Here is a 47,856-nt window from a genome sequence, read left to right as displayed (position 1 = left end):
CGACGGCTGCGTCATCCCGCGTCACCCGCGTCACCGGTGACAAAGCCCCGCGTCACCGATGACGCACCCCCAAAGCCCCCGCGTCACCGAAAACCGCAGGTCAGGCGCCCGAGTGACACGCAGGACGCAGTGACGCAGAAATCACCACCTCGGACAGGGCCAGGCGCCCCATGACGCGAACATCGCGGCCTCAACTCCACTCCAGTGACAGGAGAGCCCCAGTGCCGACCGCGCTCCCGCCCCCGCCACTCCTGCTGACCGTCCCCGAAACGATGGCCTTACTGAAGGTCGGTCGGCACGCCATCTACAACCTGATCCGCTCCAAGCGACTCCCCAGCCTCACCATCGGCCGCTCCCGTCGCATTCCCGCTGACGCGGTGCGCCGCCTCATCGACACCGAACTGGAGGCCGCTGCCTGATGGCAGGAAAGAAGAACCCCAACGGCGCTGGCAGCATCTGGCAGCGCAAGGATGGCCGATGGGAAGCCAGGGTGTACGTCCCGCAGCCGGACGGCACCCGCGCCAGAAAGACCGTCTACGGCAAAACCTGGGAGGAGTGCGACGCCAAGCGTCAGGAGCTTGTCTTGCGTGACAGGCAAGGCGTTCCGACCCCCACCCGATCGGCACGCCTTTCGGAGTGGCTGCCGTACTGGCTGGAGCAGCACGTCGAACCCCGGCGCAAGCTCAGTACCTACGACAAGTACGAGGCGCACGTACGAATCCATCTGCTCCCGATGCTCGGCACCCGAAGCCTGGAATCGCTGAGTACGGCTGACGTGCGCCGCTTCCTCACTCGCGTGCAGAAGGAGAAGACGGCGGCCACCGCCAAGGAGGCACACCGCGTCCTGCGAACCGCGCTCTCCGGAGCGGTGCGGGACGAGCTGATCACGCGGAACGTCGCGTCGCTGGTCGAGCCGCCGAGAGCTAAACAGCGGGAGATCCGCCCGTGGACCCTGGAGGAGACGCTGAAGTTCCTGGAGGCCGCGCGGGGCGAGTCGCTCTACGCGGCATTCGTGCTGGCCATCGCTATGGGGCTCCGCCGGGGAGAGCTGGTCGGACTGAGGTGGTCGGATCTCGACCTGGAAAATCGGGTCCTGCACGTCCGGCAGCAGACTCAGCGCCGTCGCGGGAAGCTCTACCAGGACGATCCCAAGAGTCGGCGTCGACGAGTCATTCCGCTGCCCGCACTGTGCATCGCTCCCCTCCGATGGCACCGGCTCAAGCAACGCGAGATGTTCGCGGCGACTGGCGTCACGTGGTCCGAGGACGGCCCCGTCTTCGCCACCAGGAACGGGCGGACGGTCGAGCCGCGGAACGTCTACCGAGCGTTCACCCGCGTTGCGGCTGACGCCGGACTCCGCGTGGTCCGGCTGCACGATGCCCGGCACGGGTGCGCCACGTTACTGACTGCCGCCGGCGTCGCGCCCAGGGTCATCATGGAGATCCTCGGCCACAGCCAGATCAGCATCACGATGGAGGTCTACACGCACGTTGTGGACGACACGAAGCGGGAGGCGATCAGCCACATGGACCGGATGCTGAGGCGTCAGCGTCCGAGCGCATGACTCGGTTGCCGTCAGTTGGTGCAGTCAAACGGCCCGGAGCATGATCGCTCCGGGCCGTTTGCCCTTGTGCCCCCGGCAGGATTCGAACCTGCGACACCCGCTTTAGGAGAGCGGTGCTCTATCCCCTGAGCTACGAAGGCATGGCCAGGGACAGGGTAGCGGATGGGGTTCGGTCGGGTCGCCCCCGGCGCGGGGTCGGGGTGGGGGCGGCGGCGGGTGGTGCTGCCGTCGGGGGGGTGCGAAGAGCTCTGCTGCCTCCTCGCGCCGGTCGAGGATCTCCACGCGCTGACGCTGTATGTGGTGGTTCTCGTCTCTTGCGGGGCCTTTTCCGGGGCGGTGGATGGCTGAGGGGGAGAAGGCGATTCAGTTTTTTGCTGGGGGCGGACTGTATTTGCCCAGGAGCGTGTAATCCCGGCCGGGCGCCCCCTTTTGGTGAGGGTCGTCATGGAGTCACAGGGGGGTGTCCCGTGCAATCGGAATTTCTGATTCCGTACCTTGCGGACAGGGTTATGGACGGCTTTTATCCCTCGATGGAATATAAACGTCAGGCTTGGGTTGTTGAAGGGTCTTGCTGGTGAATCGTGGGGGAGTTGAGGGTCCGGACCTGACGGACTCGGGGTTCATCTCTACAGGCGTGCTTGCCGTGTGCATATGCGGCGGGGTTGGATTCGGCTGATCGTCGGGCTTACATGTGCTTATCGGGGTGGGGATTTCTATGTGGTTCCGCCGTGACAGTTTCATGCCTTTTTCCGGGAGCTCCGAAAAACGCGTGGTGGAGCAAGCGCGGAGGGCGGTCGTTGGCGCCGTCTCCGTGGCTTTGGGTTTTTCCCTGCTCTCCGCGCCGTCGTGGGCTGCGCCCGCCGAGGTCGCCGTGCCACCGTCCGCGCCGAAGACCCAGTCGGTCGACGGAACCGACTTCTTCCCGGCCGGTCTGCGCAAGCGGCCCGCGCCCTCCCCGTCCTGGCAGGCGCCTCCCGTCACCTGGCCGGGTGCCGCTTCTCGTGAGGTGACCCTGCGCTCCGGCGCGCCCCAGGGCGTGACGGTCGCCGGTGTGCCCGTACGGCTCGCCACCCCCGCCTCCGCCTCGCGCGCGAAGCAGTCCGTCACCACCACCTCCTCCAGCCGCCGTGTGGAGGTCTCGGTCAAGGACCGTGCCACCGCCCGCAAGGCCGGTGTCGAGGGTCTCCTTCTGTCCCTCCGTTCCGACGCGGCCTCCTCCGGCCGTCTCGACGTCGAGGTCGACTACGCCTCCATCCGTGGTGCTTTCGGGGCGGGCTGGGCCTCGCGCCTGCGGCTGGTCACCCTCCCCGCCTGTGCGCTGACGACGCCCGCGAAGGCCGAGTGCCGCAAGCAGACCCCTCTGGCGACGGAGAACAACACCGCCGGCAGCACCCTGAGCGCCACCGTCGCCACCCCGGGCTCCGCCGCCCCGCTCAAGGCGTCCGGCGCCCAGGCGGCCCCCTCCTCGCTGTCCGCCCTCGCGGTCGACTCCGCGGGGCCCATGCTCCTGGCCGCGACCGCCGGCGCTGAGGGCGCCGACGGTTCGTTCAAGGCGACGTCGCTGTCGCCGTCGGGCTCGTGGTCGGCGGGTGGGAACTCGGGCGGGTTCGGGTGGAGTGTGCCCGTCGATGTTCCTGCCGCGCCGGGTGGGCTTGCCCCGAAGGTCGCTCTGTCCTACAACTCCTCGTCGGTGGACGGGCGTACGGCGTCGACGAACAACCAGTCCTCGTGGATCGGTGAGGGCTGGGAGTACACCCCCGGCTTCATCGAGCGCTCCTACGCCTCGTGTGAGAGCGACAAGCAGGGTGGCAACAACACGGCCAAGGTCGGGGATCTGTGCTGGAAGTCGGAGAACGCGACGCTGTCGCTGAACGGGTCCTCCAACTCCCTGGTCTGGGACGCCACGAAGCAGACGTGGAAGCTTCAGGGTGACGACGGTTCGCGGATCGAGCGGATCTACGACACCGACCCGAACAACTCCGGTGACGCGGACTCGGAGTACTGGCGGGTGACCACGCTCGACGGTACGCAGTACTGGTTCGGCAAGAACCATCTGCCGGGCTGGGAGACGGGGAAAGCGGAGACGAACTCTGTCTTCTCGGTTCCGGTGTACGGCAACCACAGCGGTGAGCAGGGCAACGGCGCTGACTTCGCGTCCTCGGCGGAGCAGCAGGGCTGGCGCTGGAACCTGGACTACGTCGTCGACCCGCACGGCAACGCGATGGCCCTCTACTACACCAAGGAGCAGGGCTACTACGCGCAGAACAACAAGATCGACACTCCCAAGCCCTATACGCGGGGCGGGTACCTGAACCGGATCGACTACGGCCTGCGCGCCGGCGAGGTGTACACGACGGCGACCCCCGCCGGCCGGGTCACCTTCGACACGTCGTACCGGTGTGTGGCGTCGAACTGCGCGTTCGCCGAGGCCAACGCGGTGAACTGGCCCGACACCCCGGTCGACCTGAACTGCACCAGTGGAGCCGACTGCCTGCAGTCAGGCCCGTCCTTCTGGTCGCAGCAGCGCCTGACCGCCATCAACACCTTCTCCCTGGTGGGCACCACCCTGCAGCCGGTGGACACCTGGGCGCTGGCGCAGTCCTTCCCCGGGACGGGCGACACCTCCACGCCCGCGATGTGGCTGGACTCCGTGCAGCGCACGGGTAAGGCCGGATCGCCGGCCGACGTCACGTTGAACAAGACCGTCTTCTCCGGTGAGCTGATGGCGAACCGTGTGGACGCGGCCGAGGGCCGCCCGGCCCTGAACCGCAAGCGGATCACCGCCGTGACCAACGAGACCGGCGGCCAGACGCTGGTCACCTACAGCGCCAAGGAGTGCACCTCGACGTCGCTGCCCGCGACGGCGGACATGAACGACAAGCGCTGCTATCCGTCCTGGTGGACCCCGGACGGCTACGTCGACCCCGTCAAGGACTGGTTCCACAAGTACGTGGTCACGCGGATCGACGAGAACGACACGACGGCGGGCAGCGGTTCGCCGTCGAAGGTGACGACGTACGAATACGCCAACGGACCCAACTATCGCCGTGACACGGGCGAGTTCACCCTCGACAAGAACCGCACGTGGAACGACTTCCGCGGCTACGGGACGGTGCGGACCTACGTGGGTTCGACGAACCGGGTGAAGACGGAGGAGACGTACTACCTCGGCATGGCCGGTGACACCCTCGCCGACGGCAGCCCGCGTCCGGGCCTGGCCATCAACGGCGTCGCCGACCGCAACGACTTCGCCGGACGTGTCGCGTCCAGCGCCACGTACGACAAGGACGGCACGGGCGGGAAGATCGTCGCGAAGACGACCTACGCCCCCTGGGAGTCCACCGCGACGGCCACCCAGACCGTCAAGGGCATCACCGACCCCGACAAGCCGAACGACCCCGCGCCGACGCTTCCCGCGAAGACCGCCTACCTCTCCGGCACCTTGACGGAGAAGGCGAGCACCCTCCTCGACGGCGGCACGTGGCGCACCCTGACGAAGACCCGCGACTACGACACCACCTACGGTCTGGTGCTCGCCGAGACCGACGACGGCGCCGGTCTCGTGGAGGGCAGGAGTGCCTGCACCCTCTATGTCACGCCGGACACGACGAACTGGCTCATCCAGTACCTGAGCGAGGTCGTCACCACCAGCCAGGGCGGGTGCAGGACCTTCGGGGACAACGTCACCAGCCGCTCGCGGAGCTACTACGACGGCAAGCCGCTCGGCGCGGCCCCGGCTCCCAACGGCGCCAACGTGACGAAGACCGAGCAGGCATCGGTGGGCAGCGCGCAGGGCGGTGCCGGCTGGGAGACGGTCTCCCAGACCACGTACGACGACTACGGCCGTGCGGTGACCGTGAAGGGTCAGGACGGCCAGCCCGTCACGACGACGTATGAGCCCGCCGTCGGCGCGCAGCCGACGAAGGTGACGGTCGCGAACGTCAAGGGCCACACCACGTCCACCACCTACGACGGCCTGCGGGGCCTGGCCCTGAGCACGACCGACGCCAACGGCCGGACCGCGAGCAGTGAGTACGACGCGCTGGGTCGTCTGACCAAGGGCTGGAGTACGGGCCGGGCGAAGACCCTGCAGCCGAACGCGACGTTCGCGTACAACCTGTCCGGCACCGTTCCCTCGACCGTCGTCGGCAAGAAGCTGTACGAGGACGGGACCTGGGGAACGTCGACGACGTTCTTCGACTCGCTGCTGCGTGCACGTCAGACGCAGACGGATGCGATCGGCAGCACCGGTCGTGTCGTCACCGACACGTTCTACGACAGCCACGGCCGGGCGTATCTGACGAACGCGCCGTTCCACAACTCCACCGCCGTGTCGACGACGGCCATGTTCGTGGTGACGCCGAACCAGGTGCCGCAGGCCCTGCAGAGCGAGTACGACGGCCGGGGCCGGGTCACCGCGAGCATCCAACTCTCGCTGAACGTGGAGAAGTGGCGTACCACCTCCACCTACGGCGACTACTGGACGGCCACGGTCCCGCCGGCCGGTGGCACCGCCACCCTGAGCCTGTCCGACGTGCGCGGCCGCCCGGTCGAGCAGCGGCAGTACAAGGACCGCAACCCGCTCATCGGCGCGAACGCGACCCAGTACGAGAAGACCGTCCGCACGTACGACGTCGCGGGCCGCCTTGCCTCGCTGACCGACGCCTCCGGTCGCAACACGTGGGAGTACACCTACGACCTGCGTGGTCGTCAGGTGACGATGAAGGACCCCGACAAGGGCGAGAGCACCACCCACTACGACACCGACGGCCGTGTCGAGACGGTCACCGACCCGCGCGGCACCCTGGCCACCACGTATGACGAGCTGGGCCGCAAGACCAGCCTGCGCACCGGGTCCGTCACCGGCACCAAGCTGGCGGCGTGGTCGTACGACACCGCGAGCGGCGGCAAGGGCCTGCCCGCGACCTCCATCCGCTACGACTCCTCGATCACGGCGAACGCCGAGTACAAGAGCGAGGTCACCGGTTACGACACGGCGGGCCGGGCGACGGGGACGAAGGTGACGGTCCCGTCGGTGACCGGTGAGGAGCTGCTCGCCGGTACGTACACCGTGGCGACGGGCGCCACCGCGGTGAGCGGTCTGCCCGAGACCGCCGCGTACTCCACCACCAACGCCAACGCGACGACGGCGCTCCCGGCCGAGACGGTCACCAACCACTACGGGGCCAAGGACCTGCTCGGCGTCGTCGACGGCACGCTGAACCAGGCATATCTGCGGGGCGCCGGCTACACCGCGTTCGGTGAGCTCGCCCAGGCGCAGCTCGGCAACATCGGCAAGCTCGTCACCCAGACCAACTCCTACGAGACCTCGACCCGGCGTCTGATCGGGTCCAAGGTCGACCGTGAGGCGACGGGTCCGGCGACCCCGTCGAACATCACCTACGGCTATGACCCGGCCGGCAACATCACCACCGTCCGCGACGCGCAGACCGACGGCACCGTCGTCGACCAGCAGTGCTTCGGCTATGACTGGGCGCGACGTCTGGCGGAGGCGTGGACCTCCGGGGACGCGTGTGCGACCAAGCCCGTCAACGGGACCGGCACCCCGAGCCTGGGCACGGTCGACCCGTACTGGACGTCCTGGACCTTCACCGACACCGGCCAGCGCAAGACCGAGACCCTCCACAAGGCGGGCCCGATCACCGCGGACACCACCCGCACCTACAGCTACCCCACCACCACCGGCGCGGCCCAGCCGCACGCCGTCCGCTCCGTCACCGCCGTCGGCGGCGCGACCGGAACCGACACCTACACCTACGACAACACCGGCAACCTGGAGAAGAAGACCCCCGCCAACACCGGCCCGGTCCAGGACCTGGTCTGGAACGCGGAGGGCAAGCTCGCCTCCTCCACCATCTCCGCCAAGACGACGTCGTTCCTCTACGACACCGAGGGCACCCGGATCCTCAAGCGCGACCCGGCCACCACCACGCTCTACCTCCCCGGCGGCCAGGAACTCGCACTGACCCGGAAGGTCGGCACCACCGCGGCCGTCATCGCCAACGGCACCCGCTACTACTCGGTCCCGGGCGGCTCCGCGATCCGCACCAGCGACGACGGCAAGGTCCGCCTCCTCGTCGCCGACCACCACAACACCAACACCCTCTCCTTCAGCGCGACCACGCTCACCTTCAACCGCCGCAAGACCCTCCCCTACGGCGGACAGCGCGGCGCCGCCCCCGCCTTCTGGCCCGGCCAGAAGGGCTTCGTCGGCGGCGACATCGACACCACGACCGGCCTCACCCACATCGGAGCCCGCGAATACGACCCCAACCTCGGCCAGTTCATCAGCGTCGACCCGATCCTGGTTGCTGACAGTCCCCAGTCCCTCAACGGCTACAGCTACGCCGGCAACACTCCGGTCACCACGAGCGACCCGACCGGCATGTGCGCGGAGGTCGACTGCCCGGCGCACGGTGTCACCCCGGTCAAGAACACCTCGACCGTCAAGCAGAAGCCGACCAGCGGCAACAACGTCCATGTGGGCCAGACCCTTGACGACGGGGAAGACGGCGAGGGCGCAACGGGGACGAACGGGGGGACGAAGAAGGGGACGAAGAAGGGCAACGGATCCAACAAGAACGACGGGGCGACGGCGTCCACCGATCCCGAAGACTGCTGGGCGAACTCGAGTTGTTCGTTCCAGGACCTCATTGCGGCTGCCGAGGCTGAGATGGCCAAGGAAGCGCGCTGCGAGCAGGACCCGATGAGGAACGAGTGCTGGGTGGATGAGTTCAACGCCCTGATGGATTCGATGGTGGATGAGAATGGAGTGATCAATTCCTGCGGTGAGTATGCGAACGAGATGACGCGGTGTGCGGCTTACGGAAAGCTGAACGGGCGCATCGGTCCGGATATCGCCAGCGAGGGGATCTGTCTCGGAGGTGGATTCAGTGTCGGTTTCGGTGTCACCGGATCGGTGTGTGGTGTGGTGCAGCAGGCGCCGAATGGTAAGTGGGATGCCGCTTTGATGGTTTCCGGTGGTTTCGCGTCAGGTGTTCCCGGCGCGAGCGTGGGCGTGGACCTTTTCCACAGCAATGCGGACGGTTATGACCAGCTCAAGGGATGGGGCTCTTCGGCCGGTGTCAGTGGTGGTCCGGGCGTAGGGCCTCGGGTGTCCGCGGGTACTGGCGGCGCCAGGAACAGCCGAGGGGAGATGGTGTGGACAGGAACGGCGGGCGTGGGGTTGACGACGCCTCTTGAGGTGTCCGGAGGGCCGTCTTACACTTGGGTCTTCGGCGTCGGGTGATTGTCGAATTTCGATACTTTGAGCGGCGGTGCAGGGGTGCGGATGCTGGGACTGGCCCTTCGGCAGAATGAAGGAAGTGCCGGGGGGATGCTGGTCGGTCTCGCGGCTGGGGTTCTGCTCCTCGGTGTGGGGATTGTCCTGGCGTTTGACCTCAAGGGGCTCGGTCGGCGTTGGATGTCGAGCGTCGATGCTCTGTACGGCTTCGACCGGGGTGCGAATTCGCTGAAATTCGTCAAGGTTCTCGGGGCGGGACTCCTGCTCCTGGGTTTCTTGGTTTCCCTTGGCTTCCTGGTGGCTCTGCTGGGGCGGTAGTCGTCACCAGGAGTCGGAAGGTCCTCCGTTCTTGGGCGGGTTGACCTCGGAGTAAGGGGCGCATAGCGTCGCCGCGCCGGGGTAAGCAAGCGCTCAGGAGGTCCTCGTGGTGGTGTTCGGTGGAGTCGAGCGGCTGACGGCGGAGGGGGCGCCCTTCGCCGTCGAGGACGGGGTCTACGTCGGCGGGCCGCGGACCCTGCGGGAGTTCGTCGAGGCTGTCTGGGCGTATGGGGACCGGGTGTTCCTCGTGGCCGAGGACGCCAGGTGGACGTACCGGGAGTTCTTCGACGCGGCGTGCGGGCTGGCGCGGCGGCTGGTGGGGGAGTACGGGTTGCGGCCCGGGGACCGGGCCGTGGTCGCCATGCGGAACGTGCCGGAGTGGCAGGTGGCGTTCTGGGCGGCGCAGCTGGCCGGGCTGGTGGCGGTGCCGCTGAACGCGTGGTGGACCGAGGACGAGTTCGCGTACGCGCTCGGCGACTGCGCTCCGGGGGTGCTGCTGGTCGACGGGGAGCGGGTCGGGCGGGTGCGGGGGTGGGCCTCCCGGAACGGGGTGCCCGGGATCGTTTTCCGGGGGGAGGCCGAGGCGGGGTTCGAGGCGTATGTCGTCGAGGACGATCCGTTGGCCGGGCCGCCGCTTGTCGATGTGCTGCCCGAGCAGGACGCGACCGTCCTCTACACCTCGGGGACGACGGGGCGGCCGAAGGGGGCCGTTGCCACGCATCTCGCGCAGGCCGGGGCGGCGATGAATCCCCGGTATTTCGCGGCCGCGGCGGCTCTCGCGCGCGGGGAGGTGCCGGGGACCGGGCCGGCGCCGGTGTCGTTGACGACGTTTCCGTTCTTCCATGTGGCCGCGTTCACGTCGTTCTACGCGGTGATGGCGGCCGGCGGGACGCTGGTGATGATGCGGAAGTGGGATGCCGGGCGGGCTCTTGAGCTGATCCGCGAGGAGGGCGTCACGCATTACGCGGGGGTGCCGACGACGGCGCTCCAGCTGCTCGACGCGGCGCGGAGGGCCGGGGATCCGCTGGAGAGCCTGACCCTGCTCAGTACCGGTGGCGCCGCCGCGCCGCCCGGGATCGTCGCCGGGATCACGGAGGGGTACGGGGAGCGGGTCGAGCCGCGGAACGGGTACGGGCTGACGGAGACCTGCGGCGGGGTGCTGTCGAACGTCGGGGCCGAGTACCGGGCGCATCCCGGGAGCGTGGGGCGGCCCTCGCCGGTGACCGAGGTACGGATCGAGGGGCCCGATGGGGACGGGGTCGGGGAGCTGTGGCTGCGGGGGCAGTCGCTCATCCGGGGGTACTGGGGGAACGAGGAGGCGACGCGGGCGGCGTTCGCCGGGGACGGGTGGTTCAGGACCGGGGACCTCGCGCGGGTGGACGGGGACGGGCGGGTGAGCATCGTCGACCGGATCACGGACATGGTGATCCGGGGCGGGGAGAACGTGTACTGCGTCGAGGTGGAGGGTGTTCTGCACGAGCATCCGGATGTTCTCGACGCCGCGGTGCTCGGGCTTCCCCATGCGGTGCTGGGGGAGGAGGTCGTGGCCGTGGTGCGGCTGCGGCCGGGGGCGGACGCGGACGTCGAGCGGCTGCGGGCGCATGTCGGGGCGCGCCTCGCCGCGTTCAAGGTGCCCGCCCGGGTCTTCGTACGGGAGGGGGAGCTGCCGCGGAATCCGACCGGGAAGATCCTCAAGCGTCAGTTGCGGGACCTGCTCGGCGACGGGTGAGCCGGCGGGGTGCGTGAGCCGGCGCGGTGGGTGTTCCCGCGCGGTGGGTGATCCGCGCGTGGGCGCCGGGGGCGTGGCGTCCCGGTCGGTCAGCGACGGGTGATGCGGACGCGGTAGGTGCCGGTGGGGTCTTCGTCGAGGACGGTGATGCGGATGCCGTTGGCGCGGTCGGTGAAGGTCTCGCCGGGGCGGTAGGGGGCGTCGGAGAGTTCGGCGTGGACGTTGGCGCGGCGGGTGCAGCCGCCGCTGGCGTGGTCGCTGTCGGAGACGGTGACGGGGCCGTGGCCGGTGTCGACGTCGGACTCGACGCGGTAGACGAGGACGCCCTGCTCGCAGACGGCCTCGTCGTTGCCGTCCTTGCTGCGGACCTCGACGGCGTAGCCGGAGGTGGCGGAGAGCGGGACGAAGGCGAGCTTGGGGCCGCCGGGGACGGCGAGCGGGCTGAGGGTGTAGTCGCCGCTGCCGGGGCCGGAGGCGCAGCTGACCTGGTCGTTGTCGAGCCAGCCCAGCTTCCATTTGTGCCAGCCGAGCAGGTCGTTGTTGGCTCCCCAGTCCTCGGACATGATGTCCCAGTGCCCGACGGTGCCGCCGCCGTCGGAGGTGTAGAGGTCGGGCAGGCCGAAGACGTGGCCGTTCTCGTGGGGCAGGACGCGGTAGCCGGTCTCGGCGAAGCTGCCGGAGCCGTCGTCCTGGCGGCTGTAGACGAAGGACGTGTTGGCGAGCGGCACGCCGTCGGCGTAGGGGGCGTCGTCGTTGCCGGAGAAGGTCACGGACAGGACGGTGTCGAGGGCGGAGGGCCCGGCGTTCGGGGTGACCAGGACGTTGACCAGGTCGTAGGCGCTGAAGTCGACCCGGGGGTCGGCGGCCTTCACGATGTCCTCGACGAGGGAGCGGTAGCCCGGTTCGTACGGTGAGCCGCGCTCGATCCCGTACGCGGAGAACGCCCGGGGCATCCGCAGCCAGTCGGGTATGGGGACTTCGGCCCGGTAGTGGAGGCGCCCGTACGAGCTGGTGCGGAACCAGTCGGCGGTCTGGGGGAAGAACTCGCGGAAGCGGCTCATCGCCGTGCCGTCGCCGGGGGCGTCGGGGAAGTCGACCATCAGGTTGAGGGCCCTGACCTGGCCCGTGGAGCGCACGTATCCGGGGGCGGTGGGCAGCCCCTCCGACATCTGCACGCCCATCGTGGTGGCGATGCGGCACGGCCCGAGCGCCGCGCCGGCCGGCGCGGCCGCCACCGGTCCGGCCGTCGCCGGGGCGGGGCCGGGGAGGGTGGTGCTCGCGGAGGCGAGGAGCGTGAGCGAGAGAGCCGTGATCGCTGCCAGGGCGACGGGTCTGCGTATCCGTCGGCGGGGGTGCTGCATACGGGCGCCTCTCCGGTGGGGGCAGTCTGCGGCGCGGGCCCGTCCGCGGGTCCGCGCTGTCCGATCAGCCTGTGACGGGTGGTTCGGGCGCGCGCGCCGGGTGGCCCGATCGTGGGTATTCCGCGAGACCCGGCATGTGACACAGGTCACATCGCGAGGGGGAAATAACCGGGGACTGGGTCCCCGTTTAACCCTGTGTTCAACGAAGTGGGGAATCCTTCCCCGGATGCCCCGAACGAGTGAGGAGGCCGTGGCGTGACCAGTCCCGCCGACACCGCGCCCGCCCGCCGCGTACCCCGGCCGCGGGCCGACGCCCTGCGCAACCGCGAGCGGATCGTGACGGCGGCCCGCGAGATGTTCGTCGAGTTCGGGTCCCAGGTCCCGTACGACGAGATCGCGCGCCGGGCCGGCGTCGGGAACGCCACGCTCTACCGGAACTTCCCCGAGCGCGCCGACCTCGTGCACGAGGTCGTCCTCTCGCTGATGGCCCGCGTCACCGAACTCGCCGAGCGGGCGGCCGAGGAGGAAGGCGACACCTTCGATGCCCTCCGCCGCTTCACCCACGGCGCCGCCGACGAGCGGGTCGGAGCCCTGTGCCCGATGCTCGACGGCGCCTTCGACAAGGACCACCCCGACCTGATCGCCGAACGCGACCGGCTGGAGGAGGCCGTGCAGGGCCTCGTCGACCGGGCGCAGGGGGCCGGCCGGCTCCGTACCGACGTGGGCGTCGGCGACCTGATGGTGGCCCTCTCTCAGCTGACCCGCCCGCTGCCCGGATCGGGCTGCGGGGCCTTCGACCAGTTCGTCCACCGCCATCTGCAGCTGTTCCTCGACGGCCTCGAGACGCCCGCACGCTCCGAGCTGCCGGGAAAGGCCGCGACTCTGGAGGACCTGAGACGCGACTCCTGCGCGCCCCCGGCGCCGTGACGGAGCCGGCGGCACCGGCCGTGACCGCCCTGCCGGGCACGACAACCGTGACCGCCCTGCCGGGCACGACCGCCGTGACCGCCGCGACCGCCTGTGAGGGCCGCCCGCCGAGCCAGGTCGGAGGGCCGCCCGCCGACTAGGTCACCCGCACTTTTCCAGACCGTTTTTCACCAGTACGCGCCAAGAGGTGGCTACACCCATGCCGAAAATCCCCGAGACCACCGCGATCCAGGCCGACCCCGGCCGCTGGAAAGCCCTGATCTTCATCGCCCTCGCCCAGCTGATGGTCGTGCTCGACGCGACGATCGTGAACATCGCCCTGCCCTCCGCCCAGCAGGACCTCGGGATCTCGGACGGCAACCGGCAGTGGGTCATCACGGCCTACGCCCTCGCCTTCGGCGGTCTGCTCCTCTTCGGCGGCCGTATCGCCGACCTGTGGGGCCGCAAGCGCACCTTCGTCACCGGTCTGATCGGTTTCGCCGCCGCCTCCGCCCTCGGCGGGGCCGCGACCGGCGAGGCGATGATGCTCGGCGCCCGCGCGCTCCAGGGCGCCTTCGGCGCGCTCCTCGCGCCCGCGGCGCTCTCGCTGCTCGCCGTGACCTTCACCGACGCCAAGGAGCGCGCGAAGGCGTTCGGCATCTACGGCGCGATCGCCGGTGGCGGCGGCGCCGTGGGTCTGATCCTCGGCGGCTTCCTCACCGAGTACCTGAACTGGCGCTGGACGTTCTTCGTCAACATCCCGTTCGCCATCGTCGCCGCCGTCGGCGCCTACCTGGTCGTCCGTGAGCCCGCGGGTGGCCGCAACCGCTCGCCGCTCGACATCCCCGGCGTGGTCCTGTCGACGCTGGGTCTGGTCTCGCTCGTCTACGGCTTCACCCGCGCCGAGTCCCAGGGCTGGAGCGACCCCGGCACGATCGGCCTGTTCGTCGGCTCCGCGGTGCTTCTCCTGACGTTCGCGCTGGTCGAGTCGAAGGTGAAGTTCCCGCTGCTGCCGCTGCGCGTGGTGACCGACCGCAACCGCGGTGGCGTCTACCTGTCGCTGGGTCTCGCGGTCATCGCGATGTTCGGCCTGTTCCTGTTCCTGACGTACTACCTCCAGGTCGTGAAGGGGTACTCGCCGGTCAAGACGGGCTTCGCGTTCCTGCCGATGATCGTGGGCATGATCGCCGGTTCGACCCAGATCGGTACGCGGCTGATGACCCGGGTCCCGCCGCGGCTGCTCATGGCCCCCGGCTTCCTGACGGCCGGCGTCGGCATGCTGCTCCTGACGCAGCTGGAGATCGGCACCTCGTACGCCGGTCTCATCCTGCCCGCGCAGCTGCTGCTGGGTCTGGGCATGGGTACGGCGTTCATGCCGGCGATGTCGCTCGCGACGCTCGGCGTGGACCCGCGGGACGCCGGTGTGGCCTCCGCGATGGTCAACACCTCGCAGCAGGTCGGCGGCGCCATCGGCACGGCCCTGCTGAACACGATCGCCGCCTCGGCGACCACCGCCTACCTGACCGACCACGCGGCGGGCGCGACCACTCCGGCCGCGCAGAAGCTGGTCCAGCTCCAGGGCATGGTCGAGGGGTACGCGGCGGCCATCTGGTGGGCGGTCGGCATCCTGGTCCTCTCGGCCACGATCGCCTTCGTGCTCATCAACACCGGCAAGCCGGGCGGCGGAGCCGTCGCCGGGTCCGGTGCGGGCGCGGACGACGAGATGAAGGTCCCGGTCATCGCCCACTGACGGTTCCTCCTCCCCGTACGGGTCTGCCCCGGCGCCGCTTCCGCAGCGGTGCCGGGGCAGACCCGTTTCCCGTGGGCGCCGTCAGCGGAGCCAGGGGAGGTCCGCGTCCGCGTCCGTGGGTTCGAGGCCCTCGGCCATGACGCGCATGATCGCGCCGAGCTGATTCACCTGTTCGGGGGACAGCCGGTCGAAGAGGGCCTGGCGTACCGCCGTCACGTGGCCGGGAGCGTTCCGTCGGAGGACCTCCATGCCCTCGTCCGTCAGGCGGGCGAACTGGCCGCGTTTGTCGGAGGGGCAGTTCTCGCGCCGGACCCAGCCGTTCTTCTCCAGGCGGGCGACGGCGTGGGAGAGGCGAGAGCGGGTGATCTTGGCGCTCTTGGCGAGTTCCGTCATCCGCAGCCGTTGGCGCGGGGCCTGGGAGAGCTGGACGAGCAGCCCGTAGTAGATGTGCGGCATCCCGGCGTCGCGCTGCAACTGGCGGTCGAGGTGGTCCTCCAGGAGCGTGGTGGCGTGCAGGTAGGCACGCCAGACGTGCTGCTCCTCGTCGCTGAGCCAGCGGGGTTCGGTCATGTCTCCCATGGTTCCCATCGTACGACTCATTCTTGAAAGTTGAACTATGTGGCGTTACGGTGGGCATATAGCTTGAAGTTTCAAGGATCTAGCCCCGGAGGCCGCCGCCATGGACGCCACGCAGGAACGGATGCCCGCCCTCTACCTGTCCCACGGCGCACCGCCGCTCGCCGACGACCCGGTCTGGCCCGGCCAGCTCGCCGCCTGGTCCGCGGACCTCCCGCGCCCCAAGGCGATCCTCATGGTCTCCGCCCACTGGGAGGAGGCCCCGCTCGCCCTCGGCGCCACCGAGACCGTGCCGCTCGTCTACGACTTCTGGGGCTTCCCCGAGCACTACTACCGCGTGCAGTACGCGGCCCCCGGCGCCCCGCAGCTCGCCGAGGCCGTCCGCAAACTGCTCCGCGCGCCCGGCACGCCCGTCCAGGACATCCCCGACCGGGGACTCGACCACGGCGCCTACGTGCCGCTCGTCGAGATGTTCCCGGACGCCGGCATCCCCGTGCTCCAGATCTCCATGCCGACCCTCGACCCGCGCCGGCTCATGGACATCGGGCGCAGGCTCGCGCCCCTCCGCGACGAGGGCGTCCTCATCGTCGGCAGCGGATTCTTCACCCACAACCTCGCCGCCCTCCGGCACACCGGGGGCGGGGTCCCGGGCTGGTCCGCCGAGTTCGACGCCTGGGGGCACGAGGCCCTCGCCGCGCAGGACGTCGACGCGCTCCTGGACTTCGAGCACAAGTCGCCCGCCGGCCGCCTCGCCCACCCGCGCACCGAGCACTTCGCCCCGCTCTTCGTCACCATGGGCGCGGCGGACGAGGCCGGCGACCTCGGCACGGAGCGGTCGGTGATCGACGGCTTCTGGATGGGGCTCGCGAAGCGGTCCGTGCAGTTCGGCTGAGCCGTCTCAGAAGACCGGCGGGTTCAGCTCGACCGAGCGGACGGCGGCGGCCAGCGCGAGCGGACCGCCCACGTCGAGCGCCGTGTCGGTGAACTTGATCGTGTGGTCGTCGCCGTGCGCCGCGGCCCGCCCGAAGACCTCCTCGGGGGTCAGCGAGGTCGTCGCGTACGGGGCGGCCTCCTTCGGCGTGTACGCGGCCGTCACCGCGGCCGCGGCCGTCCAGGCCGCAGCCAGGCTCGGCGCCCACAGCTCGCGGGGGAGCGCGGGCAGGGTGCGCAGGACCGCGTTCGGCGCGGTCGCCGCGTGCACCAGCATGACCGGCTCGCCGTGGCCGTGGGTCGCGTACCGGTGCGTCGCCGCCGTCACCAGCTCGGCGAGCAGCGCCTTCGCCGCGTCCGGGCCGGGCGCTGCACCCCACCGGGGGAACGCCGTGAGCTGCGCGAGCCGGGGCCGGATGCCGCCGTCCTGCTCCGGAACCGGCGGTACGGCGTCCAGGGCGGCGGCCGCGGACGGCGCCGCGGCCAGCGGGGCGAGCGGCGGCAGCGGCTGGTGACGGGCCGCCCAGTAACCGAGGGCGTGCGCCAGCTCGGCGCGGCGCGGGGCCGTCTCCGGGGTCGTCAGGAGCGTCCGTACGGCGTGACCGGTGCGGATCACCGGGTGGGTCGACCCGCCCGCGATGCCCGGGAGCAGCCGGGGCCACCACCGGGCGAGGACCTCCCGCCAGGGGCGGTCGTCGAGCTCCCGGGTGAGGAAGCGGGTCCAGTCCGTGATCCGGGCGGGGTCGCCGAGGGCCTCCCGCCAGGTGTCCGCCGTGACCGGCCGGCGGGCGGGCGGCGGCTCCTCCAGTTTCGGCGCGTAGTGGTCGAGCCAGCGGTGGACGGCCTCTGCCCGGCCGTGGCGGACGAGGGCCTCGACGGCCATCGGGGCGTGGTTGGTGAGCCACCCGTTGCGCTCGGGTCCGGTGGCGTGGAGCCGTTCGAGGGCCTCGTCGAGGGTTCCGCTGGTGTCGGTCATGGGGGCGACGGTAGGGCGGGGGTCCCCGGGGCCGTAACGGGCCGCGGACCTAGTCCGCAGGGCGGAGGCAACCACGCGCCGCGCCGGGGCGTCTGAAGGGATGGCGCCGCATGTGATCGCGGTCTCACCGACGGTGTGGTCGTGAAACCCCGCGAGGGGCGCCGAATCACCCTCTGTGCCCGGTCTGACCTGCACCTCCGTGGGTCGGCGAGGCATGCCCGCGCGGGCGACGGCCGCGCAGGATACTGCATGATCGCGAAAATCCATGTGCCGGGTGGGAATTCTGTCCTGATTCCAGTCGTTGTTTCCGTCGGATGCAGGGCACCCGAAAGGTGTCGCGACCTACTCAGCAAGGGAGCACGCATGGCAACCCGTGCCGTCGCCCGTCGTCAGACCTCCGCCAAGAGCGGGGCCTCACGGGCAAGCAGCGTTCGCGCCGTGGGCGGGGAGATCGCCGACCGCGACCTGGTCGGCATGTACCTCGACGAGATCGCGCGCACGCCCCTGCTCGACGCCGCCAAGGAGGTCGAGCTCTCGCAGACGATCGAGGCGGGCGTGTACGCCCAGGAGATCCTCGACGGGACCGCGGAGAGCGAGGCGGGCGGGGCGACCCGCGAGGAGCTCGAGGCGCTGGCCGCCGAGGGCGAGCGTGCCAAGGACCTCTTCATCAAGTCGAACCTGCGGCTCGTGGTGGCCGTGGCCAGGCGCTACCCGCGCAGCGGGCTGCCGCTGCTCGACCTGATCCAGGAGGGGAACGCGGGCCTGGTCCGCGCGGTCGAGAAGTTCGACTACGCGAAGGGCTTCAAGTTCTCCACGTACGCCACGTGGTGGATCCGCCAGGCCATCACCCGGTCCATAGCCGACCAGTCCCGGACCATCCGGCTCCCCGTCCACCTCGTCGAGGAGCTGGGCCGCATCCGGCGCGTGCAGCGCGAGTTCAACCGTGAGCACGGGCGCGAGCCCGAGCCCGCGGAGGTCGCCGCCGAGCTCGACTCGAAGCCGGAGCGGGTCATCGACGTCCTCGACTGGGCGCGGGACCCGGTCTCGCTGAACATGTCGGTGGACGACGCGGGCGAGACCCAGTTCGGCGACCTCCTGGAGGACACGTCGGCGATCTCCCCCGAGCAGTCGGTGCTCACGCTGCTGCGCAGCGAGGAGCTCGACGACCTCATCGACAAGCTGGACCACCGGACGGCGTCCATCATCCGCATGCGGTACGGCATCGAGGACGGCCGCGAGCGCACCCTGACGGAGGTCGGCAAGCAGCACGGGCTGACCCGTGAGCGCATCCGCCAGATCGAGAAGCACGCGCTGCTCGAACTGAAGAAGATGGCCCGCGACACGGGCTTCGACGCGGTGGCCTGACGCGGCCGCGAGACGGCGGAGAGGGCCCGGGGACGACGTCCCCGGGCCCTCTCCCGTACCGCAAGGCTCAGGCGCGTACCGCCGCGGACAGGCGGGCCGCCAGGTCCTCCACGTACGCGTGGAGGGAGGTCGGGCCGTGGACGGTGAAGGGCGCGTCGACCAGGGCGAGGCGGAGCGCCAGCCACTCCACGGAGTCGGTGGCGCGGGTGTGGAGCCGGCAGGTGGCGTCGCCCGTCGGGGTCGGGACCAGATGGGACGGGAGGCGGGCCGTCACGAAGTCGGCCGGCGCCTCGAAGGTGACGTCCAGGTCCAGCTCCGGCTGGGCCCGGGACATGGAGCGGACCAGGAGCTGGGCCGCGTCCCCGGCCGGCAACTCACGCGGGGCGAAGCGGGCGCCGGTGGCGAGCGGGTCGGTCACCCGGTCGACCCGGAAGGTCCGCCAGTCGTCCCGCCCGAGGTCGTACGCGACGAGGTACCAGCGGCGCCCGGTGGAGACCAGCCGGTAGGGCTCGACCAGCCGCTTCGTCTCGGCGCCGTCGCCCGCCCGGTAGCCGAAGCGCAGCTTCTCCCGCCCCGTGACGGTGCCCGCGAGGGTGGTCAGGGTGGCGGGCGTGACCGTGGCGCCGTCGCCCCTGGTCAGCGGGATCGTCGCGTTCTGCAGGGTGGAGACCCGATGCCGGAGCCGCGCCGGCAGCACCTGCTCCAGCTTCGCCAGGGCCCGTACGGACGCCTCCTCGACGCCCTCGATGGCGTGCCCGGCCCCGGCCCGCAGGCCGACGGCGATCGCGACGGCCTCCTCGTCGTCGAGGAGCAGCGGCGGCATGGCCGAACCGGCGACGAGACGGTAGCCGCCGACGGCGCCGAGCGTCGCCTCGACCGGGTAGCCGAGGTCACGGAGGCGGTCGATGTCCCGGCGGATGGTGCGCGCGGAGACCGAGAGCCGTTCGGCGAGTTCGCTTCCGGGCCACTCGCGCGGGGTCTGGAGAAGCGAGAGCAGATTCAGGAGTCGTACCGGGGTGTCCGTCATGTCTTCCAGGATGCGGCCCATCTAGGACATCATTTGACCTAGATGACTTCTATCTTCTTCTTATGAGTTCACACGACGCCGTCACGGATGCGGCCCCCACGGACACGGCCGACAAGCGCCGCTGGATCGCCCTGGCGATCGTCATGACGGCCGCCTTCATGGATCTGGTCGACGCCACGATCGTCAACATCGCGATCCCCAGCATCGAGCGGGACCTCGGCGCCACCTTCGGGGCCATCCAGTGGATCACCGCCGGATACGCACTCGCCTTCGCGGCCGGCCTGATCACCGGCGGCAGGCTCGGCGACATCTACGGCCGCAAGCGGCTCTTCCTCGTCGGCACGGCCGGCTTCACCCTCGCCTCGGCGCTCTGCGGCTTCGCGGCCAACCAGGAGATGCTGGTCGGCTCCCGCCTCCTCCAGGGCGCGGCGGCCGCGATGATGGTGCCGCAGGTCCTGTCGATCATCCACGTCACCTTCCCGGCGCACGAGCGCGGCAAGGTCTTCGGGATGTTCGGCGCGATCATCGGCCTCGGCGCGGTCTCCGGTCCGCTGCTCGGCGCGCTGCTCACCCAGTGGAACATCGCCGGTCTGGAGTGGCGCCCGATCTTCCTGATCAACCTGCCGGTCGGCATCGCCGGTCTGCTCCTCGGCCGGAAGTTCATCACCGAGTCGAAGGCGCCGAAGGCCCTCCGTCTGGACATCGTCGGCATGCTCCTGGTGACGGCCGCGCTGCTCATGCTGATCTACCCGCTGACCCGCGGCCGTGAGCTGGACTGGCCGCTGTGGGGCCACCTGATGATGGCCGGCAGCCTCGTCGTCTTCGGCGCCCTCGTCGCGTACGAGAAGTACAAGACGAAGAAGGACGGTTCGCCGCTCGTCGAGCTGTCGCTGTTCAAGGTGAAGAGCTTCGCCGCCGGTATCGCCGTGCAGCTGACCTTCGGCGTCGTGCTCGGCATCTTCTTCCTGGTCTGGACGCTGTACATGCAGATCGGGCTCGGCTGGAGCCCGCTGAAGGCCGGACTCACCGGAGTGCCGTTCTCCATCGCCGTCTCCGTGGCCGCCGGTCTCTCGGTGCAGAAGCTGGTCCCGCGCTTCGGCCGCAAGGTGCTCCAGGCCGGTGCGCTGACGATGATCGCGGGCATCCTGCTCTACTTCTTCGAGGCGGGCCGCTACGGCACCGGGATCCACTCCTGGCAGATGATCGCGCCGCTGGTGGTCATGGGCCTCGGCATGGGCCTGATCGTGGCCCCGCTGACGGACGCCGTGCTGTCCGAGGTGCCGCGCGAGCACGCCGGTTCGGCCTCCGGCCTGATCAACACGACCGGGCAGATGGGCAACGCGCTCGGACTCGGCCTGGTGTCGGTGGTCTTCTTCGGTGTGATCGACGACAAGCAGCTCCGGGGTCCGTCCGAGGTGGGGGCGGCCTTCACGGACGCCTTCCAGAACTCCCTCGGCTGGGCGGCCGGCGTGCTCGCCGTGATCTTCCTGGTGATGTTCGCGCTGCCCGCGAAGCCGAAGCAGCACCTGGAGGGTGGCGACGAGGGCGAGGACACCCCCGGAACCGTGGAGAAGGAGCCGGCGCTCACGCACTGACCCACGCGCCTTCGCGCTGGGCTTCCGGGCTGGGCTTTCATGCTGAGCTTTCGAGGGCCCCGGTCCCGGGATTCGTCCCGGGGCGGGGCCCTTCGCCGTGCCCCGGACCTGGACGAGGGGCGGTGCGCACCGGTAGCGCACCGCCCCTCGGTGTGACGACCCGCTCCGTCAGGGGCGCTTCAGGTTCGGGACGCTGCCGACGGGCAGGGAGCGCGTGAACTTGTTGGCCCGAAGCGCCACCGGCGTCGGTGTCGTCTGCTGCAGCCAGCCCTCGTCCCAGATGAAGTTGGCTCCGTTGACGTCACCGTGTGTCTGCCACACCTGTCCGCCCACGGTGAGCACCTTGACGTAGGCGTCGTCGCCCTGGGACTCGTAGCCGACGGCGCACACCCCTGCCGGGTAGTTGGGGTTCGCGAGGTCCATGCCGACCGTGGTCGGGTTGGTGAGGTCCGTCCACACGATCGCTCCACCGAGCGACGGCGCGCGACCCACGAACACCTTGCCGCCGGTGAGCACGGCCTGAGCGTCCTCGGTGCCGTTCGGGGCGTAGACGTCGATGTCCGAGCACGGGCCGGTGGCGCCGGTGGCTCCGGTGGCTCCGGTCGCGCCCGTTGCTCCGGTCGCACCCGTTGCTCCGGTGGCGCCTGTCGCACCCGTCGCTCCGGTGGCACCCGTCGCTCCCGTGGCTCCGGTGGCGCCCGTTGCGCCGGTCGCACCCGTGGCACCTGTGGCGCCCGTCGCGCCTGTGGCACCCGTGGCGCCCGTCGCTCCGGTGGCTCCCGTCGCTCCAGTCGCGCCCGTGGCACCTGTGGCGCCCGTGGCTCCGGTCGCGCCCGTGGCTCCAGTGGCACCGGTCGCGCCCGTCGCTCCGGTGTGTCCCTTCGGGCCGGTCGGGCCGGTGGGGCCGGTCGGGCCTGTGTCGCCCTTCGGGCCCTTGGGACCCTTGGGGCCGGTGGGGCCGGGCGGGCCTGACTCGCAGCCGTGGTCGCCTCCGGCCACGGTGCGGGGCGCGCCGGGGTAGGCGCCCTCGACGAGGGGCTGGATCTCGTGGTCCAGGAACTCCTGGAGGGGGTCCGAGGAGGGGTGCTCGTTCTCGCTCTTCTGGCGGGGGCCCTGGTGCTGCCGGCAGCCGTGGTCGGACGGGGCGCCCGCCAGAGTCGTGCTCGCCGCGCCGGGTGTGCCGGGGGCGGAAGTCCTGCCCCACGCGGCTGCCGCGGGGGTGGCGAAGCCGGTGAGTACGAGGGCGACGGAGGCGATCGCCCCGCCGCCCAGCCATGCGCGACGTCGGGGGAGCGGGCCCAGCGGGGTGCGGGTGCGGGTCCGGGTCCTGGCATCGGGACGCATGCATGCTCCTTCCTCCACCGGCCGGGGGCCGGTGCGAGTGATGTCCGGGAAACACCTGTGTGTTCCCTTTGTCGGATCATCGGATCGCACGGACGGCGGCTTGACCGTGCGGCGGCACCGCTAACGCCATGGCCCAGCGCCGACAGTCGAACGGATGCGTGCACGACGGCGAACTCCGGACCGTCCTTCGGCGTGCCGACGGCGTGCCGAGGCCCGGCGTCCGTAGGGTCGCCCACCCCCGACAGCTCTCCCGCCCCCACCGGAAGTGGTGTTGCCGTGCAGCCGTCCATCTGCCTGTGCATGATCGTCAAAAACGAGGCCGCCGTGATCGAGCGCTGCCTCGCCTCCGTCCGCGGTCTCGTGGACACCTGGGTCATCTCCGACACCGGTTCCACCGACGGGACCCAGGAGCTGATCCGTACCGCCCTCGCCGGCATCCCGGGCGAGCTGCGGGAGGACCCCTGGGTGAACTTCGGCCACAACCGCAGCCTGAACATCGCGCACGCCCGCGGCCGGGCCGACTACCTGCTGCTCCTCGACGCCGACCACGTCCTGCGCCGGGAGGGACCGCTCCCCACGCCGGCCGCCGACGCGTACATGATCCGCCACGAGGGGACGGTGGAGTACCGCATCAAACGCCTGGTCAGGGGCGATCTGCCGTGGCGGTACGAGGGGGTCACCCACGAGTACCTGACGGCCGACCGCGACCACGTCCAGGAGAACCTGGACGCCCTGGTCGTCGAGGACTACGCCGACGGCGGCTCGCGCCACGACAAGTTCGAGCGCGACGCCCGGCTGCTGGGCGCCGAGCTCGACCGGGACCCGGCCAACCCCCGTACGGTCTTCTACCTCGCGCAGACCATGCGGGACATGGGCCGGTCCGAGGAGGCCGTCACCCTCTACGAGCGGCGCGCGGCCCTGGGCGGCTGGGGCGAGGAGGTCTACATCTCCCTGCTCCAGTCCGGTGTCCTCAGGGCCGAGGCGGGGGACTGGCCGGCCGCGATGGACGCCCTCTCCCGGGCCTGGGAGTCGCGGCCGGAGCGGCTCGAAGCCTGTTACGAGCTGGCGGCACGGCTGCGGAAGATGCGCCGCCACCACGCCGCGCACGCCGTCGTCTCCTCCGTACTGGACCGGGAACCGCCCGACGACCTGCTGTTCATCCAGCCGTGGGTGTACCGGTGGGGGCTGCTCTTCGAGTACTCGATCAGCGCGTACTGGACGGGCGACCACGCCGCTTCGCTGGCCGCCTGCGACCGGCTGCTCGCCCTGCCCGACCTGCCCGAGGCGTACCGCGAGCAGACCCGCGCCAACCGCACGTTCGCCGAGCAGCGGCTCCGCGAGGCCGCCGCCCCCGCGCTCGTCTGAGGAGCGGCGGGGCGGCGGTGGCGGGCGCCGGGACGGCGGTGGCGGGCGGACCGGTGGCGGGTGTCAGCGGACCCGGGAGCGGGACTCCATCGCCTCGCGGGCGGCGCCCTCCGTCTCGTACACCTCGCACATGTGCCGGCCGTCCGGGGTCGCGGTGTGCTCGACCTCCCACAGGCTGATCTCGCTGCCGTCGAGCAGCAGGAACTGGTGCTCGTAGAGGGTGAAGCCGGCGTCCCGGCCCCCCTCGACCGGGCAGTGGCGCCCGAACGCCTGCGTGATGTGGTGCGCGAAGGCCAGCCGGAGGCGGCGGACCGTCCGCTCGCCGGGCCGATCCGCGTTCTCCGCGCGCCGCAGGACGCGGCGCGCGTGGTCGGCGGAGTTGTCCGGCACGTACATCCGGGGCTGGGCGGGTATCGGGCGGGCCAGGAGGGCGCTGAGCAGCTCCAGGTCGTCGTCCTCGTCGAGCGCGCGGCCGTCGGAGCGCTCCGCGGTCCAGCCCGGCAGCGGGCCGGTCGGCAGGCGGGACGCGGCGAGCCGGGCCTCCGCCTCCTCCGTGTACAGCTCGTGCTGCCGGGCGCCGTCCCGGCCGGCGTTGTGCGCGAGCTCCCAGAGGCTGAGCGCGCTTCCGTCGGGGAGCAGATAGGTATGGCGGTGGGTGGTGCGGTGCAGCGACGCGCTGTGGTGCGAGGAGTGCAGCGCGCTGGAGTGCGCGAGCGCCGAACCGAGGCGCTCGACGGTCGAGTCGGGCAGGTCGAAGGAGTTGAGCGCCCGGCCGAGGAGGCGCTCAACGTGCGTCTCGGTCGTCTCGAAGGGATCGTGAGGATCCTGCGGATCGTTCAAGAGGGTCTCCAGGCCGTCGCCGCATGTCACTTGGTGCTTGCTTAACGTAGTCCCTGGGTCTGACATCGTGTCCGTGGTTCCCGAAAACGAAGGGCCCGCACCGGAAGTTCCCGGCGTCACGCCGTCAACTCCCTTGGAGTTACCTGGAGTACGGGCTCGGTCCCCGGTCCGGCCCGTACAGCTCGCGGTACGAGGGGAAGTCCCCGCCCGGCCCCCGCAGGCCGCCCGGGGCCGCCAGCAGTGCCCGGACGATCGCCCGCGTCACCAGGTCGGCACCGGCCGCGAGGATCTCGTTCAGGGCGAGCGGACCCGGCGCCTGCGGCAGCTCCCGCGCCCCCGTGGCCAGCGCGAAGACGGTGTCCCCGTCGTTCATCAGATGCACCGGCCGGACCGCGCGCGCGATGCCGTCGTGCGCCGTGCCCGCGACCTTCCGGGCCTGCGCGCGGGTCAGCACCGCGTCCGTGGCGACGACGGCGAGCGTGGTGTTCAGCGGCGGCGGGGCGGCCGCCGCCCGCGCCTCCGCGAGCCTCCGCAGTGCCGCCTCGTGCACCTCCTCCGGCGGGAGGACGGGCCGGCCGCCGTCGAACCAGCTGCCGTACGGGACGCCCGTCGCCGGGTCGACCGCCGAACCCACCGCGTTCACCACCACCAGCGCGCCCACCGTGATCCCCGACTCCAGGACCGCGCTCGCCGTCCCCACCCCGCCCCGCAGACCGCCGACCACCGCACCGGTGCCCGCGCCGACCGCGCCCGTCTCCACGCGCGCGTGGTCCCCGCCCGCGTCGGCCGCCTCCACCGCCGCCCGGCCCGTCGCCGCGTCCGGCCGGGCGCGGAAGTCACCCCCGCGCCCCAGGTCGAAGACGCACGCCGCCGGCACCACCGGCACCACATGGGACGGGTCGGCGCCCACCCGCACGCCCCGGTGCCGCTCCTCCAGCCAGGCCATCACACCGGCGGCCGCGTCCAGTCCGTACGCGCTGCCGCCGGTCAGGACCACCGCGTCGATCCGCTGCACCACGTTCCGGGGGTCCAGCGCGTCCGTCTCCCGCGTACCGGGCCCGCCGCCCCGCACGTCCACGGCGGCCACCATCCCGCCCGCCGGAGCCAGCACCACCGTCGTGCCGCTCAGCGCCCCGGGCCCGGCCACGCGCGCGTGGCCCACCCGCAGCCCGCTCACGTCGGTGATCGCGTCCTGCCGGTTCCCCTCGGCCTCTGTCATGTCTCCTGCCTACCACGGGCCTTGGCCGGACGGTCCCGCTCAGCGCGCGATCCGGGTGACGGCCGATCCGATGTGACGATCCTTCCCCCGTCCCGCAGCAGCGGCACCAGCCGTTCCAGGCCGATGGGGGGGGCGGCCCCAAGGGGAGGCGGCCGTCAGCCGGTCGCGGGCCGGGGCGCCGGGTTCCGGGCGGTCAGGGTCACGCCGACCGCGACGGTCGCGGCGGCGACGAGTCCGGCGGCGAGGACCGCCCAGCGGCCCGCGAACGAGCACATCAGGATGGCGAACGCCGAGACCGGCAGCACGAGCTGCTGGGCGATGCCGACCTTGAAGTACCGGGCGTGCAGCAGCCACACGGACAGCAGGAACACGGCCGACGGGATCGTCACCGCCGCCGAGGCGGCGAGGGTGGAGATGTGCGCCTTGCCCACGGACTGCTCGACGGCGATCTCCAGGCCCGCGCCGACCGCGGCGGCCGAGGCGAAGATGACGTAGTGGCCGTAGCCCCACAGGAAGCCCTGGCGGCTGGAGGTCAGCCGGTCGTGCGCGGGGACGACGAAGTAGATCCACCAGGCGGCGAAGACCAGCAGCAGACCGCCGGCGGCGATCGGCAGCAGCTCGCCGAGCGCGTCGTGCTCGACGATGCCCGACTTCACGGCGACGGTCGCGGCGGCGACGGTCTCGCCGAGCACGATGATGGTGAACAGGCCGTACCGCTCGGCGATGTGGTGCGGGTGCCAGGTGCTGGGGGCGTCCTTCTCCGCGAACACGGGCACGGCCATCTCGGCGAGCGCCATGACGAGGAACACCCAGGGGCGGGCCGGCTCCGGCGCGAGGACCAGCGCGAGCCAGCCGATCTGGCAGGCGACGACCCCGCCCGCGTACCGCCGGCACATCGTCCGCTCGACGGGGTCGGTGGCGTGGTGGGCGGCGCGCAGCCACTGCGAGGCCAGCGCGAGACGCATGACGAGGTAGCCGAGGTAGACGACGAGGAAGTCGTGCTCCTGGGCGGCGCGCGAGACACCCGCGGCGAGGATGAGCACGCCGGCGATCTGGACGAGGGTGATGACGCGGTACAGGACGTCGTCGTTGTCGTAGGCCGAGGCGAACCAGGTGAAGTTCATCCACGCCCACCAGATCGCGAAGAACACCATCGCGTAGGTGGCGATCCCCTCGCCGGTGTGGCCCTCGGCCACGGCGTGCACGAGTTCGGCGCCCGCCTGGGCGACGGCGACGACGAAGCACAGGTCGAAGAAGAGCTCCAGGGGCGTCGCGGCCCGGTGCGACTCCTCGCGGGAGCGTGCGGTGAGGGGGAGAAACGGTTGTGTCATGCGCCCCAGCACAGCAGAGCCGGAGGCCGGCCCGCCCACATGCCACGCACGGGGGCGGGAGACAGCGGGGCGGTCAGCGGGCGGCGGCGTACGGCGACGGCGTCGGGCGGCCCGGACCGCCGCCCGCCCGTTCGGCGGCGCGCAGCCGGTCGTGCGGCGCGAGGGACACCGCCCGCCCGCCGCTCAGCCCCCGGGTGACCGCGCGGTCGAAGCGCGACGACCCGAGGTCGGGCCGCCGGTGCTCCCGGTTCCTCCGGCCCGCCGCCGACGGGACCTAGGCCCGCCCGTCCGGCGACCATCGGCACTCACGTACCCCTCACGGCATCTCGCTCACCAGCACCGTCACCCCCGACGGCCTGGGCCGCACCCCCGAGGAGCGGATCAGGAACCTCGCGGGCGTCCTCGACGGCTACATGGCCGGCGACGGCTTCCACATGAACGTCAACGTCCTCAACCGCGACACCCTGACGGACGCCATGGAGCACCCGGAGAACTACCCGCAGCTGACCATCCGGGTCTCCGGCTACGCGGTCAACTTCGTCCGGCTCACCCGCGAACGGCAGCTCGACGTCCTGAACCGGACCTTCCACGGCTCGCTGTAGCCCCCTCGCACCCGGGGCCGGGCCCTCACCCCGGCCCCGGGGCGCACCCCACACGATCGAAAGAGGCCCTGCCATGACCAGCCTCGCCTCGGGCCCGCCACCCCGGCCACGCCCGCCGCCGCGGCGACCCGGCGGCCCTCCGAGGGCTCGGTGCACTCCTGGGACCTGTCCACCGGCGTCGACGGCCCCGGCACCCGCTTCGTCACCTTCCCTCGGCGAAGCGAAGTGGCAGGCACTCGCCATGCCGTTCACCCTGCACGACACCCCGTCCCCGACGCCCCGGCAGGTCGCCGCGGCCCGCGAGGTCTTCCAGGCCCACGGCCTGCACGCCGTCTGAGCGACGCTCCACCCAGTAACCATGCAAAACAGGAAAAACGGCCCGTACGGTCTTACCGTGGCCGCGTGACCGAGCCACCGCAGACCGTCGATCCGACACCCACTCCGGGCGACCCGGCCGCCGGCGCCCCCGCCCCGGGGGAGCCATCCGCCGCCGGGCCCCCGCCGCAGACCCCCGCCGCCGTGCGCCGCCGCGCCGGCCTCGCGGGGGCCGTCGTCTCCGCCCTCCTGATCGTCGCGATCGTCTTCGGAAGCCGGCTGCTTCGCGACTTCGACTCGGCCCTCCTGCCCTACGCGGTCGCCACCGTCTTCCTCGCCTTCGGCGTCGCCTACCGCTACACCGTCTGGATCTCCGCCCCCGGCGCCCGGCGCCTCTTCCGGCAGGGCTGGCGGTCCTTCTTCTCCGCCGCGAACTTCCGCCGGGCGCCCACCGCCCTGCCGAAGATGATCGCCACCTACCTCGGCTTCCAGAAGTTCCTCGGCGCCCGCTCCCACGCCCGCTGGGCCGCCCACCAACTCGTCTTCTGGGGCTGCCTGCTCGCCGCCGCGATCACCTTCCCCCTGACCTGGGGCTGGTTCACCTTCACCTCGTCGACCGGCTCGGGCCCCGGCTACGAGATGCGGATCTGGGGCTTCAAGGTCATCGGCTTCGACTCCCTCGGCATTCTCGGCTGGCTGATGTTCCACGGCCTCGACATCGCCGCCGTCCTCGTCATCGCCGGCGCCTCCTACTTCCTCTGGCGCCGCATGAAGGACCGCGGAGCCATCACCGGCCAGCGCTTCGCCTACGACCTGGTGCCCCTGATCTGCCTCATCGTCATCTCGGTGACCGGGCTCCTGCTGACCTTCTCGTCGATCTTCCTGCACGGCGGCGGCTACGAGTTCCTCGCCGTCCTGCACATGGTCTCCGTCGTCTTCACCCTCATCTACATCCCGTTCGGCAAGTTCTTCCACATCGTCCAGCGGCCCGCCGCCGTCGGCATGCAGCTCTTCAAGTACACCTCCCGCCGCAAGGACGAGGAGGTGCTCGGCTGCCTCCGCTGCCACGAGCCCATCGACACCGCCCCGTACGTCGAGAACCTCCAGGGCACCATGCGCGACCTCGACCTCGGCTTCGACGAGTGGGCCCGCTACTGCCCCCGCTGCAAGCGCGTCCTCCGCGGCAACGCCTACCTCGACCAAGTGAAGAAGGGCTTCAAGTGACCGCGTCCGACCCCGCGACCACCCCTGGGCAGCCGCTGCCGCTCGACCCCTCTCTCGCCCCGCCCGGGACGCGGAACTTCCGGGACGCCGGAGGCATCCCCGCCGACCGGTGGCACGCGGACCAGAACGGGGAGACGCTCGTGCCGACCCACTGCTGCTTCTGCGGGGTCCAGTGCGGGATGTACCTCCGGGTCGACCGCGGGGGGAAGGTCTTCGGTGTCGAACCCCGCGACCACGACATCAACCGGATGCGGCTCTGCCCCAAGGGCATCAACGCGTACCAGCAGGTCAACCACCCCGACCGGCTCACCGCGCCGCTCATGCGCAGGAACCGCGACGAGGAGTTCCGCGAGGTCAGCTGGGACGAGGCCCTCGACCGGACCGTCGCCGAGATCCGCCGGATCCAGGGCGAGTACGGCAACGACGCCTTCGGGCTGCTCGGCGGCGCCAGCCTGTTCTCCGAGAAGACCTACCTCGTCGGCAAGTTCGCCCGCGTCGCCCTCAAGTCCCGGCACGTCGACTACAACGGACGCCTCTGCATGGTCTCCGCCGCCGGGGCCAACAAACTGGCCTTCGGCATCGACCGGGCCGGCAACCCCTTCTCCGACATCCTCCTCACCGACTGCCTCCTCATCGCGGGCTCCAACGTCGGCGAGTGCTTCCCCGTCATGACCCAGTACCTGTGGGGGGCCCGCGACCGGGGCGCCACCCTCATCGTGGTCGATCCGCGCGAGACCGCGATCGCCCGCACCGCCGACATCCACGTCGCCCTCAAGCCCGGCACCGACTCCGCCTTCTTCAACGCCGTCCTGAACGTCGTCGTCGCCGAGGGCCTCACCGACGAGGCGTACCTCGCCGCCCACACCACCGGCTGGGACGAGGTGAAGAAGACCGTCGCCGACTACCCGCCCGCCCGCTCGGCGCAGATCTGCGGCGTCCCCGTGGAGCAGATCGTCCAGGTCGCCCGGATGTTCGCCGGTGCCGGCAAGGCCATGGCCTGGCACGCCCGCGGCGTCGAGCACCACTCCCAGGGCGTCGAGAACTGCCTCACCATCATCAACCTCTGCGTCGCCACCGGGAACATCGGCAAGCCCGGCGCCGGATACGGCACCATCACCGGCCAGGGCAACGGCCAGGGAGGCCGTGAGCACGGCCAGAAGTCCGACCTCCTGCCCGGCGGCCGCTCCATCACCAACCCCGAGCACCGCCGCCAGATCTGCGAGATCTGGGGCATCGACGAGGCCGAACTGCCGCCCGCCGGCACCTCCATGATGGAGATGGTCTGGCAGATGCAGCGCAAGGAGATCCGGGGCCTCGTCGGCATCTGCAACAACCCCTTCGTCTCCCTGCCGAACTACGCCACCGTCAAGGACGGCTACGACACCCTCGAGTTCCACGCCCAGTTCGACTTCTTCCTCTCCGAGACCGCCGCCAACGCGCACGTGGTCTTCCCCGTCACCGTCTGGGCCGAGGACGAGGGCGTCATGGCGAACGCCGAGGCCCGGGTCGTCAAGCACAACAAGGCGCAGGAACCACCCGCCGGCGTCCGCACCGACACCTGGGTCATGTGCGAACTCGCCCGGCGGCTCGGCGCGGGCGACAAGTTCGCGTTCCCCGACTCCCGCTCCGTCTTCGAGGAACTCCGGATCGCCTCCGCCGGAACCGTCAACGACTACTACGGCATCACCTACGAGCGCCTGGAGGAGACCGGCGGCATCGCCTGGCCGTGCCCCACCACCGAGCACCCCGGCACGCCCCGCCTCTTCGAGGACGGCCGCACCTACCACCCCGACGGCAGGACCCACCTGCAGGCCGTCGAATGGCACCCGCCCATGGACCCGTACAGCGAGGAGTACCCCCTCTCGCTCACCACCGGCCGCACCGTCGCCCACTTCCTCTCCGGCAACCAGACCCGCCGGCTCGGCGCCCTCGTCGAGCAGACCCCACGACCCTGGGTCGAGGTCCACCCCTCGCACGGCTTCCGCAACGGCGACCCCGTCCGGGTCGTGACCCGCCGCGGCAGCGAGGTCTTCCCGGCCCTCGTCACCGAGGCCATCCGCCCCGACACCGTGTTCATCCCCTACCACTGGCCCGTCCCCACCGCGGCGAACGCCCTCACCATCGACGCCCTCGACCCCCGCTCCAAGATCCCGGAGTACAAGGTCTGCGCCGCCCGCATCGAGGCCGCCGCACACGTCGACGAGGTCCCCGCGCCCCCCACCGCCCCAGGACACCAGGCGTACCCGGAGACCCAGGTCTCCCGCAGCGACCCGCTGCCCCCCACCTCCCCCCAGGGCCGCGGCACCGCGGAGAGGAGCTGACCCGCACATGATGGGCCGCACGATCTTCATCGACCCGGGCCGCTGCATCGGCTGCCAGGCATGCGTCTCGGCCTGCCGCGAATGCGACTCCCACCGCGGCAAGTCGATGATCCACCTCGACTACCCCGACGAGGGCCACTCCGTCGCCTCCCTCCCCACCGTCTGCATGCACTGCGAGGACCCCGTCGCGCCCTGCGCCGAGGTCTGCCCCGCCGACGCGATCCTCGTGACCGCCGACGGCGTCGTGCAGCAGGCCGACACCACCCGCTGCATCGGCTGCGCCAACTGCGTCAACGCCTGCCCCTTCGGCGTCCCCAAGATCGACCTCCAGGCGAAGCTCCAGATGAAGTGCAACCTCTGCTACGACCGCACCGCCTACGGCCTCGCCCCGATGTGCGCCACCGTCTGCCCCACCGGCGCCCTCTTCTACGGCACCCTCGACGAACTCCGGGCCGAGCGCCCCGGCGTCCAGGTGGCCGACTCCTTCACCTTCGGCAGCACCACCGTCTCCACCGGTGTGGCGATGGTCGTCCCCGCCGACAAGGTCCAGTGGCCGGTCCCCGGCGGGCTGCCCGTCGTCGAGATCAATGGAAGGGATGTCCGTTGAGCGTCACCGACCCCCAGCCGCCCGCACCGGACGCCCGCGACGCGGCCCAGGAGGCGCTCCACGACCGGATCGCCGCCGACTCGCTGACCACCCGCCGCGACTACCTGCGGATCGTCGCGACCGTCTCCGGCGGCCTGGCCGTCGGCGGCGTCGCCGTCGCCTCCGGCATCCTGCACCGGCACGGCGACAGCGAGGGCGCCCCCGAGCCCAAGAGGATCGCCGACCGGATCGAGCGCGGGGAGTCGCTGGCCTTCCGCTATCCGGGGGACGAGGACCGGGCGATCGCCGTCCGCATGGAGGACGGCACCCTCACCGGCTACTCCGCCGTCTGCACCCACCTCGCCTGCGCCGTCCTGTGGCGCAAGGACCGGGGGAGCGAGGGCGAGCTGTACTGCCCCTGCCACGAGGGGATCTTCGACGCCCGTACGGGAGAGGTGACCGCGGGCCCGCCGCCGAGGGGCCTGCCGAAGGTGCTGCTCATCGAGCAGGTCGACGGAAGCGTCTGGGCGATCGGGACGGCCCGCTCCGGCGAGAGCGCCGTCGAGGGCTTCTGCCGCCAGAACGGCGACGACCGTCCGTTCTGCCCGGGATTCGGCTCCGGCCCGGGCGGCAAGACGGCGGAGAGGAGTGAGCGGACATGAGCGAGAGCGCGTTCCCCCACGACCCGGAGGCCCCGCGGCCGCCGGCCGGGCCCGCCGGGGGTGTGGATCCCGAGCCCCCGCGGCCCCCCGCGTACACACCCGGCAGCGCGCAGCCGCGGCTGAACCGGCCGGTGCGCGAGCGCTATCCGCAGATCCGTCCCACCAGCGGCTACGGCGATCCCCGGATCCGGCACACCGGGCCGGGGCCGGGCGCCGGCGCGGAGCAGGAGCCGGAGCGCTCCTCGAAGCTGTCCGCCCGTCTCGCGCTGGCGCTGACGGTCGTGATCGGCCAGCTCTGGGGCTTGACGATCGTGGTGGACGAGTGGATGACCGGTGACACCGGTACCGCCTGGTGGGGGACGGGATTCCTCGTCCTGTCGTTCCTCGTGGTCCTCGGCCTCTGGCTCCTCGACCCGAAGGACCGCTGACCCGAAGGCCGCTGACCCGGCGGACCGCTGACCTGGCGGACCGCTGACCCGAAGGGTCGCGGGCCCGGAATGTGCAGATCAGGCGGGTGCGGGGCGGGGGAGCGGGCGTACCCTGAAGGCATGAGCACCGCCCCCGCCCACGGACCGCGAGACGCGAAGCGGCCCGGCACCCCATCCAGCGCCACGGACAGGCCGAAGCCGGTGATCGTCTTCGACGATCCGCTGGACCAGCAGTCCGCGGACGACACGGACCGCGGGTGGGGCGAGCGGCCTCCCGCCGGCGGCGACAGCGCCGCCGACCTCGCGCGCTTCCTGGACGAGAAGCCGCCGCACCACCTCTGAACCCCGCGCGAGACGCGGGTCAGGAGGTGGGGTGCGTCCCCGAGCCGCCGGAGCCGGACCCGGCGCCCGTTCCCGTGCCCGTCGAGGGGCCGCGCTGGGCGACGAGGTGGTCGCGGATCTCCTTGAGCACCTCGAGCTCGCTGATCTCCATGGTCTCCGCGACGCCTTCCTTCGCCTTGTCGTGCGCGGCGCGCTTGGCGAGGATCCTGGCCATCGGCAGGACCATCAGGAAGTAGACGACGGCCGCGGTGATCAGGAAGCTCAGCACCGCGCTGAGGACCAGACCCCACTGGATCTGGATGCCCTGCATCTCCCCGTTGACCACCTTGCAGGGGTCCTTGAGGCAGGACGCGTAGCTCTCCAGGTCCTTGGTGCCGAAGGCGCCGACGACCGGGTTGATGATGCCCTTGACCACCGAGTTCACGATGTTCGTGAACGCGGCACCGATGACGACCGCGACCGCCAGGTCGATCACGTTGCCGCGCATCAAGAAGGCCCTGAAGCCTCCGAGCAAGCTTTCCTTCTTCTGCGCCACCAAGGTGCCTTTCGTCGTGTGAGCTGCTGTCTGCGGAGCCATTAGGCCGTGAACGGCGCGAGGGCGTCCAATCCGTACACACGGGACGGTGACTTGACAGACAGTCAGTGCGAATCAGCACACTGTCACCGCCAGTTGGGACGTGACACCGGCACCTGCCAGCGCGGTCGCCGTCGGCCGTGGCACGGACAGGACGACGAGCGCCCCTCCGTCCGGTCGAGTCTCGCCCGGCCGCGGAACTTCGGCCACTCGGGCGCCCGTCGCGACCACGCGGGCCTCACCTCCCTCGCCCAGCGCGGAGTTGGGAGCGGCGATCACGTCCACCCGGTCACCGGGCCGCAGCAGCCGCACGGTCGCCGCGTCGGCGATCCGGACCGGCGCGGACACCAGGGGAGCGGCGGCGGGCGGCCGCGCACGGGCGACGGCCGTGGGCCCGCCGGCACCCGAGGCTGCGGCCTCGCTGGAGCCGGAGCCGGGGCCGAAGCCGCCCCCGCCCGGGCCTGTGCCGCTCGCGAAGGCCAGCGCCGCCGCCGTCAGGGCGAGGAGCAGCGCCGGGGCGAGCCGTCCGCTCCGCAGCGCCCTCCGCAGCCGGTGCCGGGCGCCGCGGACCCGCAGCGGCTCGAAGGGCGGCACCGTGCGGGGAGCGGGAACGGAGGGGAGGGTGGTGGTCATGCGGGGTACCGCCTGTCTGGCCGGGGCGTGTGAGGGGGGAACTCGCCCCACTGTCCCGGCCCCGCTCCCGTCCCGCTCCGGCTTGGGGATCACCCCCGGCCTGTGGAGAACCACGCCACCCCCGGGAGGGGTTTACGGCAGTTCGATCCCCAGGTCCCAGCCGTCGTGCGCGTGCGTGCACAGGCAGTCCCGGTCGATGGTGGCCGGCAGTGCGCCCACGGCGTCGACCAGCACCTCGCGCAGCCGTCCCACGTTCTCGCCGAACACCCGCAGCACCTCCGTGTGGGAGACGCCCTCGCCGGTCTCGGCGCCCGCGTCGAGGTCGGTGACGAGCGCGAGGGAGGTGTAGCAGAGGCCCAGTTCGCGGGCGAGGACGGCCTCGGGGTGACCGGTCATGCCGACGACGGACCAGCCGGCGGCGGCGTGCCACCGCGATTCGGCGCGGGTGGAGAAGCGGGGCCCCTCGATCACGACCATCGTGCCGCCGTCGACCGGTTCCCAGCCCCGCCCCCGGGCGGCCTTGACCGCGGCCCGGCGCCCGTCCGGGCAGTACGGGTCGGCGAAGGTGACGTGGACGACGCGCGGGACGACGCCGTCGGACCGCCGTTCCCCGTCGAAGTAGGTCTGTGCCCGGCTCTTCGTACGGTCGACGAGCTGGTCCGGCACGACGAGGGTGCCCGGCCCGTGCTCCTCGCGCAGTCCGCCGACCGCGCAGGGCCCGAGGACCTGCCGTACGCCCAGGGAGCGGAGCGCCCAGAGGTTGGCGCGGTAGTTGACGCGGTGCGGCGGGACGCTGTGGCCGCGGCCGTGCCGGGGGAGGAAGGCGACCCGCCGGCCGGCGATCTCGCCGAGGAAGAGGGAGTCGCTGGGGCTGCCGTAGGGGGTGTCGACGGACACCTCCGTGACGTCCTCCAGGAAGGAGTAGAGGCCGGAGCCGCCGATCACGCCGATCTCCGCGTACGCGTCATGGGTCGCCATGGTGGTCACCCTATGCGCGGGGTGGGCGAACGCCGAGGGTCCCGTCGCGCAAGGCGACGGGACCCTCGGGGAAGAACCTGCTCAGGCGGCCGAGCTTCCGGTGCTCGACGACGAGGCCGAGGAGGAGGAAGCGGACGACGAGGTCGACGCGGCCGGCTTCGCGTCCGACGTCGTGGACGTGGACGAGGTCGACGGGGTCGAGGACTTCGAGGCCGGCGAGCTGCTGGACGACGAGCCGCGGCTGTCGTTCCGGTAGAAGCCGGAGCCCTTGAAGACGATGCCGACGGCCGAGAACACCTTCTTCAGGCGTCCCTGGCAGCTGGGGCACTCGGTCAGCGCGTCATCGGTGAACTTCTGCACCGCCTCGAGGGCTTCGCCGCACTCGGTGCACTGGTACTGGTAGGTCGGCACTGTGACTTCCTCCTGGCACTCACACTCATCGAGTGCTAACGACGATCCATACTGACGTATTCCGTGGGATCAGTCCACCGCCACCGGCACGCGGTGACCGATACCACGCGCGGCGACCCGGCTGGTCTCGCGCGGCTGCAGCCGTGACCGCAGGGCGAGGAGCGTGGCCAGGGCGAGCGCCGTGCCCACCATCGGCACCAGGAAACCGCTGCTCGCGCCGTGTGCGTCGGCGAGCCGGCCGGCGACCGTGACGGCCGCGGCCTGGCCGAGCGCGACGGCGCCGGTGAGCCAGGTGAACGCCTCGGTACGGGACGAGGCCGGGATCAGGGTCTCGACGATGGTGTACCCGGTGATGAGCGCGGGGGCGATGCACAGGCCCACGACCAGGCCCAGGGCGCCGAGGAGCAGCACCGAGTGCGCGGTCCACAGCAGGGAGGCGGCGACGGTGAGTCCGGCGTAGCCGAGGATGAGGCGGCGGCGGGGGCCGGTCTTCCAGGCGACGGCGCCCATGGCGATGCCCGCGAGCATGTTGCCGGCGGCGAAGACCCCGTAGAGCAGACCGTTGGCGCCGGGGTTGCCGATCTCCTCGGTGAAGGCCGTGAGGGAGACCTGCATACCGCCGAAGACGGCGCCGATGCCGAGGAAGGCGACGATCAGGACGCGGACGCCCGGGATGGAGAGGGCGGAGCGGCGGGGCTCGGCCGAGGTGGCCGCGGCGACGCCGTGCGCGGGCTGGGTGGCGCGCTGGGCGGCGAAGAACAGGCCGCCGACGAGGGTGAGGGCGGCCTCGGCGATCAGGCCGGCGGCCGGGTGGATGCCGGTGCACAGGGCGGTGGCGAGGACGGGTCCGACGACGAAGGTGAACTCGTCCGTGACGGACTCGAAGGCCGCGGCGGTCGGCATCAGCGGGGTGCCGTCGAGCTTGGCGGCCCAGCGGGCCCGGACCATCGGGCCGACCTGGGGCACGGAGGCACCGGCGGGCACGGCGGCCAGGAACAGCGCCCAGAGCGGGGCGCCGCCCAGGGCGAGGGCCACGAGCAGGGAGACGGACGCGGTGTGGACGAGGACGCCGGGGATCAGCACGGCGCGCTGGCCGTAGCGGTCGGCGAGCTTGCCGCTCTGCGGCGCGAAGAGCGCCATGGAGACCCCGGTGGCGGCGGCGACGGCGCCGGCGCTGCCGAACGAGCCGGTGGTGTGCTGGACGAGCAGGACGATGCCGATGGTCAGCATCGCGAAGGGCTGCCGGGCGGCGAACCCGGGGAGCAGGAAGGACAGCGCACCGGGGGTGCGCAGCAGCTGCCCGTAGCCGGGCCGCTTGTCCGAGATGACCGTGGACGCCACGGTCCTGGCCTTTCTGCCGCCTGGTAGCGCGCCCCCGGCACGGTGGTGCGGGTGTCGCCGAGAGCTGTCCTCATGCGCGTTACTGCGGTAGATACCGGGCCGGCCCCACTGCGGAGGGGCGCCACGGCCGCCATACGGTCGCGCCAGCTCTGCGTCAGGCAGAGTTGGTTCGATCAGGTGTGCCTTCATGGTACAGGGAAGAACGTCCTCCTGCCTGGGAAAACGCTCCTGTCCCTGAATTAATGCCTCGGATTAACCGGATGTTCCCTTGCGGGGTTCGCCGGGGCGGTGGAAGCGCAGGGCCGTGCCCGCGGGGGCGGAGGCCGCCGTCGCGCCGCCCGTGCCGAGCCAGCCGGCGAGCTTGCCGCCCTGGCCGACCGCCCGCAGCCGCCGTTCGGTGGCGTCGCGCACCGGGTCGGTCGTGACGACGAGGAGCTCGTCGTGGTGCCGCAGGACGGTGGCCGGCCCGGGGACGAAGCTCGCCCCGTCCCGTACGACGAGGGTGACGGCCGCTCCGGCCGGCAGGCGCAGCTCGCCGACCTCGACGCCGTGCATCCGGGAGTGCTCCGGGATGGCGACGGAGAGCAGGTGGCCGCGGAGCCGCTCCAGGGGCGCGGATTCGACGCCGAGGTCGGCGGCCTCCGCGGAGTCGCCGAGCTTCAGGGCCTTCGCGAGCCAGGGGAGGGTCGGGCCCTGGACGAGGGTGTAGACGACGACGAGGACGAAGACGATGTTGAAGATCCGCTCGCTGCCCTCGATGTCGGAGACCATCGGGATGGTGGCGAGGATGATGGGCACGGCGCCGCGCAGGCCGGCCCAGGACATCAGGGCCTGCTCCTGCCAGGGGATCCGGAACGGCAGCAGGCTGACCAGGACCTCCATGGGCCGGGCGACCACCGTGAGGACCAGGCCGATGACGACGGCGGGCCAGAAGTCGTGGACGAGCTCGTGCGGGGTGACGAGCAGGCCGAGCAGGACGAACATGCCGATCTGGGCGATCCAGCCGAGTCCCTCGGCGAAGCCGCGGTTCGCGGGCGCGTGCGGCAGCTTGGCGTTGCCGAGGACCATCGAGGCCAGGTAGACGGCGAGGAAGCCGGAGCCGTGGGCCATGGCGCCGGCGGCGTACGCGACGACCGCGATGGCCATGACGGCGATCGGGTAGAGGCCGGAGGCGGGCAGGGCGATGTGCCGCAGGCCGTAGGCGCCGACGAAGCCGACGGCGAGACCGACGGCGACGCCGATGGCGAGTTCGAGGGCGATCTCGCCGACGAGCGCGTACCAGTGGTCGACCGGTCCCGCGGTGGAGAAGGCGACGACGAGGATGACGACGGGGGCGTCGTTGAAGCCGGACTCGGCCTCCAGGACACCGGTGACCCGCGAGGGCAGGGGCACCTTGCGCAGGACGGAGAAGACGGCCGCGGCGTCGGTGGAGGAGACGACGGCGCCGATGATCAGGGCCTGCCGCCAGTCGAGGCCGACCAGGTAGTGGGCGCCGGCGGCCGTGATGCCGACGCTGACGGCGACGCCGACGGTGGAGAGGACGACCGCGGCGGGCAGCGCCGGCTTGATCTCCTTCCACTTCGTGCCGAGACCGCCCTCGGCGAGGATCACGACGAGGGCCGCGTAGCCGATGACCTGGGTGAGTTCGGCGTTGTCGAAGGCGACGTTCCCGATGCCGTCCTGGCCTATGGCGATGCCGATGCCCAGGTACAGCAGGAGGCTGGGGAGACCGCTGCGGGAGGAGATCCGCACGGCCGCGACCGCGATCAGCAACACGAGCGAGCAGATGAGCAGGAGTTCGTTGAGCTGGTGGACAGTCAGTGGCCGTTCCTTCCCCTCGCGTGCAGCTGGATCGTTCCTCCAGCGGACGACACTTCGTTACCTTACCTAATCTTTAACGTTTTCTTGACGCCGTCTTTGCGCCTCCTCGCTCATCAGTACGGTTCTCTTCCTGACACCGCGTCCAGGCCGCCCGGACGCTGCGCCTAAGGTGGCTCCCGTACTCCAGGACCACCCTGCCCCTCGAAGGACAGCGATGCCCTCCAACACGACCGCGCCCCCCGCCAAGAAGAAAGGGCGGCGCGCCCGCCTGCTCCTCCTCCTCCTGGTCCTCGCACTGGTCGCGGGCATCGGATTCGGCGGGTACTGGGGTGTCAGCACCGTCCGGGCCTCGTTCCCGCAGACCAGCGGCGAGATCCGGCTCGACAAGCTCTCCGGCGAGGTGGAGGTCAAGCGCGACGCGAACGGCGTCCCGCAGATCTACGCCGACAACGAGGCGGACCTCTTCCGCGCCCAGGGCTATGTCCAGGCGCAGGACCGGTTCTACGAGATGGACGTCCGCCGGCACGTGACCGCGGGCCGGCTCTCCGAGATGTTCGGCGAGAGCCAGGTCGACACCGACGCCTTCCTGCGCACGCTGGGCTGGCGCCGGGTCGCGCAGCAGGAGTACGACAGCGTCCTGTCGCCGGAGACGAAGAAGTACCTCCAGGCGTACGCGGAGGGCGTCAACGCCTATCTGAAGGACCATGAGAAGCCCGCGGACATCTCGGTCGAGTACGCGGCCCTGGCCCTGACCAACGACTACGCGATCGAGCCGTGGACCCCGGTCGACTCGGTGGCCTGGCTGAAGGCGATGGCCTGGGACCTGCGCGGCAACATGCAGGACGAGATCGACCGCTCCCTGCTGACCAGCCGGCTGAGCGCGGCGCAGATCAAGCAGCTGTACCCGGCCTACCCGTACGCGCTCCACCAGCCGATCGTGGGCCAGGGCGCCGTCGACGAGTCCACCGGGAAGTTCGACCCGAAGGCCGAGGCCGGCGAGGGCGACGGCGCGACCACCGGCGACACCCCGGGCAACGGCCCCGGCGGCTCCGACGCCTCCGGTACGCAGTCCCAGCTCGGGGCGCTCTCCGAGGTCCTCGACACGATCCCCGCCCTGCTCGGCCCCAACGGCAACGGCATCGGCTCCAACTCCTGGGTCGTCTCCGGGAACCTGACGACCTCCGGCAAGCCGCTGCTCGCCAACGACCCGCACCTCGCGCCCCAGCTGCCGTCCCTCTGGTACCAGATGGGTCTGCACTGCCGCTCGGTCTCGGCCACCTGCCGCTACGACGTCGCCGGCTACACCTTCTCCGGCATGCCCGGTGTGATCATCGGGCACAACGACAAGATCGCCTGGGGTCTCACCAACCTCGGCGCCGACGTCACCGACCTCTACCTGGAGCGCGTCGGCCCCGACGGCTACCTCGTCGACGGCAAGGTCAAGCCCTTCGACAGCCGCGAGGAGATCATCAAGGTCGCGGGCGGCGACGACCGCAAGATCACCGTCCGCTCCACCGACCACGGCCCGCTCGTCTCCGACCGCTCCTCCGAACTGGAGAAGGTCGGCCAGAAGGCCCCCGTCGGCAACGCAGCCCCCGACCGCGGCACCGGCTACGGCGTCTCCCTCCAGTGGACCGCCCTCCAGCCCGGCAGGTCGATGGACGCGATCTTCGCGATCGACCGCGCCAAGGACTTCACCACCTTCCGGGCCGCGGCCAGGAACTTCGAGGTCCCCTCGCAGAACCTGATCTACGCCGACACCGCGGGCAACATCGGCTACCAGTCCCCGGGCAAGATCCCCCGGCGCACCAAGGGCGACGGCACCCTGCCGGCCCCCGGCTGGGACTCCACCTACCGCTGGAAGGGATACGTCCCCTTCGAGCAGCTGCCCTACGAGTTCAACCCGAAGCGCGGCTACATCGTCACCGCCAACCAGGCCGTGATCGACGAGAAGACCTACCCCGACCTGCTCACCGAGGACTGGGGCTACGGCTCGCGCAGCCAGCGGATCAACGACCTCATCGAGTCGAAGACCAAGGACGGCGGCAAGATCTCGCCGGACGACATGCGGACCATGCAGACGGACAACCGCAGCGAGATCGCCACGCTCCTCAACCCGCTGCTGCTGAAGATCGACATCTCCGACCCCTACGTCCGCGAGGCGCAGAAGCTCCTCGAAGGCTGGGACTACACCCAGGAGCCCGACTCGGCCGCCGCCGCCTACTTCAACGCGGTCTGGCGCAACGTCCTCAAGCTCGCCTTCGGGAACAAGCTGCCCAAGGAGCTGCGCGCCGAGGGCGACTGCATCAACGTCCGCCCGGTCGACGCCACCGGCCCGGTCGACGAGCAGAACAAGCTCGTACGGGAATGCGGCCAGCGCGACCCCGACTCGGCGCAGCCCGACGGCGGCGACCGCTGGTACGAGGTGGTCCGCCCGCTCCTCAAGCAGGAGAAGAGCACGTGGTGGACGACCCCGGGCGACCGCACCAACCAGCCCACCGAGACCCGTGACCAGCTGCTCGCGCAGGCCATGAAGGACGCGCGCTGGGAGCTGACCGCCAAGCTCGGCAAGGACGTCACCACCTGGAGCTGGGGCCGGCTGCACCAGCTGACCCTGAAGAACCAGACCCTCGGCACCGCCGGCCCCGGCGTCGTGCAGCAGCTCCTCAACCGCGGCCCGTGGAACCTGGGCGGCGGCGAGGCCGCGGTCGACGCGACCGGCTGGAACGCGGCCGGCGGCTACGAGGTCATCTGGGTGCCGTCGATGCGGATGGTGGTCAACGTCGGCGACTGGGACAAGTCCCGGTGGATCAACCTGACCGGCGCCTCCGGCCACGCCTTCCACTCGAACTACACCGACCAGACGGACGCCTGGGCCAAGGGCGAGCTCCTCGACTGGGCCTACGGCGCCGCGGCGGTCACCGCGGCGACGAAGGACACGCTGGTCCTCAAGCCCTGATCAGGGGCGGAAGCGGGTGACCCCGGCCGGGGTCACCGCCGCGTGCACGGGGTGGTCGTGCGGTTCCTCCGGGACCCGGGCGACCACCTCGTCCGCGTACAGGAGGACCACCAGGGCGGGGTCCGCGCCCGCCCGCGCGAGCCGGGCGAGCACCCGGTCGTACGAGCCGCCGCCGCGGCCGAGCCGCATCCCGCGCCCGTCGACCGCGAGGCCCGGCAGCAGGACCGTGTCGGCGGCGCACACCGCCTCGGGGCCCAGCCGCGGCCCGACCGGTTCGAGTAGCCCCCGGCCGGCCTTCGCCAGCCGCTCCGGACCCTCGTACGCGGCCCAGTCCAGGTCGTTGTCGGGGAGCAGGACGGGCAGCAGGACCCGGACCCCGCGCGCGTGGAGCGCGTCGAGCAGCGCGCGCGTTCCCGGTTCGCGGCCCACCGACACATACGCGGCGACGGTGGTGGCCTCCGCGAGTTCGGCCAGTTCCACACCCCGGCGGGCGAGGGATTCGGCCGTGTCCGCCAGGGAATCAGCACTCAGCGCGGCCCGGGCGGCCAGAAGTCGACTGCGGAGCAGGGTTTTTTCGGACATCTCAGGTGTCATGACAGCCTCTGTATAGCCACGAAACTCATGTAACTGTCTTTATGTGGAGGAAGTTAACCGAAGCCACATCTTCCTCTCATTCCGAACGGCTAAGGTGCACCGCATGAATCAGTCGCTTCCCAGGCTCGGCCGGATCAGCAAGGCTGTCATCCCGGCCGCCGGCCTCGGCACCCGCTTCCTCCCGGCGACCAAGGCGACGCCCAAGGAGATGCTGCCGGTCGTCGACAAGCCGGCCATCCAGTACGTCGTGGAGGAAGCCGTCGCCGCCGGCCTCTCCGACGTGCTCATGATCACCGGCCGGAACAAGCGTCCCCTGGAGGACCATTTCGACCGGAACTACGAGCTGGAGGAAGCCCTGACCCGGAAAGGCGACGACGAACGCCTCTCCAAGGTCCAGGAATCCAGTGACCTCGCCACCATGCACTACGTGCGCCAGGGCGCCCCGCGCGGCCTCGGCCACGCCGTGCTGTGCGCCGCTCCGCACGTCGGCGACCAGCCCTTCGCCGTCCTCCTCGGCGACGACCTGATCGACCCGCGCGACCCGCTGCTGGCCCGCATGGTCGAGGTCCAGGAGCGCGAGGGCGGCAGCGTGATCGCCCTGATGGAGGTCGAACCCTCGCAGATCCACCTGTACGGCTGCGCCGCGGTCGAGGCGACCGTCGACTCCGACGTGGTGCGGGTGACGGACCTGGTCGAGAAGCCGGAGCCGGCCGAGGCCCCGAGCAACTACGCGGTCATCGGCCGCTACGTCCTGGATCCGGCCGTCTTCGAGACGCTGCGGGACACCGAGCCGGGCCGCGGCGGCGAGATCCAGCTGACCGACGCCCTGCAGAAGCTCGCCGCCGACGAGAAGATCGGCGGCCCCGTGCACGGCGTCGTGTTCAAGGGGCGCCGCTATGACACCGGCGACCGCGGGGACTATCTGCGTGCCATTGTCAGACTCGCGTGCGAACGTGAAGATCTGGGACCGGACTTCCGGGCCTGGCTCCGGAGATACGTCAGCGAGGAGATGTAGCACCTTGAGCAGCAGCACGGCACCGTCGCCGTCCCCCGACGACAGCGGCCACGACCACGGGACGGCCCCGGCGGACCCCTGCGCGGGCCCGGCCCGCGGCCTGTGGTCGGTGGACGAGCACCTGGCCGACATCCTCGCGACCGTCGGCCCGCTCGAACCCATCGAGCTGCAACTCCTCGACGCCCAGGGCTGCGTCCTCGTCGAGGACGTGACGGTGCCGGTCGCGCTGCCCCCCTTCGACAACAGCTCCATGGACGGCTACGCGGTCCGGGTCGCCGATGTCGCCGGAGCCACCGAGGAGTTCCCCGCCGTCCTCACCGTCGTCGGCGACGTCGCCGCCGGCGACGGCGGTCTGCCCACCGTCGGCCCCGGACAGGCCGCCCGGATCATGACCGGCGCCCCGGTGCCGCCCGGCGCCGAGGCCGTCGTCCCCGTCGAGTGGACCGACGGCGGCACGGGCGGGGGCGCGGCCACCGGCATGCGCGCCGCGAGCACCGCGCCCGAGGGTGCCGGGGGCGAGGTGCGGATCCACCGGTCCGCCGCGGCCGGAGCCCACGTCCGCACGGCGGGCAGCGACGTACGGGCCGGCGAACTGGCCCTGGCGGCGGGCACCGTCCTGGGGCCGCCGCAGATCGGCCTGCTGGCCGCGATCGGCCGGGGCACCGTGAAGGTCCGTCCCCGGCCGCGGGTGGTCGTGATCTCCACCGGCAGCGAACTGGTCCAGCCCGGCGAACCGCTCGGCGAGGGCCAGATCCACGACTCCAACAGCTTCGCGCTCGCCGCGGCCGCCCGGGACGCCGGGGCGCTCGCCTACCGGGTGGGGGCCGTCGCCGACGACGCGGAGTCGCTGCGCGGCACCATCGAGGACCAGCTCATCCGGGCCGACCTCATCGTGACCACGGGCGGGGTCAGCGTCGGCGCGTACGACGTGGTGAAGGAGGCGCTGACCGCCGACGGCCAGGTCGACTTCCGCAAGCTGGCCATGCAGCCCGGCAAGCCGCAGGGCTTCGGCGCGATCGGCGCCGAGCAGATCCCCCTGCTCGCCCTGCCGGGCAACCCGGTCTCCTCGTACGTCTCCTTCGAGCTGTTCGTCCGGCCCGCGATCCGTGCCCTGATGGGCGTCGAGGACCTCCACCGGCCCCGCGTCCAGGCGGTCCTCGCGGCCGATAAGGCGCTCTCGTCGCCGCCCGGCCGCCGCCAGTTCCTGCGGGGCACCTACGACCCGGAGGCCGGCACCGTCACCCCCGTGGGCGGCGCCGGATCCCATCTGATCGCGGCCCTCGCGCACGCGGACTGCCTGCTCGTGGTCCCGGAGGAGGCCGAGGGCGTGGAGCCGGGCAGCACGCTGGAAGTGGTCCTCCTCGGCTGAGGGGGCGAGGGTGGGGGTACGGTGTCGTCCCCAAACAGCGACCGGGAGTGTCACGGCCATGAGCACGCAGCAAGGTCTCACCCACATCGACGAGGCGGGTGCGGCCCGCATGGTCGACGTCTCCGCGAAGGACGTCACGTCCCGCACCGCGCGGGCCAGCGGGCGGGTCCTCGTCTCGCCGCGCGTGATCGAGCTGCTGCGCGGCGAGGGCGTCCCGAAGGGCGACGCGCTCGCCACCGCCCGGATCGCGGGGATCATGGGCGCCAAGAAGACCCCCGACCTCATCCCGCTCTGCCACCCGCTCGCCGTCTCGGGCGTCACCCTGGACCTCGCGGTCACCGACGAGGCGGTGGAGATCCTCGCGACGGTGAGGACCACGGACCGCACGGGCGTCGAGATGGAGGCCCTGACGGCGGTCTCGGTGGCCGCCCTGACGGTCGTCGACATGATCAAGGCGGTCGACAAGGGCGCGGTCATCTCCGACGTACGGGTGGAGGAGAAGACGGGCGGCAAGTCGGGTCACTGGACGCGGAGCGGGTCGTGACGCGCGGGGGCCGGGTGGCCGGAGCGCACGAGCACGAGGAGGCACCCGCGGCGGCGCTCGACGCCGGTGCGGGCGGCGCGCTCCTCTCGCCGTACGCGGCGCTCGTCGTCACCGCCTCCAACCGGGCGTCCGCCGGGGTCTACGAGGACAAGGGCGGCCCGCTGATCGCCGCGGGCCTGACCGCCATGGGCTTCGCCGTCGACGGCCCGCAGGTCGTCCCGGACGGCGCGCCGGTCGAGGCGGCGCTGCGGGCGGCGGTGGCCGCCGGGTACGACGTGGTGGTCACCACCGGCGGCACGGGCATCTCGCCCACCGACGAGACGCCCGAGGCGACCCGCCGGATCCTGGAGCGGGAGATCCCCGGCATCCCGGAGGCGATCCGCGCCCACGGCCGGGAGAAGGTGCCCACGGCGGCGCTCTCGCGCGGCCTCGCGGGGGTCGCGGGCGGCACCCTGATCGTGAATCTGCCCGGGTCCACCGGCGGGGTGCGGGACGGTCTCACCGTCCTGGAGCCGATCCTGCGGCACGCCGTCGACCAGATCCGCGGCGGCGACCACCCGAGACCGTCGTGATCCCGACCTGGCCGGTGGTCCTCGTGGACGGGGACGTCGTGCTCCGGCCGATAAGGATGCGCGACCAGCGGGCCTGGCGCGAGGTGAACCGGCGCAACCGCGAATGGCTGCGGCCCTGGGAGGCGACGGTTCCGCCGCCGCCCCCGGGCGGGCCGGTCGCGCAGCGGCCGACCTACCGTCAGATGGTGCGCCATCTGCGGTCGGAGGCGAACGCGGGGCGGATGCTGCCGTTCGTGATCGAGTACCAGGGGCGGCTCGTCGGGCAGTTGACGGTGGCCGGGATCACCTGGGGCTCGATGTGCTCCGGGCACGTGGGCTACTGGGTGGACAGCGAGGTCGCCGGGCGCGGGGTCATGCCGACGGCGGTCGCGCTCGCCGTCGACCACTGCTTCCGCGCGGTGGGGCTGCACCGCATGGAGGTGTGCATCCGTCCGGAGAACGGGCCTTCGCGCCGGGTGGTGGAGAAGCTCGGATTCCGCGAGGAGGGGCTGCGGCCCCGCTATCTCCACATCGACGGTGGCTGGCGCGATCATCTGGTCTTCGCGTTGACGGCGGAAGAGGTGCCGGAGGGGCTGTTGAGGCGCTGGCATCAGGCAAGAATGCGATAAGTGTTCGAATTCAATCGGCAGTTGGCATGCAAACGATCTGAACAATCACAAAAAAGTTCAGTGATATCAGCCAGATCGTGCGACACACCGGGCCAATTGGCCGATGGCCCCACGCGAACCCCTCTACCGTGTGAGGCGTGAGCAGCAGCGGCCTCATCTACGCAGTCATCGTCGGGGCCTGGGCCGCCTACTTGGTGCCGATGTGGCTCCGCAGGCAGGACGAGCTGAACGAAGCCCGTCCGACGGAACGCTTCAGCACCGCCATCCGGCTGCTTTCCGGACGGGCGGGCATGGAGCGCCGGTACGCCAAGGAGCTCAAGGAGCGGGACCGTACGGCGGAGGGCCCGACGCCCGACGTGGACCCGGACGCGGCGACCGAGCATCTCAGCTCGGTCGACGTCCGGGCCTTTTCCGCGCCCGCGGCCAGAACCGAGGCGCGCCTGGAACTCCCGCATCCCGAAGCGGAGCCCGCCCCGGTCCCGGTCCCGGCGTCCGCC

General features: G+C 71.4%; 38 protein-coding genes, 1 tRNA gene and 2 pseudogenes. 25 read left to right on the top strand and 16 right to left on the bottom strand.

The window, feature by feature from the left end; genetic code table 11:
- Positions 1-221: 221 nt before the first annotated feature.
- Together ACFVZH_RS35155 and ACFVZH_RS35150 are read left to right on the top strand one after the other, a co-directional pair.
- Positions 222-419 (top strand): helix-turn-helix domain-containing protein, encoded by a 198-nt coding sequence (locus ACFVZH_RS35155; RefSeq protein ID WP_384903922.1) that lies wholly within the window; start codon positions 222-224, stop codon positions 417-419.
- Entirely contained in the window at positions 419-1,564 is a 1,146-nt protein-coding gene (locus tag ACFVZH_RS35150; RefSeq protein ID WP_384903920.1) for a tyrosine-type recombinase/integrase, read from the top strand. Before ACFVZH_RS35155 ends, ACFVZH_RS35150 begins: the two co-directional genes overlap by 1 nt.
- 67 nt (positions 1,565-1,631) lie before the next feature.
- On the opposite strand, the gene ACFVZH_RS35145 is transcribed toward ACFVZH_RS35150, so the two are convergent.
- Positions 1,632-1,704 (bottom strand) — tRNA-Arg (locus ACFVZH_RS35145).
- A 671-nt stretch (positions 1,705-2,375) separates the two neighbouring features.
- Between ACFVZH_RS35145 and ACFVZH_RS35140 the strand changes: the two genes are divergently transcribed.
- The 3 genes from ACFVZH_RS35140 (at position 2,376) to ACFVZH_RS35130 (ending at position 10,875) form a co-directional block, all read left to right on the top strand.
- Positions 2,376-8,834 (top strand): RHS repeat-associated core domain-containing protein, encoded by a 6,459-nt coding sequence (locus tag ACFVZH_RS35140; RefSeq protein WP_384903918.1) that lies wholly within the window; start codon positions 2,376-2,378, stop codon positions 8,832-8,834.
- Between the two features lie 87 nt (positions 8,835-8,921).
- Positions 8,922-9,146 (top strand): hypothetical protein, encoded by a 225-nt coding sequence (locus tag ACFVZH_RS35135; RefSeq protein ID WP_384903916.1) that lies wholly within the window; start codon positions 8,922-8,924, stop codon positions 9,144-9,146.
- 106 nt (positions 9,147-9,252) lie between these two features.
- A complete protein-coding gene (locus ACFVZH_RS35130; RefSeq protein WP_384903914.1) occupies positions 9,253-10,875 on the top strand; it encodes a class I adenylate-forming enzyme family protein in 1,623 nt (540 codons plus the stop codon).
- Positions 10,876-10,964: 89 nt separating this feature from the next.
- On the opposite strand, the gene ACFVZH_RS35125 is transcribed toward ACFVZH_RS35130, so the two are convergent.
- Positions 10,965-12,236 carry a M6 family metalloprotease domain-containing protein gene (locus tag ACFVZH_RS35125; RefSeq protein WP_384903912.1) on the bottom strand — a complete coding sequence of 424 codons (1,272 nt, stop codon included), beginning with the start codon at positions 12,234-12,236 and terminating at the stop codon, positions 10,965-10,967.
- A gap of 255 nt (positions 12,237-12,491) precedes the next feature.
- Here ACFVZH_RS35125 and ACFVZH_RS35120 point away from each other — a divergent pair, with 255 nt between their 5' ends.
- Together ACFVZH_RS35120 and ACFVZH_RS35115 are read left to right on the top strand one after the other, a co-directional pair.
- Positions 12,492-13,163 (top strand): TetR/AcrR family transcriptional regulator, encoded by a 672-nt coding sequence (locus tag ACFVZH_RS35120; RefSeq protein ID WP_384903910.1) that lies wholly within the window; start codon positions 12,492-12,494, stop codon positions 13,161-13,163.
- Between the two features lie 199 nt (positions 13,164-13,362).
- Positions 13,363-14,892: an MFS transporter gene (locus ACFVZH_RS35115; protein WP_384903908.1), complete on the top strand. Its 1,530-nt coding sequence runs from the start codon at positions 13,363-13,365 to the stop codon at positions 14,890-14,892.
- A gap of 81 nt (positions 14,893-14,973) precedes the next feature.
- Here ACFVZH_RS35115 and ACFVZH_RS35110 read toward each other — a convergent pair whose 3' ends face one another.
- Positions 14,974-15,480, bottom strand: a complete 507-nt coding sequence (locus ACFVZH_RS35110; protein WP_384903906.1) for a MarR family winged helix-turn-helix transcriptional regulator — start codon at positions 15,478-15,480, stop codon at positions 14,974-14,976.
- Positions 15,481-15,571: 91 nt separating this feature from the next.
- Between ACFVZH_RS35110 and ACFVZH_RS35105 the strand changes: the two genes are divergently transcribed.
- Positions 15,572-16,360 (top strand): dioxygenase, encoded by a 789-nt coding sequence (locus ACFVZH_RS35105; protein WP_384903904.1) that lies wholly within the window; start codon positions 15,572-15,574, stop codon positions 16,358-16,360.
- Positions 16,361-16,366: 6 nt separating this feature from the next.
- Here ACFVZH_RS35105 and ACFVZH_RS35100 read toward each other — a convergent pair whose 3' ends face one another.
- Entirely contained in the window at positions 16,367-17,374 is a 1,008-nt protein-coding gene (locus ACFVZH_RS35100; protein WP_384903902.1) for a questin oxidase family protein, read from the bottom strand.
- 363 nt (positions 17,375-17,737) lie between these two features.
- On the opposite strand from ACFVZH_RS35100, the gene ACFVZH_RS35095 reads away from it, so the two are divergent.
- Complete coding sequence (locus ACFVZH_RS35095) at positions 17,738-18,739, top strand: RNA polymerase sigma factor RpoD/SigA (RefSeq protein ID WP_384903901.1); 1,002 nt, start codon at positions 17,738-17,740, stop codon at positions 18,737-18,739.
- A 67-nt stretch (positions 18,740-18,806) separates the two neighbouring features.
- Here the strand turns inward: ACFVZH_RS35095 and ACFVZH_RS35090 are convergent, their stop codons facing one another.
- Positions 18,807-19,766, bottom strand: a complete 960-nt coding sequence (locus ACFVZH_RS35090) for a helix-turn-helix transcriptional regulator (RefSeq protein WP_384903899.1) — start codon at positions 19,764-19,766, stop codon at positions 18,807-18,809.
- A 62-nt stretch (positions 19,767-19,828) separates the two neighbouring features.
- Here ACFVZH_RS35090 and ACFVZH_RS35085 point away from each other — a divergent pair, with 62 nt between their 5' ends.
- Positions 19,829-21,361, top strand: a complete 1,533-nt coding sequence (locus ACFVZH_RS35085) for an MFS transporter (RefSeq protein WP_384903897.1) — start codon at positions 19,829-19,831, stop codon at positions 21,359-21,361.
- A 168-nt stretch (positions 21,362-21,529) separates the two neighbouring features.
- Here the strand turns inward: ACFVZH_RS35085 and ACFVZH_RS35080 are convergent, their stop codons facing one another.
- Complete coding sequence (locus ACFVZH_RS35080; protein ID WP_384903895.1) at positions 21,530-22,705, bottom strand: hypothetical protein; 1,176 nt, start codon at positions 22,703-22,705, stop codon at positions 21,530-21,532.
- Between the two features lie 276 nt (positions 22,706-22,981).
- Here ACFVZH_RS35080 and ACFVZH_RS35075 point away from each other — a divergent pair, with 276 nt between their 5' ends.
- Complete coding sequence (locus ACFVZH_RS35075) at positions 22,982-24,070, top strand: glycosyltransferase (protein WP_384903893.1); 1,089 nt, start codon at positions 22,982-22,984, stop codon at positions 24,068-24,070.
- A gap of 63 nt (positions 24,071-24,133) precedes the next feature.
- Here ACFVZH_RS35075 and ACFVZH_RS35070 read toward each other — a convergent pair whose 3' ends face one another.
- The 3 genes from ACFVZH_RS35070 to ACFVZH_RS35060 form a co-directional block, all read right to left on the bottom strand.
- A complete protein-coding gene (locus ACFVZH_RS35070; protein WP_384903892.1) occupies positions 24,134-24,976 on the bottom strand; it encodes a DUF6227 family protein in 843 nt (280 codons plus the stop codon).
- A gap of 73 nt (positions 24,977-25,049) precedes the next feature.
- Positions 25,050-26,129, bottom strand: coding sequence for a P1 family peptidase (locus ACFVZH_RS35065; RefSeq protein ID WP_384903890.1), 1,080 nt, complete (start codon positions 26,127-26,129; stop codon positions 25,050-25,052).
- A 155-nt stretch (positions 26,130-26,284) separates the two neighbouring features.
- Positions 26,285-27,460, bottom strand: coding sequence for a low temperature requirement protein A (locus ACFVZH_RS35060; protein ID WP_384903888.1), 1,176 nt, complete (start codon positions 27,458-27,460; stop codon positions 26,285-26,287).
- A 320-nt stretch (positions 27,461-27,780) separates the two neighbouring features.
- On the opposite strand from ACFVZH_RS35060, the pseudogene ACFVZH_RS35055 reads away from it, so the two are divergent.
- The 7 genes and pseudogenes from ACFVZH_RS35055 to ACFVZH_RS35025 all read left to right on the top strand — a co-directional run.
- Positions 27,781-28,062 (top strand): annotated as a pseudogene (locus ACFVZH_RS35055) (glycine radical domain-containing protein); the annotation flags it as partial.
- A 402-nt stretch (positions 28,063-28,464) separates the two neighbouring features.
- Positions 28,465-29,601, top strand: a complete 1,137-nt coding sequence (locus ACFVZH_RS35050) for an MFS transporter (protein ID WP_384903886.1) — start codon at positions 28,465-28,467, stop codon at positions 29,599-29,601.
- Positions 29,598-31,922 carry a molybdopterin oxidoreductase family protein gene (locus ACFVZH_RS35045; RefSeq protein ID WP_384903884.1) on the top strand — a complete coding sequence of 775 codons (2,325 nt, stop codon included), beginning with the start codon at positions 29,598-29,600 and terminating at the stop codon, positions 31,920-31,922. The genes ACFVZH_RS35050 and ACFVZH_RS35045 overlap by 4 nt, the downstream gene beginning before the upstream one ends.
- Before the next feature lie 7 nt (positions 31,923-31,929).
- A complete protein-coding gene (locus ACFVZH_RS35040; RefSeq protein WP_351216634.1) occupies positions 31,930-32,529 on the top strand; it encodes a 4Fe-4S dicluster domain-containing protein in 600 nt (199 codons plus the stop codon).
- On the top strand, positions 32,526-33,170 hold the full coding sequence (locus tag ACFVZH_RS35035) for a ubiquinol-cytochrome c reductase iron-sulfur subunit (protein ID WP_384903882.1): 645 nt from the start codon (positions 32,526-32,528) through the stop codon (positions 33,168-33,170). The genes ACFVZH_RS35040 and ACFVZH_RS35035 overlap by 4 nt, the downstream gene beginning before the upstream one ends.
- On the top strand, positions 33,167-33,598 hold the full coding sequence (locus ACFVZH_RS35030) for a hypothetical protein (protein ID WP_384903880.1): 432 nt from the start codon (positions 33,167-33,169) through the stop codon (positions 33,596-33,598). Before ACFVZH_RS35035 ends, ACFVZH_RS35030 begins: the two co-directional genes overlap by 4 nt.
- 120 nt (positions 33,599-33,718) lie before the next feature.
- Positions 33,719-33,940 (top strand): hypothetical protein, encoded by a 222-nt coding sequence (locus tag ACFVZH_RS35025; RefSeq protein WP_384903878.1) that lies wholly within the window; start codon positions 33,719-33,721, stop codon positions 33,938-33,940.
- A 19-nt stretch (positions 33,941-33,959) separates the two neighbouring features.
- Here ACFVZH_RS35025 and mscL read toward each other — a convergent pair whose 3' ends face one another.
- From mscL to ACFVZH_RS34995, 6 genes are all read right to left on the bottom strand, one after another.
- Entirely contained in the window at positions 33,960-34,517 is a 558-nt protein-coding gene (gene mscL, locus ACFVZH_RS35020) for a large conductance mechanosensitive channel protein MscL (RefSeq protein ID WP_384903876.1), read from the bottom strand.
- Positions 34,518-34,589: 72 nt separating this feature from the next.
- A complete protein-coding gene (locus ACFVZH_RS35015; protein ID WP_384903874.1) occupies positions 34,590-35,147 on the bottom strand; it encodes a hypothetical protein in 558 nt (185 codons plus the stop codon).
- Between the two features lie 132 nt (positions 35,148-35,279).
- A complete protein-coding gene (locus ACFVZH_RS35010) occupies positions 35,280-36,125 on the bottom strand; it encodes an S-methyl-5'-thioadenosine phosphorylase (RefSeq protein ID WP_384903872.1) in 846 nt (281 codons plus the stop codon).
- 81 nt (positions 36,126-36,206) lie between these two features.
- Positions 36,207-36,536: an FmdB family zinc ribbon protein gene (locus ACFVZH_RS35005; protein ID WP_384903871.1), complete on the bottom strand. Its 330-nt coding sequence runs from the start codon at positions 36,534-36,536 to the stop codon at positions 36,207-36,209.
- A 69-nt stretch (positions 36,537-36,605) separates the two neighbouring features.
- A complete protein-coding gene (locus ACFVZH_RS35000; protein ID WP_384903869.1) occupies positions 36,606-37,877 on the bottom strand; it encodes an MFS transporter in 1,272 nt (423 codons plus the stop codon).
- A 252-nt stretch (positions 37,878-38,129) separates the two neighbouring features.
- Positions 38,130-39,653 (bottom strand): potassium/proton antiporter, encoded by a 1,524-nt coding sequence (locus ACFVZH_RS34995; protein ID WP_384903867.1) that lies wholly within the window; start codon positions 39,651-39,653, stop codon positions 38,130-38,132.
- 259 nt (positions 39,654-39,912) lie between these two features.
- Here ACFVZH_RS34995 and ACFVZH_RS34990 point away from each other — a divergent pair, with 259 nt between their 5' ends.
- Positions 39,913-42,657 carry a penicillin acylase family protein gene (locus ACFVZH_RS34990; RefSeq protein ID WP_384903865.1) on the top strand — a complete coding sequence of 915 codons (2,745 nt, stop codon included), beginning with the start codon at positions 39,913-39,915 and terminating at the stop codon, positions 42,655-42,657.
- Here the strand turns inward: ACFVZH_RS34990 and ACFVZH_RS34985 are convergent, their stop codons facing one another.
- Entirely contained in the window at positions 42,658-43,251 is a 594-nt protein-coding gene (locus ACFVZH_RS34985; protein WP_384903863.1) for a 5-formyltetrahydrofolate cyclo-ligase, read from the bottom strand.
- Positions 43,252-43,354: 103 nt separating this feature from the next.
- Here ACFVZH_RS34985 and galU point away from each other — a divergent pair, with 103 nt between their 5' ends.
- The 6 genes and pseudogenes from galU to ACFVZH_RS34955 all read left to right on the top strand — a co-directional run.
- Entirely contained in the window at positions 43,355-44,266 is a 912-nt protein-coding gene (gene galU / locus ACFVZH_RS34980) for a UTP--glucose-1-phosphate uridylyltransferase GalU (protein WP_384903861.1), read from the top strand.
- 4 nt (positions 44,267-44,270) lie between these two features.
- Complete coding sequence (gene glp, locus ACFVZH_RS34975; RefSeq protein WP_384903859.1) at positions 44,271-45,635, top strand: gephyrin-like molybdotransferase Glp; 1,365 nt, start codon at positions 44,271-44,273, stop codon at positions 45,633-45,635.
- A gap of 58 nt (positions 45,636-45,693) precedes the next feature.
- The gene (gene moaC / locus ACFVZH_RS34970; protein ID WP_384903857.1) at positions 45,694-46,179 is read left to right on the top strand and encodes a cyclic pyranopterin monophosphate synthase MoaC; all 486 of its coding nucleotides are present in this window, start codon (positions 45,694-45,696) and stop codon (positions 46,177-46,179) included.
- Entirely contained in the window at positions 46,176-46,751 is a 576-nt protein-coding gene (locus ACFVZH_RS34965) for a molybdenum cofactor biosynthesis protein B (RefSeq protein ID WP_384903856.1), read from the top strand. The genes moaC and ACFVZH_RS34965 overlap by 4 nt, the downstream gene beginning before the upstream one ends.
- Positions 46,748-47,359: a GNAT family N-acetyltransferase gene (locus tag ACFVZH_RS34960; RefSeq protein WP_384903854.1), complete on the top strand. Its 612-nt coding sequence runs from the start codon at positions 46,748-46,750 to the stop codon at positions 47,357-47,359. The genes ACFVZH_RS34965 and ACFVZH_RS34960 overlap by 4 nt, the downstream gene beginning before the upstream one ends.
- Positions 47,360-47,496: 137 nt before the next feature.
- A pseudogene (locus tag ACFVZH_RS34955) lies at positions 47,497-47,856 on the top strand (hypothetical protein); the annotation flags it as partial.

This window comes from Streptomyces sp. NPDC059534, assembly GCF_042743475.1.
Classification (GTDB): Bacteria; Actinomycetota; Actinomycetes; order Streptomycetales; family Streptomycetaceae; genus Streptomyces.
Note: the sequence above shows the minus strand (reverse complement) of the source record. Positions and strands in the feature narration are given on the sequence as shown.

Bases quoted from the DNA above. Each gene is read 5' to 3' on its own strand.
- ACFVZH_RS35150 (WP_384903920.1), top strand. From the start codon at position 419: ATGGCAGGAAAGAAGAACCCCAACGGCGCTGGCAGCATCTGGCAGCGC.
- ACFVZH_RS35135 (WP_384903916.1), top strand. From the start codon at position 8,922: ATGCTGGTCGGTCTCGCGGCTGGGGTTCTGCTCCTCGGTGTGGGGATT.
- ACFVZH_RS35125 (WP_384903912.1), bottom strand. From the start codon at position 12,236: ATGCAGCACCCCCGCCGACGGATACGCAGACCCGTCGCCCTGGCAGCG.
- ACFVZH_RS35115 (WP_384903908.1), top strand. From the start codon at position 13,363: ATGCCGAAAATCCCCGAGACCACCGCGATCCAGGCCGACCCCGGCCGC.
- ACFVZH_RS35110 (WP_384903906.1), bottom strand. From the start codon at position 15,480: ATGGGAACCATGGGAGACATGACCGAACCCCGCTGGCTCAGCGACGAG.
- ACFVZH_RS35105 (WP_384903904.1), top strand. From the start codon at position 15,572: ATGGACGCCACGCAGGAACGGATGCCCGCCCTCTACCTGTCCCACGGC.
- ACFVZH_RS35100 (WP_384903902.1), bottom strand. From the start codon at position 17,374: ATGACCGACACCAGCGGAACCCTCGACGAGGCCCTCGAACGGCTCCAC.
- ACFVZH_RS35095 (WP_384903901.1), top strand. From the start codon at position 17,738: ATGGCAACCCGTGCCGTCGCCCGTCGTCAGACCTCCGCCAAGAGCGGG.
- ACFVZH_RS35090 (WP_384903899.1), bottom strand. From the start codon at position 19,766: ATGACGGACACCCCGGTACGACTCCTGAATCTGCTCTCGCTTCTCCAG.
- ACFVZH_RS35085 (WP_384903897.1), top strand. From the start codon at position 19,829: ATGAGTTCACACGACGCCGTCACGGATGCGGCCCCCACGGACACGGCC.
- ACFVZH_RS35080 (WP_384903895.1), bottom strand. From the start codon at position 22,705: ATGCGTCCCGATGCCAGGACCCGGACCCGCACCCGCACCCCGCTGGGC.
- ACFVZH_RS35070 (WP_384903892.1), bottom strand. From the start codon at position 24,976: ATGTCAGACCCAGGGACTACGTTAAGCAAGCACCAAGTGACATGCGGC.
- ACFVZH_RS35065 (WP_384903890.1), bottom strand. From the start codon at position 26,129: ATGACAGAGGCCGAGGGGAACCGGCAGGACGCGATCACCGACGTGAGC.
- ACFVZH_RS35060 (WP_384903888.1), bottom strand. From the start codon at position 27,460: ATGACACAACCGTTTCTCCCCCTCACCGCACGCTCCCGCGAGGAGTCG.
- ACFVZH_RS35040 (WP_351216634.1), top strand. From the start codon at position 31,930: ATGATGGGCCGCACGATCTTCATCGACCCGGGCCGCTGCATCGGCTGC.
- ACFVZH_RS35030 (WP_384903880.1), top strand. From the start codon at position 33,167: ATGAGCGAGAGCGCGTTCCCCCACGACCCGGAGGCCCCGCGGCCGCCG.
- ACFVZH_RS35025 (WP_384903878.1), top strand. From the start codon at position 33,719: ATGAGCACCGCCCCCGCCCACGGACCGCGAGACGCGAAGCGGCCCGGC.
- mscL (WP_384903876.1), bottom strand. From the start codon at position 34,517: ATGGCTCCGCAGACAGCAGCTCACACGACGAAAGGCACCTTGGTGGCG.
- ACFVZH_RS35015 (WP_384903874.1), bottom strand. From the start codon at position 35,147: ATGACCACCACCCTCCCCTCCGTTCCCGCTCCCCGCACGGTGCCGCCC.
- ACFVZH_RS35010 (WP_384903872.1), bottom strand. From the start codon at position 36,125: ATGGCGACCCATGACGCGTACGCGGAGATCGGCGTGATCGGCGGCTCC.
- ACFVZH_RS34990 (WP_384903865.1), top strand. From the start codon at position 39,913: ATGCCCTCCAACACGACCGCGCCCCCCGCCAAGAAGAAAGGGCGGCGC.
- ACFVZH_RS34985 (WP_384903863.1), bottom strand. From the start codon at position 43,251: ATGACACCTGAGATGTCCGAAAAAACCCTGCTCCGCAGTCGACTTCTG.
- galU (WP_384903861.1), top strand. From the start codon at position 43,355: ATGAATCAGTCGCTTCCCAGGCTCGGCCGGATCAGCAAGGCTGTCATC.
- moaC (WP_384903857.1), top strand. From the start codon at position 45,694: ATGAGCACGCAGCAAGGTCTCACCCACATCGACGAGGCGGGTGCGGCC.